Source organism: Ensifer sp., assembly GCF_031989085.1.
In the GTDB taxonomy this organism is placed as follows: domain Bacteria; phylum Pseudomonadota; class Alphaproteobacteria; order Rhizobiales; family Rhizobiaceae; genus Ensifer.
In genome coordinates this window covers 186075-243745 of the sequence record NZ_DALZXU010000008.1, presented here as the reverse complement: position 1 = coordinate 243745, position 57671 = coordinate 186075, and the positions used below count along the sequence as shown (strand labels likewise).

The window sequence follows — 57671 nt, the reverse complement described above, 5'->3', positions numbered from 1 at the left end:
GTTTCGACGTCGACAGCAACCGGTGGCAGCCAATATGTCGCCGCGGTCTCCGCGATGTCATCCTCGACCGCGGTCATGCCCAAGTCCGATTGTTCGACGCCCATCGTGTCCCCCACTTTGACGCCTGTCCCCACAATGAGAGTATCGAGCCCCAGCGGGCCGTCAACCGGTATTCGCATTGCTTGGGCACTGCGCGCATCCGTTGATGGCACTGCGCGCATCCGTTGATGCTGTCGTTTCGGAAATGACCCGCTGTCGGCGCGTTGATGAGGACGTTGACGCGCAGGATCGCACCAGACGGGTGGCGATGAAGTACCCGCGTGTCGGGCCGTTTCTCGGGCGGCAGTCGACCGGATGCTCAACGTCGTTGGGCGGGTTTATGCTTGCCATCGCCGGGAACGCCCGGCTCCTGTTCCGGCTGATCCTTGACCTTTTGCGCTTCGGCCGCATCCGTTCTGCCGCTCGGGATGGAGGTGCTGGTCACTGAAACGGGATCCGAGGCAGGGAAAGTATCTTCCAGCCCTTCCTGCAACTGGCCCTTTCGCTTGCGGGCATCCTGTTCGGCGCGCTCCTGTTTCAGGGATTGAACGGCGGGTGATTGCTTGTGGTCTTGCATCGTCTTTCCTCCGGTTTCCTATCAAACTGAGCGGCATCGCATTCTGTTCCCTTGATGTTGAACAAGGCCGTTCTCGGAAGTCGGTGGAGTGTGCTGTCGACCGCCATCGCCGCCGTGACGAAACATGCGGCCGGTTCCGGAACATTCGAGCCGTCGCCGTCGTTTACGATCTATTACATGAATCAGGAATGCTGATCCCAGACAGTCGGGGACGGTCGGGCGGACAGGCGATCGATGAAAAGACATCCGGGCAACGGCAATGCAGGCACCGATACTGTGGCACTCGATCGCGCCAGACTGGCAGCTATCGTTGATTCCTCCTTTGATCCGATCATCAGCAAGGACCTCGACGGGACGGTGCGAACCTGGAACAGGGCGGCCGAGCAACTGTTCGGCTATAGCGCCGAGGAAATGATCGGCGCGTCGATCTTCAAGCTGATCCCGTCGCACCTGGAAGACGAAGAGCGCGATATCCTGGCGCGCGTCAGTGTCGGTGACCACATTGCGGCGTTCGAGACTGTCAGGCAGCTCAAGGACCAGAGCTACATCACGATCTCGCTGACACTGTCGCCGATCAGGAGTGCCGATGGGAGGATCGTCGGTGCTTCCGCCATCGCGCGGGATATCACGGCGCTCAAGGATCGCGAGAGGCGCATTCGCGTGCTTCTGCGCGAGGTCAATCATCGCGTCAAGAATCAGTACTCGATCATTCTGTCAATGATCCGGCAGACGAGCCGCGGCGATCATGATCTGGCGACCTTTGAACAGCACATCCGCGAGCGGATCATGGCGCTTTCCGCATCGCACGATCTCATCGTGTCGGCGGATTGGGAGGGCGCTGCACTATCAGACCTGATCGCGATACAGCTCAAGCCCTTCGGCCATGACGAGGCGCTGGCCTTTAATGGTCCGGCCATGATGCTGAAACCGACAGCCGTCGAAAACCTGGGCATGGCCTTCCATGAATTGGCGCTCAATTCCTCTCGCCATGGGGTCTTGAGCGGAAAACACGGCACGATCGTCATCTCCTGGGAAATCGCCGAGGCCGACAGCGCGGTCGAATTTTCGATCCGCTGGGATGAGAAAACTTCGGCACGGTTCCCCGTTTCGGGAGAGCCTCGTTCCGGGTTCGGCTCGGTGATCTTGAAGCGAGTGGCGCCTCAGGCCCTCAATGCGGTGGGCGAGATCATTCGCGAGAAGTGCCGCCTGATCTGGACCTTGCGAGGACAGCTGACCGGCTTCGCCGCGGATCACCCGCGCCCCGCTCCATTTCCATAACAGGCGACATCTACGGCTGAGTGTCTGAATGTGTCGGGCTCGCACGCGCCACGGATCCGGTGGGCGAAGCCGTCGCGGCACCGTGTGGGCGCAATTCAGGCCTCGGTCCGACAGGTAACTCTGCAAAGCGGGCGGATTGCGGGATTCGACAAGCGCACAGCCTTGTCTGCCGGGCAGGGCAGCCACTGCCTTTTCGCTTGAGCTACCGCGCCTGTTTCATGCTATCGGGGGGAACCTTGAATATGAGTAATTTGTGCAATGAGCTCGAAGACCCGCGGTTACCTCTTCGCTTTCCTGGCGATCTGCATCTTTGCCGGCCAGGATGCGATCACCAAATATCTTGGTGACCGGTATCCGGCGCTGTTCATCACCATGATCCGGTTCTGGGCGTTCGCGCTTTTCGTGTTCTGCTTCGCAGCGTCATCCCCCGGCGGGGTTCGCGGGGCGATCCGGACGCGCCGGCCCTGGCTTCAGATCGTGCGCGGCCTTCTGCTGGTCGCGGAAATCGTCATCATCGTCTTTTCCTACGTGCATGCCGGGCTCGCCATGAGCCAGTCGATCTTCCAGGCAACGCCGCTGATCATCACCGTGCTGTCGATACCGCTTCTCGGGGAGGCCGTCGGCTGGCGGCGCGGCATCGCCGTCTTTGTCGGGTTGATCGGGGTTCTGGTGATCATAAACCCGATCGACGTTCACTTTGACCTGTCGCTGCTGCTTCCGCTGGCGGCAGCCGTCCTGTTTGCCCTCTACAGCATTGCCACGCGCGCGGTCAGCCGCGAGGATTCGGCGGTCACCAGCCTGTTTTATGCCGGCGTCGCCGGCGCTGTCGCGATCTCGATGATTGGCCCGTTCTATTGGACCGATGTCCAGCCGTCGGACTGGTTTGCATTGGCGGCGCTCTGCATCTGCGGCACGCTCAGCCATTATTTCCTTATCAGAGCCTACGGATTGCTGCCGGCTGCGGAAGTGCAACCGGTCACCTATTTCCAGCTGGTTCTCAACGTCGCCATCGCCGTCATCCTGTTCGGCGAGATCGTCACGCTCAACATGATGATCGGCGCAGCGATCGTTGTCGGGGCCGGCCTCTTCACCATCTGGCGGGAGCACCAGCTGGCCAAGCGCGCTTGACCGCACCCGCCGGTTTTCCGTCGAAATATTGACGGTTGATCCGTATCCTACGAGGCGAGGCGGAATCCACCCCGGCTACACGGAAAGATCAGATAAGATAGCTTATGGAACTGGAAGGTCCTGAAGCCCGACTGTCCGCGGCGATGGCTCTGCTCAATGGTTCAAGCTCTCCTGACAAGCGGTGTCCGCCGCTTTGATCGGTGCAGTCACGCATGGCGCAGCTTCTTCAAGTGGGAAGCAGACGGTTCGTGCGCTCGACGAATTCGATCTGGGTGCGAAACTGCATGCTGAGCTGCCTCAACGTGTGCAGGCGAAAACGATCCGGTGCGGGCCGCGCCCGTTCCTCGTCGATGCGTGCTTCGACGATCGCCTTGCGGTTGCGGAGAGATTTCAGAAACTGATCCATTGCGAATGCCCTTGTTTGACCGGGCAACAATCGGTGAAATCTTCCGATAGTTCCAATTCATTGTTGAAATCACGACGATAGTGTTTATCAATGAGTTATGCCCTACCGACCGACCCTGCGCCAGCTTGAATACATAGCGGCCCTCGACGAGCTGCGGCACTTTGGCAAAGCCGCCAAGCGCTGCCATGTTTCGCAGCCAACTCTGTCCGTGCAGATCGGGCTTGTCGAGAAATCCCTCGGGATAACGCTGTTCGAGCGAACCTCGACAAGCGTGGCCACGACACCGGCGGGCCAGGACGTGGCGCGCAGCGCACGGATGGCGCTCGCGACGGTCGACGATCTCGTCGAAGGCGCCATGAAGGACACACAGAGCCTTGGTGGCCTGGTCCGCATGGCCACGGCACCGACGTTCGGGCCCTATTTCCTTCCGGGGTTCCTGCCCGGCATTCACAGGACATTCCCGGCCCTGAAGATCTACATCCGCGAAGATCGCCCGGCCTGGATCGAGGCGGCGGTCGCCGAGGGCACGGTGGATTGCGGTCTCGGCCCTGCCCCGGAGCGCACAGGCCTGAGGTTCCGGCGCATCGGTCACGAGAAGATCTTTCTCGGTGTTCCGGCCGAGCATCGCCTGGCGTCGCAGAGGTCGGTCAAGACAAGTGCGCTCAGAGGAGAAACGTTGCTGGCGCTCGGAAGCGGCCACCGCCTGCTTGAGAACGTGCGGCATCTCGCGAGCGCTGCGGATGCGCAGGTCATCGACGACTATGAGGGCACAAGTCTCGATTCCATCCGGCAGATGGTCTCCATCGGCATGGGGTGCTCGCTGTTTCCGGAGCTCTATGCCCGTGCGGAGTTTCGCAAGGACGACGATGTCACGTTGATCGAAATCGAGGACTGGGCAGCACGCCGCGAAGTCGGCTTCTACTGGCGCGAAAACAGCGGGCGACAGCGCCACTATGAGATCCTCGCGCGTGAAGCGGACGAAGTCGCCCGTCTGAAGGGCATTGCCTGACGGGCGTCGTCATCGGTCTGGTCAGAGCTGGAGACCCTGCGCTATATCCTACGGTGCCAGAACGCTGGTGAGGGAAATATAGAGCGGCACCCCGATCAGCAAATTCAGCGGGAACGTAACCCCCAATGCCATGGTCAGGTAGATTCCCGGCCGCGCGCTCGGCGCGGCTATGCGCATGGCCGCGGGCGCCGCGATGTAAGAGGCGCTGGCGGCAAGGGTCATCAGCAAGGCAGCATTGCCATGCGACAGACCGAGCGCCAATGCCGACAGAAAGGCGAGCATGGCCGACAGCGCCGGCATCCAGGCGGCAAACAGCACCAGCGGCAAGCTGAGCGAACGCCAACCGGTGCGCAGCCCCTGCCCCGCGACAGCGCCCAGGTCGAGAAGAAAGAGGCAAAGCACACCCCTGAAGGGATCGACGAGGAAGCCGGAGACGTCCGAGAGCCCGCGCTCGCCTGTCACCGCACCGATGGCGAAGGCGCCAACGAGGACGACGATCGTGACGTTGAAGAACACCTCGCGCATGACCGTTGGACTGGCCACCATGTTCTCGCTGCATTTTCCCGATGCGGCCTTCTGCAGGAGATAGACGGCGCTGATGATCGCGGGGGCTTCCATGGCGGCAGCAACCGCCGCCATGGTGGCGCTGTAGTCGAGACCCAGCCGGATCAAGGCATCGGTCGCGGCCGTAAATGTGACGATCGAAATCGAGCCATAGTGGGCTGCGATCGCGGCCCGGTCCGCTGCCGGTAGCGGCGAAACAAGTCCAAGCAGGCGAAATGCGGCGAAGGGCATCGCTCCGGACAGGACCACGCCGACGATCAGGCACAGAATGACCTCCGTCGAGAGCGCGCCCATGCCGATCGCAGCCCCGCCCTTAAATCCGATCGCCAGCATCAGGTAGATCGCGATCATCTTTGACACGCCGGCTGGCAGGGCGATCGACGCTCCGAAGACAGAGACGATGAAGCCAAGGCAGAAGAAGAGGACTGGCGGCGACAGAAGGTTCTGTTCGACGATGGACAAATAGAGGTTCATGGGGTGCCGTCAGGTTGGAGGTCTCAAAAAAAGAAGCGGCACGACATCGGTCGTACCGCTTTGAAAACCTGCGAAGGTACGGCTCCCTGCAGTTGTTCACGTGCGGGCGAACCCGCGGGACTTGTTCATTTCCGTCCGTTCTGGTCGAGCATTTGCCATATCGTCGGGGATAGTGCGAATTCATAGTCACTATGAATGTGATAGCTGGAATCTATTAGATTGCGCGCCCCAAACCCAGGTGCAGCGACTGGTGGACCTGGCACGCTCGCTCGCCGATGCGAGGAGCGCGCGCAAATCGGCCGAGAGGCGGAACGTCGCCGCAGGCCAGCTGAGACGGCCAGCCATGGGCGGTGAGAGGCGCGCTATCAATCTTCGGAATATGATCAGGGCGGTCGATTGCGAATCCAAAACGCACCTGCTAGTAAAACATGACAATTGACGTCATGATTTTGCTGGAGGCGCCTCGCCCGTCGAGCAACGGAGGGGGCGCACGACGGTGAGCGCGAAAAAGGAAGAACTCGAGAAGCTCTATGTGACCGAGCGCGCGCGACTGCAGCAGATTGCATCGAGGCGGATCGGCCCGGTCGCGGCGCCGGATATCGTGCAGGATGTGTTTGCCGCCGTTCTTGCCAAAGCCAGAGAGCACATCACGCTCACGCCTTCCTATCTCGCCAGAGCGACGCGGTTCGTCGCCATCAGCCATTTTCGATCGGAGACGCGGCGCAAGGTCTTCTTCGGCAGGATCACCGAGGAGCAATACGCGCCGCCGGTCGTCCTGCCGGACCAGGCGGTTGTCGCTCGCGAGGAGCTGCAATGCCTTGAGCAAGTGCTTGCCCGATTGCCGCTGCGAACGCGCCAGGCCTTCATGCTCAACAGGTTCCACCAGTGCACCTATGATGAAATCGCGCACGGGCTCGGCGTGTCCTACAGCACGGTCGAGCGAGAGATCGCCAAGGCTATCGTGGCCTGCCAATCCGTCCGCCAAGGCCATCGCAATCCTGCCGTCGGCGGCACTCCGGCAACAGACGAATAGCTCAGAAAAGACCATCCATGGCAGACCCTTCGGCTGTTTCGCCGCGAGACAAATCGCTGATCGACAAGGAAGCCGTCGCCTGGTTCACGCGCATGAACGGCAAACCCACGCGCGCGGAGATGCGGGATTTCGGCCAGTGGCTCGACGCATCGGGGGCGCACGCGACGGCCTTTGAAGATGTGAAGGCGCTGTGGTCGCAGATGGGTTCCGCCGGCTCGCCGGTCGAACAAGGCTTGGCCGGCGAACTGGCTGATCCTCTCCTCAGGATCCAGCGACAGCGACGAAACCGCCGCCTCGAAGGCGGTACAGTGGCCGGTTCGCTGCTGGCAATCATGCTCGGAACCTGGCTGTGGCTCGATCATCCGCATTTAATCCAGGACTTGGGCGCGGACCATGTCGCCGCGCGCGGCGAGCGTCGCCAGATCACGCTTGCGGACGGCTCCTCGGTGCTCCTCGACGCCGACACGGCAATCGACAGCGTCATTACCCCCGGGGAACGGCGGATACGGCTGCGGCGTGGCGCCGTATCGCTTCACGTGCGGCCGTCTGGCGTGCCTTTCGTCGTTGAGGCCGGTGACGGCAAAGCGCTCGTCCTCGGCACGGTGTTCGACGTCGCGCTCGACGGCTCCGGGAAAGTGGCGGTCACGCTGGCGAGCGGCAGCGTCGCCGTGTCGCTGAACGGGCAGCAATTGGATGTCCGCCTCAAACCCGGCGAGAGGATCGAGTACGACGCGGCCGGATTGGGGAGCGCACGCACCGTCGATCTCGAAACGAGCATGGCATGGCACGCGGGCCGCTACATATTCACCAACGAACGGCTCACCGATGTCCTCGAAAAGATTGGCCGATATCGCAAGGGCCGCATCGTCCTGCTCGGTTCCGAACTTGGCCAACGCCGCGTCAGCGGCAACGTTTCTCTTGACGATCCGGACGCGGCACTCGCCGCCGTTCAAGCATCGGTCGGAATGCGCGTGACGCATCTTGGCGGCCGACTGACGCTGATCGGCCCCTGACCCGATCGCCGGATAGGCGCGCCAAAATTTCTTTTCGGTTCCCGTCGTTTTTGTGAGGGTCTGCGCCCCTCTCCCGCGATTGAGCTTATGGGAAGGCAGACGACGTCAAGAGGACCATGCCTTCACTCTTGTATCGAAGGATGAGTGTTCAAGATGACGGGCAGACGAGTAAGGCGCGGGGCGTTCGCTCTGTTGGCGACGACGGTATTGGTAGCGGCTGGCGGCGGAGGTTCGTATCCGAGCCCGGCTTTTGCCCAGGCCGCCGTCAGGACATATGACTTCGACATTCCGCAAAAGCCCGTCCGCGAGGCCCTGAACGACATCGTGCGCGTCACCGGCATCGACGTCGTCTTTGGCGAAACCCCAAATGCGTCACGGGCCGGTCAGCCGGTTCGCGGAACGATGACGGCGCAGCAGGCGGTCGCCACCCTGCTTTCGGGAACCGGTTTGACGCACCGTTTCAGTGGCCCGCGTTCTGTTTCCGTCAGCGACCGCGATAGCGCGGCTCATGCGCTGCCCGATCCGGATGGCGCGACAGCGCTCAGCCCGATTGTCGTCAAGGGTGGTCGAACCCCCTCTGATATCCCTTATGAAACCGCGGGGTCGGTCAGCCATATCAGCGCCGAGCAGATCGACCGGGTTCCGCCGACATCCGTCGGCGACATCTTCAAATCGGCACCCGGTGTCATTGCCTCCGGTAACAGGGTCGGCGCATCGGTCGACGTCAATATTCGCGGCCTTCAGGGCCAGAACCGCGTCAATCTCATGGTCGATGGAACCAGACAGAGCAGCCATTCCTATCGTGGCTATCGCGGCAGCCGCAACGAAGTGTTCGTCGATCCGGATTTTCTCGGCGGCGTGGACATCGCCAAGGGCCCGAGCGCCGGTGCCGGCGGCGTCGGTGCCATGGGCGGGGTGGTCAACATGCGCACGCTTGAGGGCGGCGATCTGTTGAAGCCCGGCGACGACTGGGCCTTGCGCGTCAAGGGCGGGTTGGGCGGCAACAGCATCGCTCCCCCAGCTTCGGCGCTCGGCTTCGGTTTCAATCCGATCACATTTCCTCGTGACGCAAGTTCGGACATTTTCAACGGCGACGCTTTCTCGGGAAGCATGGTCGGCGCCGTGGCAGGGGAAGACTATGAGCTGCTGACCGGCTTTTCTCGGCGAAAGTCGGGCAACTATTTTGCCGGCTCGAACGGTCACTCCACCTATTCAGGCAAGGCTCTGTCGCCGATCAAGCCCGGCAAGGAAGTCTTCAACACCTCGCAGGACATGGAATCCTTTCTAGGAAAGGGCAGCGTGCAATGGGGTGACGGCCACTCCCTGTCCTTAAGCTACATCTACTACGCCAATGAATACGGCAACATCGACGAGAACTTCCTGCCCTATATCAGCGGCCCGACATCCTACTACCGCCTTGCGCAAAACGACCTCTCGAGAACCCAGACGCATACGGCAAAAGCCGGCTACGCATATCAGTTCGCCCACGACAATCTTCTCGCCCTGAACGCGAATGTGTGGCTCACGGACGTCGCCACGAAGGGTGGCATCGTCAATTTCTACAGTGGCGGCACGACGTCGGGCGGCAGAAAATTGACGGAGGTCGAAAGCGCGATCAGGACGCTGGGCGGTGACCTCTCCACGGATTGGGAGTTCGAGACCGGCATCGGCATGCTGACGATGACCAACGGCGTCGAGCTGGTTTACGAGACGGCAAAGGAGAACGGAGAGCTCGGCATCTCCGGCAGCTATGTCGGCGCAAATCCCAACGGCAATCGCGTTCTGGCGAGCGCATTCAATCAATCGAAGCTCGAAATCAACGAGTGGCTTTCGCTGATGGGTGGATTGCGCTTAGACTATTTTGACAATCAGGGGGCGCATGTGGCGCTACACGATTTCGATTATGCCTCGGCGAGCCGGGTCAACCCGTCGGTCGGTGTTACGCTGCAACCCTTTGATGGCGTCCAGTTGTTTGCCTCCTATGCTCAGGGCTGGCGGCCGTTCAGCCTGCGGGAAACCGGCGTTTCGACCGGCTTTACGCCCAACCCGCATCTGAAGCCCGAGACGTCGTCGAACATGGAGTTCGGGTTCAACGTCAGGCAGGACGATGTCCTGCGCGCCGGCGACGCGCTGAGGCTCAAGGTCACGTATTTCGACAACAGCTATGGCGGTTTCATCGGGCGGGAGCGCTACGTCACGCCGGAAGGTTTTTGGCTCTATCGGTGGGACAACATCGCCGACGCACGGTTCAGGGGATACGAAACCTCCGCATCCTACGACGCGGAAGTCTTCTTCGTCGAGGCGGCGTTCACCTATTACACGGATGTAAGTTTCTGCCGCGACAAGGAGGCCAACCTGATCACGCTGGTCATTCCGGCCGGTTGCGGTTTTGAGAAACTGCCGTTCGACTACGGGATGATGAATGTTCCCCCGAAATACTCGGGAAGCCTGACGGTGGGCACGCGTCTTTTCGATCAGAAGCTGACGCTCGGCGCTCGGGTATACGCATTCGGGGAGCGCGTCGGCGGTTACTCCCATTACACCGGCTCGCATACGCAGGCGCCGGGTTACCATGCAAACAGGATCCTCGATCTGTTCGGCAGCTACAAGGTCGATGAGGATGCGTCGCTGGACTTCAGCGTCGAAAACGTCGGAGACGAATACTATCTCGATCCGCTGTCGACGGGCCTTGTCCCATCGCCGGGCCGAACGTTCCGCGCGAGTTTCACGAAGCGCTTCTAGGGTATTTTCGGGAAGATTGCGCCTGGCTTGAAGGCCGCGTCACGCGGGGCCGACGAAAAGGCGTGGTGGGCTTCGGCGGTCTCTGCAGGCTCGCTCAAAACGTTACCGTCCAGCGCCCCGCGATGTATTCGCGGGGCGTTGTGTCATGAGGCCGAAGCCTAGTAGTGGACCGACAGGCTATCGATCGGGGTCGTCTTCGGCGGAGCGAACTTCGTCAGGTCAATTCCGTCGACGGCGGTTCGGTACTCGTCCATGCTCGGCGTGCGGCCAAGGATTGCCGACAGCACCACGACGGGGGTGGAGGCCAACAGCGATTCACCCTTCTTCTCGGCGGTGTCTTCAACGACACGGCCCTGGAACAAGCGGGTCGAGGTCGCAAGAACGGTATCGCCCTTCTCCGCCTTTTCCTGGTTGCCCATGCACAGGTTGCAGCCCGGACGCTCGAGATAGAGGATGTTCTCGTATTCGGTCCGGTTCGAGGTCTTCGGCTTCAGGTCATCGAACTCGAAGCCCGAATATCTCTGCAGGATTTCCCAATCGCCTTCGGCCTTCAACTCGTCGATGATGTTGTAGGTCGGGGCGGCGACGACCAGCGGCGCCTTGAACTCGACCTTGCCCTCGAGCTTCTCGATGTTCTTGAGCATCTGCGCGACGATCTTCATGTCGCCCTTGTGCACCATGCACGAGCCGACGAAGCCGAGGTCCACCTTCTTGGTGCCGCCGTAGTACGAGACCGGGCGGATCGTGTCGTGGGTGTAGCGCTTGGACACGTCGGCGTTGTTGACGTCGGGGTCGGCGATCATCGGTTCGTCGATCACGTCCAGATCCACGACGACCTCGGCGAAGTACTTCGCGTTGTCGTCGGGAGCAAGCGCCGGCTTCTCGCCCGAACGGATCTCGGCGATGCGCGCGTCCGCCTTGGCAATCAGGCCCTTCAGCGTGCCGGCGGCGTTTTCCATGCCCTTGTCGATCATGATCTGGATGCGCGACTTGGCGATCTCCAGCGACTCGATCAGCGTCTCGTCCTGCGAGATGCAGATCGAGGCCTTGGCCTTCATCTCGGCTGTCCAGTCAGTGAACGTAAAGGCCTGGTCGGCGAGCAACGTGCCGATGTGGACTTCGATGATGCGACCCTGGAAGACGTTGTCGCCACACTGCTTGAGCATCTGCGCCTGGGTGGCATGCACGACGTCGCGGAAGTCCATGTAGGGCTGCATCGTGCCCTTGAAGGTCACCTTGACCGACTGCGGGATCGGCATGGTCGCTTCGCCTGTGGCGAGCGCCAGCGCCACGGTGCCGGAGTCCGCGCCGAAGGCCACGCCCTTCGACATGCGGGTGTGGCTGTCGCCGCCGATGATGATCGCCCAGTCATCCACGGTGATGTCGTTCAACACCTTGTGGATCACGTCCGTCATCGAATGATAGACGCCCTTCGGGTCGCGGGCGGTGATCAGGCCGAAGGTGTTCATGAAGGACATGAGCTTCGGAATGTTCGCCTGCGCCTTCTTGTCCCAGACGGATGCCGTGTGGCAGCCCGACTGATAGGCACCGTCGACGAGCGGCGAGATCACGGTGGCCGCCATCGCCTCGAGTTCCTGTGCGGTCATCAGGCCGGTCGTGTCCTGGGAGCCGACGATGTTCACCTTGACGCGAACGTCCGAGCCGGCATGCAGGATCTTGCCCGGCGTCACGCCGACGGCGTTGCGGTTGAAGATCTTCTCGACCGCCGTCAGGCCCTGGCCCTCGACAGTGATTTCCTTGTTCGGGGCAAAGACCGGGGTGGGCTCGATGCCGAGGGTCTGGGCGGCAAAGGTCTGGAGCTTCTTGCCGAAGACGATGGCGTAGGAGCTGCCGGCCTTCATGAACTCCATCTTCTGGGGCGTGAAGGCGGCGGCGACGTCGACCAGCTCGTTGCCGCTCTCGTCGCGCAGCTTCTTGTTCTTCACGTCCAGCTTCAGCACGGTTCCCGTCTCGACGGAGAACTTCTGCTCCAGGATGGCATTGCCGTCGTTGTTGAGGATTGGCTTGCCGTCCTCGCCTGTTTTCTTGACCCAGTTCTTCAGGTTGACGCCGATGCCGCCTGTCACGTCGACGGTTGTCGCGAAGATCGGCGAGATGCCGTTGGTACCGGCGACGACAGGAGCGTAGTTGACGAAGGGCACATAGGGGCTGGCCTGCTTGCCGGTCCAGAGCGCGACGTTGTTGACGCCGGACATACGCGACGAGCCAACGCCCATCGTGCCCTTCTCGGCGATCATCATCACCCGCTTGTCCGGGTGTTGCTTCTGCAGCGCGACAATTTCCTGCTGCGCTTCAGGCGTGATCATACATTGGCCGTGCAGCTGGCGATCCGAGCGCGAATGCGCCTGGTTGCCGGGCGACAGCAGGTCGGTCGAGATATCGCCTTCGGCGGCGATGAAGGTCACGACCTTGATTTCGTCCTCGACATCCGGAAGCTTGGTGAAGAATTCGGCCTTGGCGTAGCTTTCGAGAATGCCCTTGGCGACGGCGTTGCCCGCCTTGAAGGCATCGCGCAGGCGGAACATGTCGGCGTCGTAAAGGAAGACCTGCGTCTTCAGCACGTCGCCGGCCTTCCCGGCGATCGCAGCATCGTCGCCGAGCGCAACGTCCAGCAGCACTTCGACGGAGGGACCGCCCTTCATGTGCGAAAGAAGCTCGAGGGCGAATTCGGGGGAGATCTCCGGGACGGCCGTCGCGCCGAGGATGATCTTCTTCAGGAGCGCTGCCTTGGCGCCGGCCGCGCTGGTCGTACCCGGCAGGGTGTTGTAGATGAAAAACTTCAGTGCGTCGGCGCGGTGCTCGTTGCCGGCATCCTCGATCAGCTTGATGATCTCACCGATGAGGCCGCCGTCGTCGATCGGCTTGGGAGCAAGCCCCTGGGTTTCTCTGTTTTTGATCTCGGCCAGGTAGTCCAAGTAAAGTTTCATCGCAATCCCAACGTCCTGAGGTGTCTGGCGCCGAAACCCAGCGCCACCAGTCTGCATCGTTCATCAGCCTGGTTCTTATGGGTTTCGAGTACGTCAACCAGGGCCGGCTGACAAGATACCGGCTGTCTGTAAAAAAGAAGTTCTGATCTGAAATCAAACCCGATGCGCGAGCACGGTCGGGCGTAAACGTCGACTTGAAACGAGGCCGCATCAGCAATCGCGGCGTGTCGATGCTTGATCGGTTGTAACGTAGTCTCTGGCTGCGACCTTCAGGATGTCGGTTACGCGGGCAGGTTGTCCGGATCGGGATCGGGATCGGGGAGTGGCTTTTCCGCGACGCGCGTGTGGTGCGATGTGGACCGCGCAGCCGATCAACGCCTTGCATGTCGGGAATCAGCCGCGATCCTCGTCCGGATTGCACACGTCATGGTTCCAGTGGGCGCTCGTTGCAGAGCACAATCTTTCAATTATTGAGTGCTTAATTAGAAAAAGAGAAAAAATATACTCTGTGCGCAGCCAGCGCTCCGCAGTTTGTCGCCGGCTGAAAAAGCCGTGGCAACCGAAAGGTTTATCTTTCTTCGCCGATCAAGTTCCCGTGAGCACTCGGGCCGGCAATCGGCACCGTCAGCGGTGCGCGCAACCTCTGTTTAGTAGAGGTCACGGTAGGCCGCGCCTAACCTCGTTGATGAGGAGTGGGTAATTGCTCGGCGGCTGGGCATGTACTCAAACCATATTGGGAGAATGGCATGAAAAAGTATCTTCAAACAGTTGCTGTCTGCGCAATCGTGGCGGTTGGTTATGCCGCACCTTCATTCGCAGACACCGGTAGCAAAAGCGGCGGCGCCAGTGAAACGGGCGGCAAGAGCGGCGGTGCTGGCGAGACCGGTGGGAAGAGCGGCGGTGCTGGAGAGACCGGCGGCAAGAGTGGCGGTGCTGGCGAGACCGGCGGCAAGAGCGGCGGTGCTGGAGACATCGGCGGCACTGGCGGTGGCACGGGCGATGGCGGTGGCACCGGTGGTGGCGCGGGCGATGGCGGTGGCACTGGTGGCGGCACCGGTGATGGTGGTGGTAGTGGCGGTGGTGCCGGAGATGGCGCCGGCAGCGGTGGTGGTACCGGAGATGGCGGTGGCACTGGTAGCGGCACGGGTGATGCCGGCGGTGCTGGTGGTGGTACTGGAGATGCCGGCGGTGCAACTGGCGGTGCAGGCGACACCGGTGGCAATTCCGGTGAGAGCGGCGGCGGCAGCAGCGAAACCGGAAGCATGCCAATCGCGAATTAAAGAGGCCTGGCCTGCCGGGAAGCAGGCCACACCTTTCAAACCAGCGGGGGGCAAAGTGCCCCTCGCCTTCCCGAAGACGGGACGCGATACTGTCGGTCTCGACGCAAACGTTTCCGATAAAAACGGAATGGCCGGATTTGCGCCCGCTCTATTTACTGTCGGGCGACCTGCGTTCCTCAGGATACACGGCCGGTCTCAACCGCTGCTTGGGTTCGCCGACGCGCCGTGAGCAGCGGCAGCAACCGCATCCCACTCGGCCAGCACCCTTTCCTGCGTGAACCGGCGGGCACTCTGTTCCGCGCTGCGTCCAAGGTGATATCGAAGCAGCGGATCCTTGAGTATTTTTCGAAGGGCGGCTGCGAGCGCATCGACGTCTTCCCTGTCGACGAGGATGCCGTCTTCGCCATCGCTGATCATTTCCTCGGGCCCCCATTGGCAGCGAAAGGATACAGCAGGAATTCCGGCGGCCATCGCTTCCAGCAACACGATGCCCCAGCCCTCGTAGCGTGACGACAGGACGAAGACGTCGGCGGTCTCCACCCACTCTCCCGGGCGACCGGTGACGCCAGGCATGCTGACACGGTCGGAAAGGCCTAGCCGGTCCCTGAGCGCTTCCAGGCTTGCCCTGTCCTCGCCCTCCCCCCAGATACGCAGATGCCATTCCGGCAGATCCGGCGCGATCTTCGCAAAAGCCTCCAGCAGCAGGTCGAACCCCTTTTGATGGGTCAGGCGTCCGACGGCTGTCAGAACGGTGTCCTCTCGCCTGTTGTTCCACCCCGGCGGCAGATCGAAGGCGTTGGGTACGACCCAGCCGCGCTTGCGCATGACTGGCGGAAAGGTCTCGAGTGCGCCACGGGTCATCGTGACCAGGCCGAAGGCGGTTGGGTAGAGACGCTGTTGCAGCCACCGCCAGCCGCGTCCAAAGGGCTGCAATTCGGGATTGTTGCGCTCGGACACGATGATCGGCACGCCCAGCCGCTTGCCTGCCAAAAGCGTGAGCACGTTGGTCCGCGTGAGGAAGCTGAGGATGAATGTCGGGCGGGACGCCCGAAGGGCGGCCCTGAGCCTGCGCATACGGCGAAGTGCCATCAGGCCGGAATGAAGTTTGGATCGCGGCTTGCCGGCGCCGCCGAGCCGCCAGATATCGATATGCGGATCGATCGCATAATAGGCCTCGGATGCCGGCGGCTCGAAGGTTATGATGGTGATCTCATGGCCCTGCCGCGACCAGTGATTTGCCACGAGGCTGACGACATGCTCGGTGCCGCCCGCACCCAGTGCCGGCACGACGATCGTCGTCCTTATCACCTGCTCGGCCTGACGATCTTGGACGCCGGCGTCCGGGCTCTTTGTCATTCGTCGATGTTCCCCGTCGCGCTCCGCACGGCCTTGGACAAATTACCGATGGTTGCTACTTTCGTGAATGCTGTTGCAGTATATTCTGATTTTATCGCTGCGGCGACGGGCTCCAGCGCGCGATCAGGGGGATGTCGATGAGCAGCATTCTGCAGCGTGTCGCCAGGCGCATTCGCAAGCGCGTGCGGCTGACGTCGCATGCGGCTTCGGCCGACGCTTTTCTCGTTTCCTATCCGAAGTCGGGCCGGACCTGGTTTCGGTTCATCCTGTCCCATTATTTCGCGTCGGTCGCGGGGGGATGCGAACCGGTCGATCTGCGCAACATGTTTTCGATCGTGCCGAACTACGACCTCGACACGGTAAGAGGGCTTCCGGCGTTTCGCTTCGCCTCCGGGCAGATCCCGAAAATTCTCGTCAGCCATCTCGACTACCGCGCCAGCCGCTTCCTCATGCGCCCGGTGGTGATGATGGTCAGGGATCCGCGCGACGTGCTGGTCTCCGCCTATTTTCATGCGACGCGGCACAAGCACCGCTTCGAAGGGGATATCGGCGCCTTCATCGAGGACAGCGCGCAGGGGGCGCCTGCCCTGATCCAGTACCTCAACGGGTGGGCGGGTGGCCTGAAACGCCGCCGGCACACCGTTCTCAGCTACGAGGATCTTTCCGCCGATCCCGTCATGAACACCCGCCGCGTTCTTGAATTTCTTGGCTGCAAGGTCGATGACGCCAGCCTGCAGAAGGCTGTGCACGCCGGTCAGTTCGACGCGATGCAAAGCCGCGAGCGGGTGGAGGGAATTCCGGCGCACGACTACGATCGCGGCGATGACGAAAGCCTGCGGATGCGTCGCGGCAAGGCAGGCGGTTTCCTCGACTATCTCAGCGAGAAACAGGCTGACCGGATCCTCGAGCTGTGCCAAACGAGGCTTTCGGAAGCGGCAAAGCATCTTCTCGTGCCCACCGGCCTCGATCTGCGCTCCCGCTGACGCGCCGGTCACCCGGTCGCGCCCGCGATAACCTGCCGGACGACGTCGGCAATTGCCGTCATCGCCTGCTCGTCGAAGCTGGGGTCGACCAGGAAGGCCAGGCTCGTTTCCCCAAGTGCGCGCGCCACGGGGAGCCGGGATGATGGACCCATGCCGATGTCGGTGAATGCGCGCTCCCGGTAGATCTCCGAGCAACTGCCGCTGAAGCAAGGCACGCCATGGCCGTTGATCTCCGCGATGATCCGGTCCCGGTCCCATCCGTCCCCAAGCGCGTCCGGCCGCACGAAACAGTAGAAGCGATACCAGGCGTGGACGAACCCCGATGGCGGCATGGGAATGCGAAGCGCCGGCAGGTCGATGAGCGCGTCGTGAAGGGTGGCCGCGTTTGTTGCCCGGATGCGCTGGGTGCCGGCAAGGTCTGCGAGCTGGGCTGTTCCCAGAACCGCCTGTATCGACGTCATGCGCCAATTGGTGCCGATCGACCCGTGCAGCCAGCGGAACCCGGGCGGATGCTCGGTGTTGAATACCGTGTCGTAGTTTTTGCCGTGGTCCTTGCGGCTCCAGGCCTTTTGCCACATGGCTTCGTCATTCAGGGCGATCAGGCCGCCTTCGCCGCCCGTCGTTATGATCTTGTCCTGGCAGAACGAAAAGGCGGAGATATCCGCGAACGTGCCGACGGGGCTGCCTGCGATGGAGGCTCCATGCGCCTGGGCACAATCTTCGATGACCCAGAGGCCCCTCTCGGCAGCCAGCGCCATGATCGCCGGCATGTCGCAGGGCCAACCGGCGAGATGCACCGCGATGATGCCTTTGGTGTCTTTCGTCAGGCAACGGCCGATGGTCTCGGCCGTAATGTTCTGGCTATCGGCATCGACATCGGCGAACACCGCCCTGCCCCCGGCCATCACCACGCACGATGCCGACGCGATGAAGCTGCGCGGGGTCACGATCACTTCGTCGGCGGGCTGCAGACCGAGCGCGTGCAGGGCGAGATCCAAAGCGACTGTGCCGTTGGCAAGCGCAATCGCATGCCGCATGCCGAGATGGTGCTCGTAGGCCTGTTCGAAGGCGCGGACATGGGGGCCAGTCCAGGCGTTGACGTCTCCTGATCGCAGGACTTTACAGACGTCCGCGATCTGCTGTTCATCGTAGATCGGCCATCGATGCATCTGTATCCCCCGAACCGTCTGCGTCACGAGCGCGTCTGTGGAAGCATCCAGCGAACCAGAACAAAGGCTTCGGCCGCGTCGCTCATCACGGTCGCCCCGCGCAGTTGCGCCAGCGCCGACAGCGTGCGCGTCGATCGCTCGTGCGGCGGCAAGCGGATCTGGGAGGCGAAGCACGCCATGGCTTCGAGCTTCCGGTCGAGATGACGTGAAATGTCGACGAAGACGTTCGGCGTGAAGGACGGCGTCAGATAGGGCGCGTTCCAGTTGGTCTCGGAAAGGGTTTCATAGGCCAGGATGCGATGGGGAAAGCTCTCCTGGTGCGGACGGCTCGCCACCAGCGCCGACAGGAAAGCCAGCTGGTGATCCTTGTGAATATCGCCCGGAAAAGGCAGGAGAACGGTTTCGGGCGACAGGACGCGCACAAGATCGGAGAGCGCGCCGTTGACCGCGGAATGGCCGGCTAGATCGAGGCCAGCGGCCTCGAAACCAAGCCAGAAGGTTTCCTCCACCCCCAAAAGCGCGTGGGCCTGATTGGCTTCCGCGCGGACGGTCGCGATACTCTCGGTCGAATAGGCCGGTGGCCGCCCCTCGGTCACGATCGCCACGAACACCCGTTCGCCTTCCGCGGTCAGCCGCGCAATCGTACCGCCAGCGCCAAGAACCTCGTCATCCGGGTGCGGCGCGATCACCAGTGTCCGACCGAACGAGAGCGGAGCGGGCAGTGCCGGCCTTCCTTTCGGCTTTGCGCGCTTGCTCATCGGCGGTCTTCTCCCGTCGATGTGAGCAGCACGCAGGCGCCGTAGCGTTCGGCGACGTGGCGCTCAGCCTCGTGGATGGACGTGGCGTTTCGCTTCTCACCCGCAATCAGGGTCGATACGGTCAGCAGGAGGATACGTGTGTCGAGCCACCAGCCGGCATGATCGACATACCAGATGTCGAGCGCCAGTTTCTCCTCGTTCGAAAGCCGGGTGTTGCCGTTGACCTGCGCCCAGCCGGTGATGCCGGGCAGGACCCGGCACCGCACGCGTCCGAGTTCGCCGAAGCCCGCTATGGTGACGGGTCCGAGTGGGCGCGGTCCGACGAAGGCCATCTCGTTTCGGGCGACGGACAGGAATTGCGGCAGCTCGTCGAGCCGTATTCGGCGCAGAAGGCGCGTGAGCCGCGTCTCGCGCAGGTGATCGGGCAACAGCTGGCCGGTCGCGTCACGGTCCTCGCGCATGGTGCGAAACTTTATGATGGAAAAGGGCCTGGCCGCGATGCCGGCCCGCAATTGCCGGAAGATGAGCGGGCGACCGAGGGTGGCAAACACGATCATGGCGGTCGCCAGCATCAGCGGCATGCAGAGGATGAACAGTGCGCCAGCGACGAAAACGCTGGCGATCCGACCATTTTCAACTGGCGTAGCGATGCCCCCCATCTCCAACGTTCGGCCGTTGCGTCTCAATCCACTCTCCGTCAGATGCTACACTCGGGGCGTTGCTTGCTGCAGTCGATGCTGTTGAACCTGTGCGACGATGCTGGCCTACATGCCGGTGATGGCCACCACCAGCACGTCGCCGGGCAGCATTTCCGTCAGTGTCGAAGCTTCGAGGCTCGCCGGCTTGCCGCCGACGGGATTGCGGCGGATCTCGTAGGTGTAGGTGATATTGGTCTTGTTGGCCTCATCGGCCGTCGCTGCCGCCATCAACAGGATCTGTTCCTGGGCGGCCTGCCGGGTCGCGATCAGTTTCTTGATCTCGACCTCGCGCTCCTGCAGCTGCATCAGAATTTCCTTCTCACGATCGGCGCTGAGTTTGGCGAGCTGCAGTTTCATTTCGCTCAGCTCCCGGCGCGAGCGGGCGAGCGTCGCGAAGGTCTCCAGCAGCTGCGACTTTTCGTTCGAGGCGTTGTTTTTGGCGCGCGACAGGTCGCTTTCGGTATTGAGTTCGCGCTTGCGCAGCGAGCTCACCCGCTCAAGATCCTTCTGGTTGATGTCGACAACTTCCTTTTGCTGCGCCACCAGCTGCTCAAGGATGTCGATTGCGCCTTCGCCCTGCACGATGCCTTCCGACAATATGGTGGTCTGTGACTTGTTGGCGGCAAGGTCGGCGTTCAGGATCTTTTCTTCCACTTCGATAACCCCTTTGAGGGGCAGGTTCGTGACGAACTCCCTGGCAACTTCCGGCACGTCCTTCAGGTCGATCTTGGCGCTGTTCTTCAGCTGGGCGACCAAGCGCGCCGCATAAACGGCCTCGTAGACGATCTGAGCGTCAGAGCCCTCGATTTCGCCGCGCAATCGTGCCCGCGCAACGATCCGGTCGGACGCGTTGACGGCAGCGATCTGGGTGCCGCCCGCCAGACCGACGGCCTGCTCGACGGTCAGCCCACTGTAGAAAGGAAAGGATCCGGGGCTGCGCACTTCGCCTAAAACGAAGATCGGGCGGAAAGTCGAAATGTTGAGCGAAAGCTTGGGATCGATCAGGATTTCGCGCGAGCGATATTCAGACCGCAGCTTTTCAAGCGCCGCCGTGACCGTCAGCCCGTCGATCTTGACCGATCCGATCAAGGGAAACTGGGCATCGCCGTCGCTGGAGATCGTCACCGTCACCGGGAGTTCCGCATCGTCTAGAAAGTCGAAGGTCAGGATGTCGCCGGTCGCCAGGTGGTACTCCGCAGTTATCCCTGCTCCGGCCGCCAGGCTGAGAAAAAGGCACAGGATCGCTGCGAGTAGATATTTTGATATCCGTCTCGCCAGGCCGCGGTTGTCGAATGAACTCATGATTGCCGTCATGCAATTGCGCCCCTCGAAAGAAAAGACAACATTCGCAGATCGTATTGCTGGCAGACTATATTCTGCCATTCGTCAAATCGTCAAAGGAATTTGATTGAAAAGCAGAAGGAGCGGTAACATTATAATACGCAATGCCGTTGGGGGCCTTATTTCGTTTTTTATTACCCCGATGGATTACTCCTGAAGTGTTATACCAAGTCTCGATGGTGGAAGACCAAGGGCTCTGTCGTCGAAACTTGCTCTTGCTCAGACTGCTTTGTTGTTCACCGGCGTGCCCGGCTCGGGCTTTCGGATGGCGTGCGTGACGATCCGCAAGAAACTACGACGCGCCACGAAGGCGTTTGGCGAAATAGCGAACCGGGAAAAGAGCCTGAAGGAGCGGCTGCAGGCGGTCGCGCACCTGATGGCCGGCAATTTTCTCGGCTCAATTGTCGGTCTTGCCGGTTTCGCGCTGACGGCGCGCGCGCTCGGGCCGGCGGACTATGGCGTACTTGCCTTGTGTTTTGCCTTCACCCGGGCGGTCGAACGGCTCGTCAGCTTCCAGTCGTGGCAGCCACTGATCAAGTTCGGAGCGGAGGCGAAAGAGGCCGGGCGCGACGATGATCTGCGGGTGATCCTGAAATTCGGTCTGCTTCTAGATGTTTCGGCCGCCATTGCCGGTTGCCTGATCGCCGTCCTGCTCGTTCTTTTCGCAGCGCCGCTAATCGGCGTGTCGCAGGAGACGCGCGGCCTGGTGCTGATGTATTGCTTTGTCCTTCCCTTTCAGCTTTCCGGCATGCCGACGGCAGTGCTGAGGCTTTTCGGCCGGTTCACATCGCTTGCCTATGGCCAGGTGATTTCCAGCATGCTGCGCGTCCTGCTCTGCCTTCTAGGCTATCTCGCTGGCGCAGGGCTCTTCGCGTTCGCGTTGATCTGGATGGCGGCACAAGTGCTGAGTTCGATTTCGCTCGTCGTCTTTTCCCTTGTTGCGCTCCGGCGCGAAGGCTTGCTTGACGGGCTGGCGACGGCCTCGCTTGCACAGTTGCGCACGCGCTTTCCGGGTCTGTGGAAGTTTGCGATCTCCGCCAATATCTCGCTCACAATTCGCGCCAGCGCCAACGAACTCGACACGTTGTTGGTCGGCTATCTCGCCGATCCGGCGTCTGCCGGGCTGTTTCATATCGCCAAACGCGTCGGCCGCCTGGCGCAGCAGGCGGGCGTTCAGGTCCAGACCGTGCTCTATCCCGAACTCGCGCGCACGTGGGTCGCGGGTGCGCGCGCAGAGTTCCGCCGCGCCGTCTTCCAGACGCAGTGGCTGCTTCTGGCACTCGGCATCGCCATGATCGGCGCCTTTTACGTGACGATAGAGCCGCTGCTGCGCTGGACCGCGGGGCCGCAATTCGTCGGCGCCGCACCGCTTGTCATCGTGCAATCCATCGCCGTAACGATGACGCTGGTCGGTGCCGTCTTCCGCTCGGCGCTGTTGGCGATGGGCGAGGAGCACAAGATCCTGTCGAGCGTGATCGTCTCGGTCGTCGGCTTCTATGTGACCGCGCTGATCTTTATCCCGCAGATCGGCGCCATGGGCGCCAATGTCGCCCACATCGTCATGTCGACCATCTGGCTGGCGTCGATGTACGTCGCCTACCGTCGGCACGTTTAGCCGTTAGCCGAAGAAGACCATTCAGTCGGTCGGGTAGCGTCCGGCGATGCGTTCTTCGGAGAGCCATTGCATGAAATCGTCGAAGTTCGACCAGCCGTTGCCGTCGCCATCGACCCAGGGGTCGCTGCGGGCGGCCGCGGCGCCAAACTGCGGCTCCACCGCGTCGGCCATCCCGTCATTGTCGGAATCGAGATAGGGTTCACCAGCGGCAATCTGTGGCAAGGCGCCCGGGGCCCGGATCATCTTGCCGCCGCCCTTTTGTCCGATCGGCCCGATTTCGGCGATTACCCTTTCGTCGATGCCATCGCGCGGGAAAGCGCCCGCGGTTGCCGTGACCGAGGCGTACATGGCCTCCGCCGGTTCGGGGTTTGCGATCGCCAGGGGACAGGGTGGCTTGTCGACGATGAAGCCGACCGTGTCGGGCGCGACCGCGACGATCGATTTCTTGCCGAAACTCCAGGTCACGTTGCCGCTGTTGTAGATTTTCGGGTTGTCGACGCTGGCCGTGTCGTTCCAGTTCATCGCATAGGTCACTTCATTGGTGCTCGGCCCAGCCTTGAAATAGTTGCCGACAAAGGAGATCGGCGTTCCGCCGGGAAACTGCGAGAAGATCTCGCCCCATTCCGAGGCCGCGTTGAAGAAGAGATTGTTGACGATCTCGATGCAGGATCCGCCATAGTGGTTGTCATCGGGGTTCCTGTCGCGATTGGAAACGCAGGCGTTTTTCCAAAAGCTGATGTTTTGGGGTGCGCGCGGGTCCGAGCCGAGCAGCGCGCATTTGCTGTGCTTGTTCAGCCCCTCGGCAAAAATAGAATTGGCGATCGTCAGGTCGGTCGTCGTCGCATAGGCGTTGATGTTCTCGTCGGTCGCCCAGGATGTCGAAACGTGGTCGACATAGACGAGCCGGCTGTCCTCGATCGTCACGCCATCGACATTGGGGATCGAGTTGGGAAACTGCGGTCGCATGCGCAGATGCCGTATAATGACGTTGGCCGATCCCTTGACGACGAACGGCGTGTGCATGCCCTCGCTGTTTGTCTGGTCGATCGTCAACAGGATGCCGCCGCCTGGCGCCGTCTGGCCGAGAATGGACAGGTTGGCGTTCTGGTCGCGCACCACCAGCGAGCTCTTCAGCTTGATCGTTCCGCCGACGCGGAAAACGCAATTGCGTGGACCGCTGAGATCGATGCAGGCGCGCAGGCTGCCCGGGCCGGCGTCGTTGAGGTTGATAACGGGGATGATCGCCCCGTCCCTCCCCCCGGTCGCCGCCTTTCCGTAACCCTCCGCTCCCGGGAACGCGGGCCGCTCTTCCGCCGGTGCCGGCCCAGTCGAGACGGCCAGCGCCAGAACCGCCAGCGCGAGCCCCGCCCACCATCTACGGGGGCGGCCGCGCAACCGCCGGCCACTCATGCTCGAAACCGCCCTCACTGCATCGGTCATGTGAAATCTCCTGCTAGGGCTCCACACCGGTTCGCCACGACAAGACGGCTGGACGAACGACATCGGTTTTTACTCCTGGTCACCGCTCTATACCACATTCCGTGCGTTGACCGTCGCACCACATTCCCGAGATAAGCCATGCTTTGCCGACCGCCCGGACCGATCCATCTCCCCCAGCACGCGGCCGGATCGAGACGAACGCGGGACGTCGCTATAAGTTCAAGTTCGTTTCGATGAACACGGGTTTTGGCTTGTATGCGGGCACCGGGCAAAGAAACTCGACCGAGCTGTCCTCATGGCGCTTCGCCACTTCAAAACCGAACCGCGTGTAGAAATCCGCCACCATCTGGTTGCGGTCCGTTGGAATATAGCGCGCGACCACACGCTCGACCTTTGCCGCCGAGGCCGCGGTGAAGAGCGTGTTCATCATGCACTGCTCGACCCCGCGCTCCAGCACGCGGCACGACTGGAGCCAACTGTCGATTTCCCATTCGGCGGCGCGCTTGCGAACGATGACGACCCCGATCATGCCGTGCTGCGCGAACCGGTCGTCGAGGCGAACCTGCCAGCCGAAGACATCCGCGCCTTCCTGCATTTTCCGGATGTCTTCTTCGTTGTAGCGACGGGTGGTCAGGTTGAACTGATTGGACTTGTTGACCAGTTGGACGATGCGCGGGCGCCCGACAGCGTCGAACGGCGATATCGTCATCTGCATTTCAAGCGACCGCAGGTAATCGTCATAATTGCCGAGCTGCGTGCGAATGTCTGCCGCCCGGGCGAAACTTTCATAGCTGCTGGCCCGTGCCAGGTCGTCCGCGTTCAGCGCCAGGTGCTGGAATACGCCGGACCGTGCGATGCGTTCGATGAAAAAGGAAGGATCTTCGCCAACCTCGATTGTGGCAACGAGCGGCAGTTCCTGTCGCACGCGTTCGCGCTCGGCGGGATTGTCGTCGACATAGGCAAGCGATTCCAGGCCCAGGTTGAGCGCTTGGGCGATCGAACTGATATTGGTCGCCTTGTCGTTCCAGTTGGCCTGGAACACGGCAAAGTGCTGCTCGCGCAGGATCATGTCGGGATGGTTCGCAAACGGCTTGCGCGCGACCGCCTCGTCGTTTTTCGAACAGACCGCCAGGACGACGCCGCGATCGCGCAGGCTCAAGACGAAGTTCTGGAAGGCGACAAAAGCCTCGCCTTCCGGCGAGTTCTGGCCGAGCCGGATCCCGCCGATCCCATCATCGCCGATGACACCGCCCCAGAGCGTGTTGTCGAGATCGAGAACGAGGGCTCGCGCCGCCTTGCCTTTCATCGCGGCGAGGATGCCGGCTATGTTGTCGGCGGCAAGCGGGCACATCTGAACGTTGAACGGGACCTTTGCCGCATGAAAGGAAATCGGATCGAGCCAGCGCTCGAGCCCCACCCAAGCGGCAAGTGCCGCCTGATCCCACAGCAGCCAGCGTCCCTCAGCAGCGCCGTCGGCGAGCATCATGTTGACGCGCAGGTTGAACCGCGCCGCCGAGCCCGGTGTCGCGATGTCGGCCGCGGCAATCTGCAAGGGCGGCGGTTGGGTCGCGACGATCACCGGGCACCCGTTCCTGGAACGGGCAGCGGCAGCAATGGCGTCGACCAGCGACGTTGCCTGCCTCAGAGCCTCGTCCTCGGCTGCTGCATCGAGGAGGCGCGGCGGCCGCCCAAGAGCGCTTTCATCGAGAACGACGAGAACGGCATCGAGCGCGCCTTCAAAGAACGTAGTGGCGGAGAACGCAAAACGCGCGACGCTGTTGTAAGGAGCCTCCTGCACGTCCACCATCAGGCCGCGCGCCAGACCCGCGGCTGCAAGCGGTGCTGCGAAATAGCTCAAGGTTCGACTACCGAGCAGACCGATTTTGAAGGGCGTAAAACCCTGTTGGCCTCGCCCGCGCATGCGGGCCGCCAGCCGTTCCACCTTCAATTGTTCCCGCATGCCGAGGCGCTCGTTGGCGAGCGCTTTGGTGCGGGCGTAGTCGGGCACGTCTCCCGCGCTGAGCGTGGCTTCGATCTCTGCGATCTGCGCGCCCCAGTCGTCGTCGAGCGGCTTGCGCCAGGGAAAGTCGGTCATCGCTGCGTCCCACCTGTGATGCCGTTCCGATCAACTTTTCCGTTTGATCAATGCGTCGATCAAGCTTCCAAGATTCGTGAACGTCTGGACTTCGGCCGTGGTGAAGCGGATCCCGAATTCCTGTTCGACGAGCGCCATGAACCTGACATGCGAGAGGCTGTCCCACTGGGCGATGTCCCGGGCGGTCGTCGCTTCGGTGATCGGCCCGGTATGTTCATCGAAAAGATCTCGCATGATATCGGCGACTTGGGTGAGATAGGCGTTGTGAATAGACATCGATTCCATTCCCGGGGTGAACGTGTTCGCCTCGCAGTGGCCTGCCGTCCCGACAGGCGTGCCCTCAATGAATGCGAAGGAAACTGTTGTAGACATGATAGTTCTTCACTTCCGTCCGGATGCGGCGCTCATAGGCTCCGACATTGGCGCGTGTGAGCATGTGCGTGCCCGTCGAAAGCGCTGACAGGGTCATCTTCAGGACTTCAGGATTGTGGACGTGGCCGGGGTCGCGAAAATTCGCAAGATCCCCAGCGGTTGCCGGATCGTCATCGAACGCGAATATGCGCACGTTGCGAAGACCGCCGACCGCCTCCACCAGGCACCGCCGCGAAAGCAAGACTTCGTCCAGCAGCGTCGGGCTGGTATCGCTCATGCGCGAATAGTAGTTGGCGTAGGAAAGAATGGGCATGACGATGTCGATCTCGACGCCGGCCGCCGCAAACCGCCTGATCCTGGGAACGAGCTGCTCGTCGATCGCATTGAAGCTGGTGCAAGACCTGCCGCTCGGCGTGTCGATGACAGACCTGTATTGCTCGACGAGCGAGCGCAACTTGGACATTTGTGCCGGCTTCTGGAATGACCTGTACTGCTGTTTGACGAAGGTTGCGTAACGCTCACCGTCTCTTGAATCGTACTCATCCTGCCCCGTCATGATTTGCAGCGTGCGGACAAGCGCGTCGAGATCGACCATGCGAATATCGTCGGCGACCTCATGATCGTAGAGGAATTCCGGAAAGCCGTTGCGCATGGCTTCAGGGGCAAGAATGTACATCCAGTCGAAGGTGATGATGATGCGCTTGCTGTGGGAGTTGTCGGCGAGCTGATCGAGAACGATGTCGCGATCCATCGGACGTGGCCCCCCGTAGCTCAGATTGTAGGCAACCGTCTTACCGCCCAACGCGGCTTCGATATCGTCGGGGGAGTACATGGCTGTCGTCGAGCCGCCGACGAGGAACGTGTTGATCTCGGTCTTCTTGGCGATCGCATCGATCAGGCGGATGACATTGTCACGCGGCACGTCGTTCACGGTGAACTGGACCTTCGATCCCCAGCGATAAATGTCGTAGGGGTCGGTAGCCATGACGGCGACGACCGCCGACAGATACATCATCCAGATAAAGGCAAAGGTTGCCAGCATCGGAAATGCGGCCCGCAAGCGGGGCCTGCCTGGGCCTTTGCGTGATATGCCGTCCGCGCGCGATCCTGTCCATCGGCTGGCGCGCGTCCCGCCGGGTGGCTGTCCCGACATCGTGACCGCTTTTTCAATCATGTTCAGAACCCCTGATATAGAAACGGCGGTTGTCGCCCGACATAGAACAGCGACGAGACCGTCAGGACGCCAGCGAACATGGCCCACGCCCAGGAAGGCCGCCACAGGCTGCGCAGGAATGTGAAACCGTAACTCTCGTTCTCGTAGGTCATGATGGCCGGACGGTAGCGACGCAAAAGCTCGACGCCGTTCGGCATGAAGTAGATGATCGAAAATGCGCACAGCAGAATGAACACCGGCTCGCGCATTTCGAACGTGGAGGGAGCTCCGGGCGACGCGCCGAACATCTGCGCGTAGAGATGAAAGGCCGCGCCGACGCTCTCCGAGCGGAACATGGAAAGGCTCAGGCAGAGCAGCACGAAGAAGATGGCACGTTCGATCGACAGCCGGACGAATGGCGAAGCCGTCTTGCGCATGGTCCTGTATGTCTTGCTGGCCCGGATTTGCGCTTCGCTTGCGTACCACAGGCCATGCATCACGCCGAACGCGACAAAGGTCCATGTCGCGCCATGCCAGAGACTGATGATCTGGAAGTTGATCATGATCGGGATCCACAAGCTGACGATCTGCGCAGGCACCGGAGGCAGCCGGCGTTCAAGGCTGTAGCGGGTCCCGGCGATGGACAGCGGCGTGAACAGAAAGCGGGCGATCACCCGCGTCAGCGTCATGTGCCAGCGGCGGTAATAATCGATGATGCCCGTCGCCTTGAAGGGAGAGAAGAAGTTTATTGGGTAGCGCAGACCGAACATGCGGGCCAAGCCGAGCGCCATGTCCGAGTAACCGGAGAAGTCGAAATAGAGTTGCGCCATGTAGGAAAGCGCGCCGATCCAGGCGTGCGCCGGGTCCATGACCGCCCCCACCTGCGCAGCGCCGAACACGATGTCGACCGTCGGCGCTATGTTGTCGGCAATGACGACCTTCTTGAACATGCCGATCGAGACGAATGCCAGTCCGACGGCAATGTTGACCGGATCGAAATGCAGAAACTTCCGGGATCGGACCTGCGGGTGGAACTCGTGGAAATACGTGATCGGTCCGATGATCAGCTGCGGGAAAAAGCTGACAAATGCGCCATAGCGGCAGAAAGCCCAAAAGCCGGCCTTGAGCGACCTGATGTCCTGGAAAAATTCGACCACGCTCTTCTCGCGGCCATAGGCGTCGGCGAGGAAGGCTGCCTGATGAAAGGTGTAGAACGAGATGCCGGCCGGGATCGCGACGCCGGCGACATCGGTCATGAGATTGCCGCCTCCGCCGAGGATCACGGAAACGATCTTGTACTTGAAGTAAAGCAGTGACGCGATGTTGTAGAACTGTCCCAGCCCATACAACCTGCCGCGGCGCGGATGGCCGTCGGGTAGCCGCAGAAGTGCCACGGCGACGCTGAAGTTGACCAGAAGCGCCATGAGCAGCAGCACGGCGGACGAGATGCCATAGGGCACGTAGAATATCAGCGAAGCAAGAAAGATGACGAGCAGGGCGGCGTTTCGCCCCCAGAACCACGTGGCGAGGTAGAAAGCCAAAAGTGTTGCGGGCAAAAATACAAAAAGAAACAGCGGATCGATAAAGATCATATCGGACCTCTCCACTACTCTCCTGGCAATCCCCGGGTGAGGATGACTGGGCTTCGGGCAGGACTAGCCGCCTGCGTCTTTTTCCAGCACGGATCCGGCATGAATCTGATGGGGGTCGCTGCCGCCCGAGAAATCCAGCGATCGAGCATGAGCCGATCGCATTTCGCCCGCAGCCGACGGTATTTCCGCATCTGCCCGTCTTCGGGCGTCCGAGCCTGGCCAGCAACCAACAAACACCGCGTCGCGGGAAACGGAAATTTTTCCCGTCGGGCTCAATGTGCCCAATAGGCTCGTTAATCCCATCATACGATTGTGCCTCTCGAAAGAAGAAGTAAGGCTCGGAGATCGCTTTTCCGAGAGACTATATTCTTCCCTTCGACCTGAGGTCAAAGACATTTGCTCGAAAAGCGGACGGGTTGGCGATATTGTGATGAAAGACCAACCTGTAAAGATTAACTTATTTCATCTTTATCCAAATGTACTACGCATAAATGATTATAGATTACCATTTCTCTTGCGTCATACTCATAACGCGTTTCTGGCCGTCGTGATGCGAGGTTTCCGGGCGGCGAAAATGACATGCAGAATGCCCGGAGGGATCCAAGGTCCGCTCCAGCCGTTGAGAGAGATTGGCGCAGAGTGTCTTTCCCGGACGCAAACGCGGATGATCAGGAACAGCGGCATTACATTCGAAAAGACGAAGAAACGGACGCCGCGCCTCGGAGGCGCGATCCAGGGGGGAGAAATCCTGAGCGACGGTGACCGCCTCGTGGTGGCCTATCCATTCGTGGGAGATGAAGTCGGCGGCAGCCACATTTCCGCCGTCGGCTTGATCCTCGCGCTCGACCGCTCGACGTTCGAACCTCTCATTGTCCTGCATCGGACCGGCGAGGCGCTGGAAAACTATCTGCGCGAACGCGGACTGAATTTCGTCGTGGCGCCCGAGGTTGCCGTCATGTCGCCACGGCGCTCCGCCGGCGTCGCCGGCAATCTCTCTCGCTCGCTGGACTACATTATCACCACCGCGCGCCTGAGGCGGTTTCTTCGCGAAAACCGGGTCGACATCGTTCATACCAATGACGGCCAGATACACGCCACCTGGGCGCTTGCTGCCCGACTTTCCGGGGCGCGGCTGCTATGGCACCACCGCGGGGACCCCAATGCCTTCGGCGTGAACACCGTCGCGCCTGTTCTCGCCAATCACATCGTCACGGTCTCGCGCTTTGTGCAGCCGACGCGCCCGATCCTGCCTGTCTCCCATAAGCTGAGCGTGCTGCACAGCCCTTTCGACCATCCAGCCCTGTTGCCTGACCGTGATGCCTGTCGGAGCGAATTCATCCGCGAGTTCGACCTTGCCAGCGAGACGCGTTTCGTCGGTTATGTCGGTTCTTTGATCGACAGGAAGCGGCCGGTCAGGTTTGTGGAGGCCGTGCACGCGTTTCTTGAGCGCTTCCCGGATTTCCCCCTCGTCGGTCTCGTCTTCGGAGAGCCGTCGCCCAATCTCCCGAACCCGGAGCCGGCCATGCTCGCGCGCGCCGTGGAACTCGGGGTGGAAGATCGTATCAAGATGATGGGGTTCCGGGCACCGGTCGAACCTTGCATAGGCGCACTCGACGCATTGCTCGTGCCAGCAATCAACGAGCCGTTCGGACGCACGCTGATTGAAGCCATGCTTCTGGAAACGCCGGTGATCGCCACGCGTCATGGCGGCAATGTCGAGGCGATCCTCGATGGTATCACAGGGTTCCTGGTGGAGCCCGAACGGCCGGAGGCGTTCGTCGATCCCCTTGAAAAGCTGTTGATGAAGCCGGGCGAGCATCGCAGGATCAGTTCGGCGGCCCGTGCCAACGCCCTGACGAAATACGGCACCGACACGCATGTTCAGGGCATCAGCCAGCTTTACGGGCGCATGGCCGGACGCCGCAGTCGCAACGCCGGAATACGAACGACAGCACTCTGACTTTGGCTACCAAGGAGCAGACGATGGAACTGCGCGATATCGACTTCCTGATCATCGGCGCGACCAAGAGCGCCACCACCTGGCTGCAACAATCGCTGCAGCTGGATCCGCGGGTGTATATGCCGGATCCGGAAATCCACTACTTCAGCCGCTATCACGACCGGGGCGACCCTTGGTACCTGGAGAATTTCAATCCGGCGAGCCCGGGGCTGGTCATCGGCGAGAAATCGAACTCCTACCTCGACACGCCCGCTGCCGCGGAGCGGATTCACAGGAGCCTTCCAGACGTGAGGCTGGTAGCGCAGCTGCGCAATCCCGTCGAACGGGCCTATTCGGACTACTGCATGCTGCATCGCCGTGGCGAGGTGACCGCCGACATCGATCGCTACCTCGATCCGCGCCACGGCGCTGGTGGCCGGTTTCTGGAGGGCGGGCTATACTTCCAGCAATTGCGCCGGTTTCTCGATCTTTTCCCGGCCGATCGCATACTCGTTCTCTTCTACGAGGACATCAGAAGCGACGCGGCCGGCCAGGTCAGGGATCTGCGCCGTTTTCTCACGCTGGAGGAGAATCCGGCGTTCGAACCGGTTGCGCAAAGGGTGAAGGACAAGACCAAGCCGCTCGTCGACGCCCGCTTGCGGCGGCTCTTGAAACCGCTGAAACCGATCGTGGCACCCTTTCGCCAGACCAAGGGCTTCGAGGCTCTGCGTTCGGTGATTTCAGACGAGTTCAAGTATGTGCCGCTGACCCGTGAACTTTCCGCCCGCATGGTGGGCTATTATGAAACGGAGACCGAGCGCCTGGGCAATCTGCTTGGGCGTGATCTGGGGCAGTGGCTTCAGAGCGTACCTGCGGTCAACAAGCGACCGGCGACCTGAGCACTATTGCCCGTTTTCGTTATTGAACACTGGTCGCCCGATCTCGACCGTTGCGCGAAAGGGCGCAGCCAGTTCTGCCTGACGACCGCCCTTCCACGCCCTTGCCTGATGGGCTGGGCTTCGGCTGATCACGAACGGCGGACGTTAAGTCCGAAATTGCCGCTTCGCCAGGCGCCAAGTCTGGCTTTCAGCCAGTCCAGCGCCAATTTTCCCGCCGACTTCGGCCGATAGACACCGGCGAAATTGAAGATGCTTCCGATGATCCGTGCGCGGCTGGTCGTCAACCGTTCGACGAGGTCGACAAGGTCCTTCTCGTTGGTCCGTTCGGCTGCGGCGACAACAAACACAGCGTCGACATGGCTCGCGAGCCAGATTGCATCATCGTCGTTTTCGGCGGCCGGCGTATCGACGACGATCAGATCGAAATGCCGGCGAAGCTCGCCGAAGACCCGTTCCTGATCCTGCAGCGTCAGGCGCGACGTGAGCACATGGACGAAGGGAAAATCGGGCGCCTGCGCACTGATCGACACCGGATCGGTCGCGCCGTCGACCACAAGATCGAGGTTGAACGGCCGCTGCGGTGCGCCGACCACAGTCGTTGCGCCGGTCGGACCTGGGTCCATGTCCAGGATCACGGCGCGAAGGCCGTTCAAGGCGGCGACGGTCGCCATCCCCACGGCGCAGGTGGTCTTGCCCTCGCCCGCCGAGGCTGAGCAGAACATGACGACCTTCGATGCGTCCTGGCTCTTCCAACCGAGGCAGAGGGAGCGCATCGAACGCGCAAACGGCGCACGGGGGTCGGAGAGAATGGAGCGGTAAAGCGTCTGCTCCGGCTTCAACGTCGCCGAGAGATCCGGGATCGAGAGGTAGTTTGGCTGGTTGACAATCGCTTCGACGGCGCGCGCGGTACGCACCCGCTTGTCCGCCGCTTCCACGGCGATCGCACCGACCAGGCCGAGCAGGAGCGAGGCGAGGCCGCCGATTGGGATCAGCAGGCCGGGCTTGGGAAATGACGGGTCGATCGGAACTTCGGCGAAGGAGGCGATGCGGGCCGTCGCCTTGATCTCATCCTTTTCCGGGTCGAGCGTGCCGAGCCTCAGGACGACGGCGTCGTAGCGCTTCTGCTCGGTCAGCAGATCGCGCTCCAGTTCGCGCCGGCGGATTTCATCCAGGTTCCGATCCTGCATCTGCTTCTGCAGCCGGCCGACCTCTTCCTCGAATTTCCTAACCCTGACCGTCGCAACCTTGGCATCATTTTCCAGCTCCTGGAGGATGCGGTTGATTTCGCCTTCGATGACCTGCCGGTTGGACCCCAGCTCTGCATCGATCTCGATCACCTGCGGATGGTTCTTTCCGAATTTCGAGGCCAGTTGCGCACGGCTGCGCTCCAGCCGCCCCTGTTCGGTCCTGAGCGAATCAAGCAGGTCGGACGTCATCGCGCGGCCAGCGGAGTCGAGGCCGGTCGTGGCAAGAACGCTCTTGGCTTCGCCGACTTTCGCCCATGCGCCCGCTTCGTCGACCCGTGCCAGCGTGAATTGCTGGTTGAGCTGTTCGGTGCGAGCGCGCAGCACATCGTCACGCGGATCGAAAGTGAGGTCGCTTCGGGTGGTGAAATCGGCGATCTCACGCTCCTTCTTGGCGATGGACAGCACAAGGTCCTTGGCCTGGGTGCGGAGGGAATCGACCGTGGCGTGCGCTGCCAGTTCCTTCATCTGCGTCGACCACACGACGTAGTCCGCTGCCACCCCATTGGCGATCTCGGCTGCATAGAGCGCCAGGGGGTGCTGCACGAAAATGGTCATCGCCAGGCTTTCGCCCTTGCGGTCGGCGGAAATGGCGGCGGCGAGTTTGGTGATGACCCGGTCGCGATTGATGGGATCAAGGGTTTTCGGACGCTGCACGTCCTCACCGGTCGTCACGCGACGCGGTCCTGCCTGCGCCTTGCGCGGCGACCATCGCCATCCCCAGAACGATGAGGTGTCTTGCTGGATATCGGTGTCCGGCGGCAATTTGGTGTTGAAATACGGGTCGTCCATCAGATTGAGATCGTCGACGACGAAACCTAGAAACTCGCGCGACTGGATGAGATCCATTTCGGTCTCCATCGCAGACTTGTCGCGTTCCTGTTTCTGCAGTTCGACCACGGCCTCATACGGCCGGATATCGTTGCGATCGAAAACCAGCGTCGAGGAGGCCGTGTAGATCTTTGTCAAGGACAGGGTGATGATGGTCGCGAGCAGGGTGCCCAGCAGCGTCGTGATCAGGATGAGTTTGGCGTGCCGCCAGAAGAAGTCGTAGAGGGCTGCCATTTCATAGGACGAGGCATCGCGCGTAATCGGCGCTGTCGGCCCGGGCCGGCGACCGCCCCTCTCATCGGCTTCGAATTCACGGTCATATGTCAGCATGATGGCCTATCTCGAGCCCTTCGCTGGAGCCATCTGCACCCACGTCGGCCGGTCAACAAGTGATGTCAGGCTTCATATTCGTGTATTTACTTGGGAGCAGTTTGGGATCAATGTCAAAGGGAATTTTAGGGGATACAATTTAAGCATTATCTCAAACGTCTAGCGTTCAGATATTCTGGCCGCACTTCCAAATGGTTGTAGTCGACGTCAATGGCGGATGTTTCACGAGCGACCGGTTTCCAGTCGAGCCCATATCAACAAGAAACGCCTTGGCAGAGGATCGAGCTAGCCTGTGCCGTTACGGCAGTTTTCCTTTCGGCGGTGAATTTCCTCCGCCTCGACCTTTTCTACTTCACGCTGAGTGATCTGTTTTTCTGCATCAGCCTCGTTCTGCGCGCGTGTTCGACCGGGCTGCCGCTCAGGCTCTGGGGTCGGGCGTCGTCGGTCGTGTGGCTGTGCGGGCTTTTGATGCTCTGCTCGGGGCTGATGGTCAGCAGCCTGTTGTCCACCGCGCCGATCCGCGGGATCGTCATTGTAGGGCAATACCTGTTTGCCTACCTGGCGATCGCGATCGCCCTTTGCGGGCGCGACCTGCGCGCGATGGTGCTGTTTGCCAAGGCCTATGTTCTCTCCATTTTTCTCATGTGCCTGCACGGGGTCTATCTGATCCAGTTCGATGGGCAGAAGAACACGGCGTTCGTGAGCGGTAATGGGCGGCTCACCGGGTTTGTCGAGCGCGAGAACGAGTGCTCGGCGGTGATTGCGCTGGCAATGCCGATCCTGTTGCTGCTGGCCTCCACCGGCCGTATCGGAAAAGTCTACGCGGCGATCGTCGCCGTTGCGATGGCCTATGGCATCTTGCTCACCGGCTCGAACACCGGCCTTGCGAGCTTTGCCTATGCGATCCTCGGCTTCATGCTGCTGAGCGGCCAGTGGAAGCGTGTCGTGGTCGGGGCTGCGTGTCTGGCGCCCCTTGCCATTTGGATCGGGCACGCCGGGCGCGACTACCTGCCTGTCGTCTTCCAGAAGCGTGTGCTCGGCGCACTGGAGACGGGTGACCTCAGCCAGGCCGGAAGCTTCGACCATCGCGTCGAGTTGATCCACGAGGCGCTCGATCGCCTGCAAGCCAACATGTGGGTCGGGCTCGGAGCCGATCAGTTTCAGGTCACAAGCGTTGTCGAACAGCCGGTCCATAACCTGTACCTGCTGCTCTCCACGGAAGGCGGCATGATTTCTGCGATCGGCTTTGTCGTCATGATCGCTGCCACGTTCCAGCCGATCATGCGGACCTTTCGCGCCCCGGGCGGGTCCGCCTACGCGGCCTGTGCCTTTATCAGCGTATCGATGTTTGCCTTGATGGCTAATGCATTTCCTCACCTTTATGGGCGGTTCTGGACCGTTCCCGTAATCCTTACATTGGCGTTGGCGAAGAGTTATTGTGATGCGGTGGGAAACAAGAACCTTGCTCGTGGAGCGATGCAGCCTGTTCGTGCGCCGCGCTCCAAACGCGCCTTCGGTTCGGCGCTTAACCCCATTCCATAGTTCGCCTCAGGGAACTGTTTGAGCGGACGCAAGTTTCTATCGCAACGCCAGCCGTGGAACCCATTCCTCGCGCGGCGTGAGGATGAGCTATGCTGGTCAACGAGCAAGAATGCCTGGATGCATTGCGCTGCCCGCGCACCGGTTCGAAGCTTGAGCGCGTTTCATCCGACAAGCTGGAACCGGTACATCCTGACGATAGCGAGACATCCTATCGCGTCGTCGGGGGCAAGCCGGTGATGATCGATTTCTCCGAATCCGTCTTCAACGAGAGTGACATCGTGCACACGGAGGCGGCAAGCCCCGTCGAACGCAAGCACTATGGTCGCTTGACCGGGATGATCAAGAAGCTGCTCTCGCCCACGAAAAAGTCCACGGTCACCAACGTCAATCGTTTGCTCGGCGAGTTGCAGGCGACAGCCGGGCGTCCGGCCAAGCTTCTCGTCATCGGAGGCGGCAGCATCGGGCAGGGTATGGAGCCGCTCTACGAAAAGCGGGAAATCGGCGTCTATGCGTTCGACGTCTATGCCTCTCCGCTCATTCAGTTCATTGCGGATGCCCATCACATTCCGCTGCCGGACGACTTCTTCGATGCCGTCGTCATTCAGGCCGTCCTCGAGCACGTGCTTCAGCCGGCGCAGGTCGTTTCGGAAATATGGCGCGTGCTGCGCGACGAGGGCCTCGTTTACGCCGAAACGCCTTTCATGCAGCAGGTGCACGAGGGAGCGTTCGATTTCACCCGCTTCAGCGAAAGCGGCCACCGCTACCTCTTCCGCTGGTTCGAGACGATTTCGTCCGGCGCCAATGGCGGGCCGGGAACGCAGTTCATGTGGTCGGTCGATTATCTCGTTCGTAGCGTGTTCCAGTCGGTGCTGCTGGGCAAACTCGCAAAGCTCGCCTTTTTCTGGACGCAGTATCTCGATGCGATTATTCCGGAGCGCTACGCGGAGGATGGGGCCAGCGGCGTCTATTTCTACGGTCGCAAGGCCAAGGAACCAATTTCTGCAAAGGAAATCATCGATCATTACAAGGGCGCGCAGAGAAAACACACCTGACCTGGCAACCCCTTTAGGCTAACCCGTTCTCGCTAATTGCCACCGGGCCCACGCGACCCTTAAATTCGATCACCAATTACGAATCCTGTTTCGGTGAAGCGGCGATGCCGCTGCCACTTTGATGTTTGTTTTGCATCGATCGATTTCGCAACGCGACACATAAGGGGTTGTCGCATGGCACTTTCGCATCTTGCCCGCCTTGAAGCCGAAGCCATCCATACGATGAGGGAGGTAGCGGCGACATCCACCAATCCGGTCCTGCTCTATTCCGTCGGCAAGGATTCAAGCGTGCTGCTTCATCTGGCGATGAAGGCGTTTTATCCTGCAAAGCCGCCGTTTCCGCTGCTTCATGTCGACACGACATGGAAATTCCGGGAGATGATTGCCTTCAGGGACCAGGTCGCCAGAGACAATGATCTGAGGCTTATCGTCCACATCAACGAAGACGGCGTTGCGCAAGGCATCAACCCTTTCGAACACGGCTCGAACGTTCACACCCACCTCATGAAGACGGTGGCCCTGCGCCAGGCACTCGAAAAGCACCGCTTCGACGTGGCGATCGCCGGCGCCAGGCGCGACGAGGAAAAGTCGAGGGCGAAGGAGCGGATTTTTTCCCTGCGCACTGCAGGCCAGGCCTGGGACCCCAAGCGCCAGCGACCGGAAATGTGGAAGACCTTCAACACGCGGTTGACCCCGGGTGAAACGATGCGGGTGTTTCCGTTGTCGAACTGGACCGAGATGGATGTCTGGCAATACGTGCTTCAGGAAGGCATCCAGGTCGTGCCTCTCTATTTTGCCGAGGAACGTCCTGTCGTGGAACGGGACGGCATGCTGATCATGGTCGATGACGATCGCATGCCATTGCAGCCGGACGAGGTCGTGCGCAGGCAACACGTGCGTTTCCGCACCCTGGGCTGCTATCCGTTGACCGGCGCCATCCTGTCGAGCGCCACCACCGTTCCCGAGATCATCGAGGAGATGGTCTTCAGCCGCTCCTCCGAACGGCGCAACCGGCTTGTCGATCGCGACGAAGCGTCCGGCATGGAGAGGAAGAAGCGGGAAGGATACTTCTGATGCATGGTCAACCCTCGGTGTTTTCGCCAGAAGTGGCGAGCCTGCTCGATGTCGAGGGCAGCAAGTCGTTGCTGCGCTTCATCACCTGCGGGTCGGTGGACGACGGCAAGTCGACGCTGATCGGCCGCTTGCTTTTTGACGGTGGGCTGGTCCTCGACGATCAGGTCGCCGATCTCGGGCGGGAAAGCGAAAGACAGGGAAAGGGTGATCATCTCGATTATTCGCTGCTGCTCGACGGTCTGGAGGCGGAGCGCGAACAGGGCATCACCATCGATGTCGCCTACCGCTATTTCTCCACCGCCCGGCGCAAGTTCGTCGTCGCCGACACGCCCGGCCACGAGGAGTATACCCGCAACATGGTCACCGGCGCCTCGACGGCGGATCTGGCGATCATCCTGGTCGACAGCCAGCATGGCATGCTGCCGCAGACGTGCCGCCACACCTACCTCGCCTCGCTTCTCGGTATTCGCCACGTTGTCGTTGCGGTCAACAAGATCGATCTGGTCGGCTATCGCTCCAGCATTTTCGAAGCGCTGCAGACGCATTATCGAAAATTCGTGCTGACGCTCGGCTTCGAAACGGTGCAGGCCATTCCCGTATCGGCGCGCTATGGCGACAACGTCACCTCGAGGTCGATCCACACACCATGGTATCAGGGCCCGAGCCTGCTCGAATATCTCGAGACCGTGGATGTCGGCAAAGAGGTCACGAACACCCCGTTCCGCTTTCCGATCCAGTGGGTCAATCGGCCAAATTCCAGCTTTCGCGGTTATGCGGGCGAGGTCGCATCCGGCCGCATCGCCGTCGGGGATCCGGTGGCCGTCGCCAAGTCAGGGCAGAAGACGGCGATCAAGTCGATCGTGACCTATGACGGCGAAGTGGCAAGCGCCGAGGCCGGCCAGGCGGTGACGCTGGTGCTGAAGGACGAAGTCGATGCATCCCGGGGCAACATGCTGACATCGCCGACGGCGCGCCCCTTCGTCGCCGACCAGTTGCAGGCGCACGTGATCTGGTTCGATGCCAACCCCCTGCTCCCCGGTCGCAGCTACATCCTGAGAACCGAAACGGACAGCGTCAACGCGACGGTCACCAAGCTCAAGCATCGCGTCAACGTCAACAGCTTTGCCCGCGAGGCGGCGAAGTCCCTGACGATGAACGAGATCGGCGTCTGCAATATTTCCACCCAGGCTCCGATTGCCTTCGACGCCTACAAGGACAACAAGACCACCGGTAATTTCGTCATCGTCGACCGCCTGACCAACGACACGGTCGGCGCCGGCATGATCGACTTCCCGCTGCGGCGCGCGGCTAACGTCCACTGGCATGCCATGGACGTCAACAAGCAAGCGCGGAGCGCACAGAAGCAACAGGCGCCCGCGGTGCTCTGGTTCACCGGTCTTTCCGGCTCGGGCAAATCGACGATCGCCAATGCGCTGGATCGCATCCTCAACGCCCATGGCCGGCATACCTATCTTCTCGATGGCGACAACGTCAGGCACGGCCTGAACCGCGATCTCGGCTTTACCGATGTCGACCGGGTGGAAAACATCCGCCGGGTGGCGGAAGTGGCGAAACTGATGGCGGATGCCGGGCTTATCGTCCTTGTTTCCTTCATCTCGCCGTTCCGCGACGAGCGGCGCATGGCGCGCGAACTGATGGCTGAGGGAGAGTTCATCGAAATCTTCGTCGATACGCCGATCGAGGAGTGCGCCCGCCGCGACCCCAAGGGGCTATACGAAAAGGCGCGCGCCGGGAAGATCGCCAATTTCACCGGGATCTCGTCTCCTTACGAAGAGCCGGAGCACCCGGAGTTGCATCTCTCGACGATCGATAGCGAACCGACGGATCTCGCCCTTCAGATCGAGGATTTTCTCGCGCGGCGACAGTCGCAATGAACGGGCTGTCGGCACTTTTCGAGGAGACGGCGCTCGCGGCCGGCATCGCGGTCCTCGACGTCTACCATGCCGGCGCGAACGCCGTTGCGAAAGTGGACGGTTCGCCCGTCACCGAAGCGGACCTCAGGGCAGAAGCGGTCATCTTCGACCGCCTCGCCAGGGCTTCGCCCAGCATACCGATCGTCGGAGAAGAGGCGGCCGCCGCCGGGTGCGCGCCGTCGGTCGAGGCGGGTGCGTTCTTCCTCGTCGATCCGCTCGACGGAACCAAGGAATTCATCGCCCGCCGGGACGATTTTACGGTCAACATTGCCCTGATCGACAACGGCAAGCCGATCGCCGGGATCGTTTACGCGCCGGCCTTGCGACGCGCCTACATCGCGGCTGAAGGCGTTGCCCAGCGTCTCGAGATCGATCATTCCGGCCGCGTGCGCGAGCGGCGCGAGATCCGCACCCGCGGTCGAAACGGCTCGATCATTGCGGTGGCCAGCCGCAGCCATTCGTGCGCACAGACCGAGACGTTCCTCGCCCGGCATCGCGTTCTCGATTGCACCTCCGTCGGCTCATCGCTCAAATTCTGTCTCCTTGCCGAAGGGCGTGCGGATGTCTATCCGCGCTTCGGGCGGACGATGGAGTGGGACACGGCTGCCGGCGATGCGGTTCTGGCGGCGGCAGGAGGCACGGTGCTGCGCCTTGATGGGTCGATCCTGAGGTATGGCAAGTGCCGGCAGGAGAGTGACTGCGACTTTGCCAATCCTCACTTCGTCGCCTGGGCGGCGGCGCCGCCGGAAGGGTGGTGCTGACCGGCGTCGGCGCTTCCCTTCAAGGGTCTTTCATCCAGCTGCATGCGCGCAAGCAGCAGCCGGTTGACCAGCCTGACATCGAATTTTTCCTCGGCCATCCGGCGCGACGCGCGGCCCATGGTGGCAATGGCCGAACGGTTCTCGATGAAGCTCGTCAATGCAGCGGCAAGTGAGGAGACGCTGCGCGGCTCGATCAGTCGCCCGTTGACTCCGGGCTCGACCGTTTGTCTGCACCCCGGCAGGTCGGTGGTGATGATGGCGCGTCCGGTCGCCATCGCCTCAAGTATGCTCCTGGGGATCCCCTCGCGATAATAGGACGGCAGCACGAACACGCTGCAGGCCGACAGATACGGGCGCACGTCGCGGGTGGTTCCGAGATATTCGATCACCCCCTCTTCGACCCAGGACTTGACGTCTCGTTCGCTGATCGCCGTCGGGTTGGGATCGTAGTGGCCGAGCAACTGGAAGATGGCATCTGGATGGCGCGCGCGGATCGTCCGCGCGGCCTCGACATATTCCGGAATTCCCTTGTCGCGCAGAAGCCTGGCAATGAGGAGAAACACGATCGGTTTGAGCGGGGGCGTCGACGCGCGATAATGATCGAGATCGACGCCCGAACCCGGCACCATCGACACGATCGAGAGATCGTCCACAAGCCGTCTCTCCCTGATGTCGGCAAGGTCGGCGTCGTTGTAGACGAAGACGGCCTTCGCCCGCTTGAGCGCGCAGCGGTAAAGTCCGACACACATCGAGCGCAGCAATTTGCGAAAAGCACGTTCTGCGGGCTCAACGGCAAACATGTGGCCAAGTCCGGTGACGAGGAAGAACCGGTGCGGCACGCCGCAGAGCCGCGCGGCAATGCCGCCGTAGATGATGGGTTTCATCGTGTAGGGCAGAATGGCTGCGGGCCGCTCCTTCAGGAGTTGGCGGACCAATGCCGCGAGCGTGGTCAGATCCGCAAACGGGTTCACCCCGGCCCTCGACATCGGGATCGGGACAAAGCGCACGCCGAGCGCTTCCAGCTCCTGTTCCACGAGCGGATCTCGGTCTGGGGCCATGGCGACGACGTCGAAGCCCGCCTTCAGGAGATCCTTTATCAGTTCGCGACGAAAGTTCGTGAGCGACGAGGTCAGGCTGGCGATCAGCACGATCTTCGGTCGTGGCACCGGGGAATGACTGGGCAAGGGGCTCGCCTTTTTCATGGCCGCTACCACATGCGCCGCGCCGCACTGACAGAAGCCTGCCAGCCTATCTGTCGCGCGGGCTTTGGGACGGTCTGCTCGAGCACTTCTTCGTAAAGAGAGAGGTGGCTGTCGACATAGGCGTTCAGCGAAAACCGCTCGATCACACGTCGGCGCGCGCGCTCGCCGAGCTGACGGCGGGCCTCTTGCGGCAGGCAGAGCAAAGAGGCGGCGAGCTTGGCAAGGCCATCGACGTTTCCCGGTTCGACCACCATCTGCCGGTCACCCAAAAGCCAGGCGCAATCGCCCACATCCGTCGCGATCGCCGGGACGCCGCTCGCCATGGCCTCGGCGACGACCAGCGGAAACGCTTCGCCCCATGCTGAAGACAGCATGAACAGGTCGAGGCCCGGCATCAGCCTGTCTATGTCGGCGCGTGCGGGTGAAACGGTGATCATCGGCGTGATGCCGAGTTCGGCCGCAACGCGCTGCACGACGCCGTTCTGATGGCCGTCACCGATCAGCACGCCGTGAGCATCGAGCCCCATGGCGCGAAGCCTGGCGATTGCGCGCACGAAGGTCTCGTGATCCTTCATCGGATGGGCACGGGCAATGTTGCCGACAAGCAGGCGCTCCCTCGGCAAGCGCAGCGCGTCGCAGAGATATTGCCGGGCGCCGGCGCCCGGTCGGAACTGATCGCAATCGACGCCGTTGGGGATGATGCGCCGCTTGGCCGGGTCGAAACCGAGCGCTTCATGCTGGTCGGCGGATACCCGTGAGCAATAGGAAATTGCGCTGGTCTGCCTGGAAAGCGCGGCGCTGATGCGGATCACGGCGCGCGTCAGCAGCTTCTCCGAAGCAAGATTGGCAATGGAGTGGTGGATGCTCCAGATGACCGGCTGTCGGTCTGCGAGCCGCGAACCGATCGATGCCGCGACGTTGCCGTGATACATCCAGCCGTGAAGCAGCCTTGGCGCCGACGACCGCATGATTGCGCGCAATCTCGCCACCGCGCGCGGACCCGGCCGCGACTGATGCATGTTGAGCGTTTCGACCGCGATATTGGCGGCCTGCATGTCGCGGGCGACCGGTCCCGGCGCCATCAGCGACAGTACACGGGGGTCATAATTCGTTTGGGTGAGCTTGGCGCCGAACCGTGCCAACATGTATTCGGCGCCGCCGACATTCAGGCCCGTGATGCAATGGAGTACGGGGATACCTGCCATGCCCGGTTCCTTCCTCCTGCGTCCCTTGACGCTACTGCCGCGCCCGGCCGTTTGCTTGCGGCCGTGCCGTCGTCTTCTTGCCGAGCGCAATGACGCCGGCCGTGCGCCGGCCAGCCGTTCTGGGGCGCGTGTTGTTGCTCTGGGGGATCTCCGCATTCGGCAGGAGTTGCGAGATTGCGGCCAGAACAGCCCCCTCGTCGCAGCGTTCCGCGTCACGCTGCATCCGGCTGAAGGCACTCTTCAGCACACTTGACGGCACAGCATCGGGCACGGCTCCAAGCACGCCGGGAATGGCGGACTCAATGCGCTTGTCCGTGGGATCGAAGAGTTCCTCGAACAGTTTTTCGCCCGGTCTTGCCCCGACGATCTCGATCATGATGTCCTTGTCCGGGACGAAGCCGGCGAGCCGGATCATGCGACGTGCGATGTCGATGATCTTGACGGGTTCACCCATGTCGAGCACGAAGATTTCGCCCTGGCCGATCTGCTTCTGGAAGCCGTATGCCGAGGCTTGCAGCGTCAGTTCGACCGCTTCTCTGATGGTCATGAAGAACCGCGTCATCCGCGGGTCGGTCACAGTCAAGGGTCCGCCCTTGGAAAGCTGGTGCTTGAAGAGCGGGATCAATGAGCCGCTCGACCCCAGCACATTGCCGAAACGGACGGTCATGAAGCGTGGGCCCCGCCCGCTGGTGACGCCATCCAGATCGAGCGCCTGGCAATAGAGTTCGGCAAGCCGTTTGGTCATTCCCATGATGCTGGAGGAATTGACCACCTTGTCGGTAGAGACCTGCACCATGGCGAGTGCACCGAAGCGCTTGGCGGCATTGGCGACGTTCATGGTGCCGATGACGTTGGTCAGAACGCCTTCGCACGGGTTGATCTGCACCATGGGCACATGCTTCAGGGCTGCGGCGTGGAACACCAATTCCGGCAGGTGTGCTTCGAAAATCTCGTTGACCCGCTGGCTGCGCCGAACGCTGCACAGGCAGTTCGAATGGCGGACATCGGGAAACTCTTCCTTCAGGCAGAGGTCGATCGAGTAGAGATTGAATTCCGTATTGTCGACCAGAACGATTTCGGCCGGGCCGCAGGCGGCGATCTGGCGCGTGAGTTCGCTGCCGATCGATCCCCCTGCACCGGTGACGAGAACCCGGCGGCCGGCGACCAGGCGGCGGATTGCGTCCTTGTCCAGCGTTGCCTGGGGCCGTTCGAGCAGATCGGTCATCTCGATCGAACGCAGTTCATACGGATTGTCGTTGCTTGTCTGCTTGAACTCCGTGCCGCTTTGCAGCCGCGAGACCGCGATGCCGAGACGCTCGGCGGCCTGCAGCAATTCTCCCGAAGCGACGTCGTTGAAAGACGAGAGCGGTTCGGTGAAGACGATGTGGCACGGTTGCTTGCCGACGGCCCTGAGCTCGGCGACCACCTGCTCTAGATCCTGCAGCCTGCCGGCAATCGGCACGCCATGCAGCATCAGCCCGACCTGCGTTTCGTTGCGGTCCAGGCAAGCGACCGGAACGTAGGGCGCTGACGGATCGCGAAACAGAGCTCTGAGATAAAGGTCCGCAGCGTTGCCGGCGCCGACCAGAAGCAAGGGAACGCGATGGCGATGGCCATCGGCCTTTTCGGATCGCTTGTTCGTGACCGGGAGAAACTCGTCAGCGCGAAAGCTCAATCGCGATGTCGCAAGGAACGCCATCAACAGCAGCGACTGTAGCGGCACGACTGTACGCGGCATGTCAGTGAGACGGGTCGAAAAAAACAGAAGCGCGATCAACACCAGCGAAGTCAGGACCACTGCGCGAATGATGATGACGAGGTCGCTGATCGACCCGTACTTCCAGTTCCGGCTATAGAGACCCGACAGCGGGAACATCACCGCGCAGACCGCCAGATATTGCGCGGAAGACCAGGCCAGGATCTGGATCGTATCGGGGCGATCGGTGAGACCCATCGGACCGTATCGCAGGAATAGCGCGACCAGCAGCGCCACGGCCGCCGACGCCAGGTCCATTGCGTAAAGGAAAGCGTTCTTGCGGGCGCCACGGGCAGCCGACTTGAGCTTTCTGACGCCGAGTTGTGCCAGCGACTGCGCAGCGTCCTGGGCCGTTGCCGGGAACGTTGGGCGATCTGTGATGGTTCTGCGATTCACTACACGAAATGCCCACGTACCGTATAACGCCTTAACGGCGGTCGGAATGCGAAACATAACGCCCCTCCTTCGACATGGCTTCGCTTGCCAGGAGCCCCAATGGGCCGGGCGAACAATACAACCGAAAGTAAATGTGCCGCTGGTGACGGAGGTGCGGCAAATACACCCAATAAAAAAAGTTTTACGCTCTCGACTGTTTCAATATTCGGAGCGCGATGTACTTTTCCTATTTGCAGTGAAACCTAGAAAACACTTTGGTTTTCGCATGTAAACTAACTTTGAAGGATTAATCCTTTGGGGCTGTAACAATAGTCTATATCATCTATGGAGTTTAATTGGCGTCGAGGATCATTATAAAGATCAGATATTTAGCGCGGCGACACCGCCAGAATGGGGAGTAGAAAGCTCAAGAAATGTCTCGGATCGCCTGCTCAAGGTCGTCGAATGTAAAGATTTGTGATTGCGCCTGGTGCATCGGCGTCGGCGGATCGCAGGCATGGACCCGCTCGGGGCGCAGGATCTGGACGGTTTTCCAGCCTCTGGCGCGGGGTGTGACAAAGTCCTTGATGGCATTGTCGGCCACGTAGATCAGCTGCGACGCCATCAGGCGCGATGTGGTCTCGGTCGTCTCGAAGGCTCTTGGGTGCGGTTTGCGATAGCCGATCCCCCACGCGTCCGTGCACAGAACAAGATCCACCTTCTGTTCGAGGCCAAGCGCGCTGATCTTGGCGCGCTGTGTGGGGGCTGGCCCATCGGTGATGATGCCGAGGAAATCATCGCTCCGGCGACCGCGCAGAAACCGTGCGACATCGGGCGCCAGCGAGATCGAGGGTTGATGGTCGCGATAGACGGAAACCAGTTGCTCCACGAGCGCTGGATCGACATCGCCATCCACTTCCGCAAGCGCATGGTTGAAAATGTTGCCTCGCGCGCCCGCCTGGTAGAGCTGGGTGCATCGCGCGGCAAAATCGCCCCGTCCTGTGCGTCTCTGCCACCACGCGCCCACGGCCGCAAAGCCGCTGAAGACGAAGTCGCGCTCGAGGTAGAGCGTATCGTCGAGGTCGAAGATGAGGCCTCGGGCAAACGCGTCCATCCTCTCAGCCCTCGAAGACAGCCGAATCGTAGCGGAGCATCAGCACGCCGTCGCGCCAATCGTCGTTGGCGCTGACGGGCAACCCGGCGACTTCCTCCAGCAGCCATTGGGCAAAGACGGCGCCCGCGCGATCGGCAAGCGGATATCCGCCGCCGAACCGCGCATTGAGCTCGATGATCCGCAGGCCGCGCGTCGTGTCGGCGATCGCCTGGAAGCACAGGGCGCCACGGGCAGCCGGAAGCGCCCGCGCCAATCCGCGTGCGAATTCGGGCAGTTCCGGCAGGCGCACGGTTCGCCCCTTCTCGACTTCGCCCGCCCGCACGGAAAGCCGCTGGTGTGCGATGCAACAGCGGATCGCGCCGGCGCCATCGATGAACACGTTGATCGTGTATTCTGGCCCGGAGAGATATTCCTGGACGATCATGGGCTCAGCGCTGTCGCGAGGAAGAGCTTCGGATCGGTGAACCACGCTGATGGAGCGGCTGGCGCTGCCCGAGCGCGGCTTGACGAAAACGGGCCATGACCAATCGGCCATAGCGTCGCGGGCGTCTTCAAGCGCGTCGGTTCGAGGCACTGGCAGCCCCACCCGGTCGAACGTCTGCATCGTGACCAGCTTGTCCCGGGCGACTTCGACTACCTGTGGCGGACTGACATGCACCCGCGTTCCCGCTTGAGCGAACCGCTCTGCATGAAGCGCGAACGGCAGCAATTCCGGATCGATCGTCGGGATCACGAGGTCGACGTTTTCGGCGCGGCAGATGTCGCTGACAGCCTCGATGAACGTTTCGTCGTCGCAGCCGGGCACGGCGAAGGCGCGATCAGCCGCGTGGCAGGCAGCGCTGAGATCCGGGCTTCTGTCGCAGGCGATCACCTTGAGCGACAGGTCCAGCCGACCGGCGGCTGCGCGAAAGCACTGGATGAGTTCGACCCGCCGCCCGGCGGACGAGATAAGAACGCACAACTCCCGTCTGCTCATCGCGAGGCCCTCCGCTGGCGCCTGTCATTCCCGCGTCGTTCGTCCTGCCTAAAGCTGCGGCTGGCCGTTTGTGAGCTTGCCGTGCACCGCAGGTCTGTCCCCTTGCCAGTCCATGACTTCGAGGCAATTGCCGTCCCCGCACAACACGAGGAAGCCGGCTTTCGTGTATACCTGAACCTGTCCCGTCAGACCGATGTAGCGACCAGCGTTCTGATGTACGGCGGCGCGCCTAACGACGATCTTGCGATCGCGGAAAAAGGTGAAGGCGCCGGGATAGGGATCTCCGGCCGCACGAACGAGGCGCTCGATTTCCGCGGCCGGGCTGTGCCAATCAATCAGCCCGTCGGCTTCCGTTCTGCGTGCGCAGTAGCTGGCGTAGCGCTCATCCTGCTCGGTGCCGTCGGGGCCTCCAGTTGCGAGACGTTCGACCGCTTCGACGACCATTTCCGCCAGATTGCGCGTGTGCTTGTCATAAAGCGTGCGTGCGGTTTCGTCAGATGCGACATCGAACAGGCGCTGCAGCAGCACATGGCCGCTATCGACACCGTCATCGAGCCAGAAAAACGTCGATCCGGTGACCGTCTCGTTGCGAATGATGGTCCAGGGGATGACGCCCCGCCCTCGCAGCCTTGGCAGGGCCGCCGGATGGAAGCCAAGGCAGCCACGGGAAGCCACGCTGCGGAACGGGGCATGGCAGATTTGCGACCAGCCGACGACCAGGACGACGTCGGGTGCAAACTGACGCAGGCTCGCGAGCGTGGCGTCGTCGTTGATGTTGTCGGTTTCGACGACCGCGATCCCTGCCTTGTGCGCGATCGGCAGGAGATCGGCATGATCGGAATGCCGGCTCGCCTTGGCGGCCGGGAGCGTGAGCAGCAGACCCGGGGCATGTCCGGCCGCTATCAGCGCTTCAAGAGCAATCCTCGAGCCCTCGACCGTCCCCACGAATGCGACGCGCATCTATCACATCTCCATACCGCGGCAGGATGGCAGGCCATCGACAAGAGCCCAGGGGGCTCAGGTCAAATTACAGTATACTAAAATTGAGGCCAGCGGATTTCTGCGGCTGCGCGAAAATTCAGCGATCGCCGATCGGGTCGGCTGGATGGCGTCTCGTTGCGTTTGAATGCGCTCCGCTGGACGTGAAGAGCGGCAGTTGTCGCCGCCCAACAAATGGCGCGGCTTGGTGGCAGACCGCCCGCCATCACGCCGTATTCACCGCGATCGAGACGTGCCTGCCTATTTGGAGCAGCGCAGCATACGCATAGCTGCATTGCACAAAAAATGTTTTCCAAATGATCAAAAAACGATCATAACGCTCGCAGCTGATGCATTTTTGGTGGCTTCTCCTCCCAGTGCCACCGCAGCAGCTGTTCCCCTCTGGAGGTTTTATGACCTTCAAACTTCATGGGCCGCGGATTTCCGTTGGCCCATTTTTTTTGGCCATATTTCTCTAATCGACCTGGTCGGTCGCCGGTTTGGTTCGGGGGATGCTGCCGATCGCGACTGCGGGCGGGAGGTGGCCGCGCGGGCTGGCTATTCCGCTTTGACCTGCACTGCGGCCTGCAGATCAGCTGCGACGGGCTCGGGGCGCGGGTCGGGTTCAAGCGTCAGATCCAACGCCCCCCAGATCGATGTCTTTTGAGTATCGCTCTTCATCCGGCGGGATGACTTAATTTCAACGATGAACGGCTTAGTCTGTTGACGCATAATTCCTCCAGGCGACGAATCGCGCTGGAACGATAGCGGTTGGTTTGCAGGACGCAACTCCCCTATTCGCCAACCTCAACGCTCCGCACGTGTGACAAGAACCTGTCCTATGTCGTGATGGGGGTATGAAAGGCACGCTGCGATGTTGGCCTGGCCCGGATCGAATCGCGCGAGCGAATCGCAAAAGCGTATGCGCCTCCGACGCGAGATTTCGTCGTTTCACCGGTTGGTGATGGAGACGCGCAGCACCAAACCGTTGACAACTGCAAATGAGGCGTGGGGAAAACTGATAGGGCCTGCGACGGATCAATCGGCCACATCTCGAGCTAACATCCCGAAAATACTACGAAAAGATCGACAACACGGGGACGCCGGAGCCACTTTGTGTCGGACTGACGGGGGCTTGCCATTGGTGAAACGGCTTGTCCGTCGACATAGAATCGTGTCTCTACTTCCAGACGGAAAGAATGCGTCAGACGCGAAGAAACCGTTTTGAAGAGCCCGCGATGTTAAAGCCCACGAATCCCCAGTTTGAAAACGAGACGACGTCGGAGCGTATCACGCGCCAGGCGAGCGCGCTTTCGGATCGTTTGCGAGCTGTTGGAGAGATCGCTTTTCCGCCGAAGGCGATGAAGTCGCTGCGGTCGTTCTCATCGGGCGAAGTGGCTCAGATCGTTGGTGTGTCCGACGGTTACCTCCGACAATTGTCGCTGGACGGCCTTGGGCCGGTGCCGGAACTGGGCACGGCGGGCCGCCGCTCCTATACGCTACGCCAGATCAACGAGCTGCGTGCCTATCTGGCCGAAGCGCGCCCGAAGGAAGCATTGAAGTTCTGGCCGCGCCGCCGCGAGGGCGACAAGCTCCAGATCATCAGCGTCGCCAACTTCAAGGGCGGCTCGGCCAAGACCACGTCGTCGCTTTACCTGGCACAGGGGCTGGCGCTGCAGGGATATCGCGTGTTGGCGATCGACCTCGATCCACAGGCGTCGTTGTCTGCGATGTTCGGCTACCAGCCGGAATTCGACATTGCCGAGAACACCACGCTTTATGGGGCGATCCGCTACGACGAGGCGCGGGTCGACATGCGTTCGGTGATCCGTTCGACCTATTTCGAGGGCATCGACCTTGTGCCCGGCAATCTCGAGCTCATGGAGTTCGAACACGAAACGCCACGCGCCATGGGCAAGCGTTCCGGCCCCGAGGATCTGTTCTTCCGCCGGGTCGCCGCCGCAATCAGCGAAGTCGAGGCGGATTATGATGTCGTCGTCATCGACTGCCCGCCACAGCTCGGCTTCCTGACCATGGGCGCGCTCAACGCTGCGACCGGCATGCTGGTGACGATCCATCCGCAGATGGTCGATGTCGCGTCGATGAGCCAGTTCCTGCTGATGACGGCGGATCTGATCGCGGTCATCGAGGATGCCGGCGCGCACCTGGACTATGACTTCATGAAATTCGTCGTGACCAGACACGACCCGCGTGATGTGCCCGAACAGGAGATCGTCGGCCTGTTGCGAGACCTCTTCGGCAGCGACGTGCTCAATGCGACCGCCTGGAAGTCGACGGCCATTGCCAATGCCGGGCTCACCAAGCAATCGCTGTTCGAGTTGTCGAAGGGCGCCGTCGGGCGATCGGTTTATGACCGCGCGATGGAATCGGTCAACGCCGTCAACGCCGAGATCATCGATCTGATTTCGCAGGTGTGGCAGCGATGAGCGGTTGCACCCCCTCCCCGGTTTTCTTTCCCCTTGGGCGACAACGGCTGTCTGAAGGCAGCGTTTCGCCTTTTTCGAGGAGGTCCCTGCCTTGAGCAAACGCACCCAGTCCATCCGCTCGATGTTTTCGGGACAGAGCGAACAGGCCGTCGATCATGACCTGAAGAGGCCTTCGCTGCCGCGCGTCAGTTCCGGCGCCGTCCGCTCGCTCAAGGATACGTTTTCCGATGTCGAGAAGGAGTATCAAGCGCTCCGGGACAAACTTGCCTCAGGCCAGGTTGCCGTTGAGATCGATCCCTCGCTGATTGATCCCTCGCCGCTTGCCGATCGTTTCAGCGAACAGGACGCAGCGAGCTTCGAGGCGTTGAAGACCTCGATCCGGGAACGAGGTCAGGAGATCCCGGTGCTGCTGCGCGAGCACCCCTCGACACCAGGCCGTTACCAGAGCGCCTACGGCCACCGCCGTGTTCGCGCCGCTCGTGCGCTCAACATTCCGGTCAAGGCCTATGTCCGCGCGCTTTCCGATGAAGATCTGGTTGTCGCGCAAGGCGTGGAAAATTCCGCGCGCGAAGATCTGAGCTTTATCGAGCGGGCGGTGTTTGCGCGGCGTCTGGAAGACGCCGGCTTTGCCCGGGCGCTGATCCAGTCGGCGCTGTCGGTCGATCGCGCGGAGGTTTCGAAGCTCGTTGCCGTTGCGCGCGCGCTGCCCGGTGAACTTGTCGATGCGATCGGCCGCGCGCCGAAGGTCGGCCGTGGCCGGTGGCAGTCGCTTGCCGATGCCGTTGGCAGCGAGCCTTCCCTGGCGCGTGCGCTCGAGGCGACGACGAAACCAGGCTTTGCCGCGCGGGAAACGGACGACCGCTTCATCCTCGCATTGGCGGCCGCCGCTAGGCCCGACATCAAGCCGACGACAGCGGCGACGCCTGAAATCGTCACCAGCGGATCGGGCGCCGAAATCGGAAGGGTTGCCACGACCGACAAGCAGTGGCGCCTGTCGATCCGGCGCGATCCCAATGATGGATTTGCCGATTATCTGACGGCGAAACTGCCCGAGCTGTTTCAGGCATACGAGGCGGCGCTGAAGGAAAAACAGAACGGTGCCGAATAGGGCACTGGACTGAAGACTGAGATCTAGAGGAGCACCACCGGCAAAAGAAAAAAGGCCCCCGAAACACCGTCTCTGAAGGCCCTTTCTCGTCATTTGGCGATTTCGAGATTCGCACTTCCGGGATTCACAGTCAAGACTCTCTCACGAGATTTGGCGCCGTTTCGGTGACCGCTATTCCTTTGCCTGAAAGAAGGTAAGGCTGAAATGGACAGGTTATCCGTAACGACGCCCTTCGGGCGGCGGCCGATGTCGCTTGCCCTGGTGAAGGGGCAGATAAGATCCTCCGGCATCAAGGCCGGCAAGACCGTCGACAAATGGAAGGTGCTTCGCGATGTATGCGAGGCGAGGACGCTTCTTGGCGTCCAGGACCGTGCGCTTGCGGTGCTGAACGCGCTTCTGTCGTTCTATCCGCAGAGCGAACTGGCGGAAGGCAAGGATCTGATCGTGTTCCCGTCGAACGCGCAGCTGACGCACCGAGCCAATGGCATCGGTGGCAGCACGCTTCGCCGCAGCCTTGCCGTATTGGTCGACGCTGGCCTTGTTTCGCGCAAGGACAGCCCGAACGGCAAACGATATGCCCGCAAGGACAGCGATGGCGGCATCGAGCAAGCTTATGGTTTCGACCTTGCCCCGTTGCTCGCCCGTTCGGAAGAACTGGCCGGGATGGCCCAGGATGTCGCGGCCGCCCGCCGGCGGTTTCTGATCGCCAAGGAACGTGTCTCGCTCTGCCGAAGAGACATTCGCAAGCTGATCACGGCCGCAATCGAAGAGGGTGCCGCGGGTGACTGGGCGCATGTCGAAGGACTGTTCGTAGCGCTCATTGCGCGAATTCCTCGCTCTCCGACGATCGAAGATCTGCTCAGCATCGCCGACGAGCTGACACTTTTGCACGAAGAAGTGGTCAACATGTTGGATGAAAACGAAATTTCCGAAAATATGACTGGCAATGCTGGTCCATATGAGCGGCACATACAGAATTCAAAACCCGAATCCATCCGTGAACTTGAACCTAGCTCTGAAAAAGAGCAGGGCGAGAAGCCGAGTGCTGACAACCAAGCGAAGCCGAAGGGAATTCAGCCATTCCCGCTGGAGATGGTCTTGCGCGCCTGCCCCGAGATCAAACCCTTCGGGCCGTCCGGGGACGTTTCGAACTGGCGCGACCTGATGATGGCCGCCGTGACGGTGCGCTCCATGCTCGGCATCAGCCCGACGGCCTATGAGGAAGCTTGCGAGGTGATGGGTCCGGCGACGGCTGCTGCTGTCGTAGCGTGCATTTACGAGCGCTCCGGGCATATCAATTCTGCCGGCGGCTACCTCAGGGATCTGACGCGGCGAACCCGGCGCGGGGAGTTTTCCATGGGGCCGATGCTGATGGCGCTGCTTCGCGGGGCACCGCCATCCAACCTGGCGTCTGCATCGTGACCTGCGGTTTCCTCGCTCTGGAAATGCGTCGTGGAAACCCCTGGAAGCCGCGGTAGATCGACGACCGTCGTAGATGTCTGCAGCCCGGCCGAGGTTTATCCGTTTCGGCGACGCGGCGGCGGCGATCCAAGCGCCATTGTTGCGAACTGTGGCATTGCTGCAGGAAAGCGAGGCGGGAAATAGAGACTGACGTGATGCCCAGGGGGTGGCTGGCCGAGATGAAGGGCGTCCCGCCGCAGGGTTCGAGAACCGAGAAGCCGGTCTTGGTACTTTTGACGGTGGCATTTTCGCGAACGGGCGATGATGCCGTAGGAGCGTAATGGCTTGACGGTCGTATCGACAGCGACACTGCCGCGAGACCTGCAGTTCGGCCAAGGCAGATGACGGAGTCGTTCGAATGGCAAAGGGTCGGCGCGGCACGCAGCAATTGCCCCCTCCCCGGACGAGCGCCCAAACCGTCGCGGCACCTTACGCTTGGTCGAATGCGAGCAAGAGCAGTTGAAAATAGCACGCTAGGTTCGAGCGGATCGTGGCCGTTCGTCACGAACCTGCACAGAGTTGAACATCTGGGACGCCTATGAACGCTCGACCGTCGCTCGAAATCAGCGGCACCTGAGCCGAGAGCGCTGGCTTATTGTGTTGCGCTATCGCGGGAAGCCATAAATGATCGGTTCGGTTCAAACGCAGAAAACGACTTCCACCCGAAAGGTGCCATGCAACATGGATGTTCAGTCTGGGCCCCCTCCCCTTATCATCCTTGATGTTCAAGACGCCATCGATCGGCCGGTCTGGAATGGAAAGAACAATCCCGGCTATTTGGCGGTGATCCAGCGCCTTCTGGCGCACTGGCGCGGGAACAGCTGGCCTGTTCTTCATATCAAACATGACGAGCCAACACCGACATCGAGCTATCACACCCACGGCCCGTGGAACGGCATCAAGGAAGATGTCGCGCCGATCGCGGGAGAGATCCTCATCGTTAAACAGCAAAACTGCGCCTTCATCGGTACCGAGCTGGACACAGTGCTCAGAGGCATGCAGGCCGATCGTCTCGTACTGACGGGCGTTGTCATTCACAACAGCATGGATGCCACGGTCCGCTCCGGTAAGGCACTTGGCTACGATATCATCCTGCCCTTGGATGCTACGACGGCCGTGCCGGTCATCGGACCGGACGGGAAATCCTGGGACGCCGCGACCGTTCAAGACCTGACGCTGGCAATACTCAGCGGCGAATATGCTGAGGTCTTGACCTCGGACGAAGTGATCGCGCGCTTTCCTCAGAGCGGGCCTTCTGAAAACCGACAGGCTCATCACAGACCCGCATGAGGGTCTGTCGGCTCGTTCTGAATTTCTGAGCAATGCCCGAAACACTCAGTCCGTTTGCGAGATCCTCGCGTATATCCTGCTTCTGTTGGTAACGGAGTGTCGAGGGCGCCCCAGGGTCTCGCGTCAGGACTTTGACCGCATGAGGCCGGATTGCGGTGCGTTCGAACTGCGAAACGGCGCCGAGGAATTGCATCGTCATCGTCGCGGAAGTGCTGGTGAGATCGGCACCACCCAAGGCGAAACAGTGAACCTTTAAACCCATCTTAACGAGCAGATTTACGGTGGCGCTGACAGCGATTGCGTGATGGCCGAGCTGATCGGGCTTGGTGACAATCAGGGTGTCCGCCGGGTCCAGACGGTCCATGCGTTCGGAGAAGCCACGAAACCGGGCAATGGCGCTGCTGCCGAAAACCGTTTCTCTGACGATCCGGCGCATTCGACCTGGAAGCCTGCAGCAACGATTTCTTGAATCTGGTTTTCGGTGGTCTGGCGGGTCGTCGAGACAGGGGCATGGGCAAATGTGCGTGACATGGGTCACTTTGGCCCGAATAGGCTGCTAGCAATCCTGTCAGGGTAACTCGTGGACAGGGTATTTGGTCTCTGTAGGAAGGCCGGCTCGGGACCGAGGGGTGGCCAGCTATTTCTGGCCGCAGGAGTGTAAGATGGCGAAGAGGTCGCTTGTAAAAGTTCGAGATCGCCAGCCGCTCGAAATTTAACGATCGATTAACCATATGAAAAATCGAACTAAAGTCGAGTAACGGAAGCTAACTGTCGTCTGACTTCCACCATAGGCTGATAGGTCCGTTTCGCGCGAATGCCCGCATCCGCCATTGCTGCGCGCGAGCGCGGTCATATGGACGGCTGGTCGGGCATTGTGCTTGATCTCTCCCCTCCCCTTGAGGACGCCATTTGGAATGTTCAAGGGCCGAGACGCTCTGGAAAATCTCCGCGCTGGTGTTGCTTGCGCAGAAGCCGACTGGTTCGCCTTAGCCCTTGCCGCCTTCGGCGACCGCCCGTCTGCGCCTTCAGGGTTCGCTCGCGCAGGCAGGTCCCCGTCGTTCCGGCCGTCGATCGGTCGGTGCTCTGATCCTGTGAGGCACAAGGAGGCGATTTGGCATCATCGTGATTGGACAGCGCCAGCGAGAAGGCACAGGCTGAACTCGAGGTGGTTTCAACAAACGTCGTTTGATCGGAGGCGACAATGAAGCATCATACCTTGGATCAGTTGCGGGGCATTGCGCAGATTGTCCCCGGCCTCTCACCGCATGTTGCGGCGCGCCGTGTGCGGCTGGAGCGGTGGGCGGAGGTGCTGGAGAGCATCAGGCATCGGCACCTGGACACACTTCATGAAACGGAGTTCCAGATGCAGGACGAGCGAGACGCCCTGCGCAGCGACTACTCGCCGATCACCATCGCGTTCAGGGACCCGGTGCTGCGTGCGGCCGGTATCGCCGATGATACCTACGGTGAGGCGAAACGCTTCTTTGAGATTAGCGATGACGAGCTGCATGAGATCGTGTGCTACTGCCGTTTCGGCACTACCGTGAGCGCGGCGGCCGCAGCGCGCGAGGTTCGCGTGATACTCGCCGGTCGACCGAGAAACCTTTGGTCTCGCTTGTCGTCATTTTTCATCGCGTAGCGAGGGCACGGATCTCAGCTCTGACGCTGGCATGGGCCCCTGCCCCGGCGGCGAGCAATCTTCCGTGATTGGATACTGGCGTTGCGGCATGTCCCGCTGTGTTGACGGCACGCTGCCTGACCGCTTCTGGCGGCCGGAACCGTTGCCGATGGTACCGCAGGACCTCGCGTCGAACGCCTGCACAGTGCCGTCATCTGGCCAGCAAGTTGAAGCGAACCACGCATCGTGGTTCAGATGGCCACACGTGAAAGCCAAACCGACCGGGCGCTATCAGACATCCCGTTCGGACCGACGCCAGGCTGATTTCAGGTCCGCAGATTGTCAGCCGACATCTTGCCGGACTTCCGGTCCTCGACGAGATCATAGGTGATCTTTTGCCCGTCGTTCAGTCCGCGCATGCCCGCGCGCTCGACAGCGGAAGCGTGCACGAAGACATCGGTGCCGCCATCGTCAGGCTGAATGAAGCCGTAGCCCTTGGTCGCATTGAACCATTTCACTGTACCGGTCGCCATAACATCGTCCCTAGCAAGCTCTGCCGGACATTCGATCCGCGCAGTGTTGGTGAGGCGGGAAAGGTAGGCCATTGCTCGGCGAATGGAAGAGACTCTTTTGAATTATTTGTGCCTGGCGCTGCTTTCCTGTCCCAAGCCCTGCCGGAGTGCGCTGTGTTGATCCGCGCCTGGTATCCGGCGCGCGCTTATTGCCCTCCTGCCGCGGCCATCGCGGGGCTCGACATCACAGAATTTCCTGAGTTGAAGCAGAGCGCACTGACGTTGTCTGCAGACAACATTGTGCTCTTGGTGCTCTTCACTCCGTATGGAAATTTGCGATCATCGGTATCTGCTGGATCGGCCTTGCCGCGGCGTCATGGCGGAAACTGGGAGATCCCGTTTGGGTTAGAATGACCGCCCTTTTAGATATGGCGCGCGCGGCAACGGCTGGTAGCGTGGTTTGGAGCGCAAAGGTGAATGTTACGACCGGACCGATTCCGGATGGGGATAGTTTTGTTGTCAGCAGACAACATAGGGCGTTTGGTGCTTTTCGCGCGGCATGGAGATTTGCGATCATCCGTGTCGCTGGATCGGTTTTGCCACGGACTCGTGGAGGGCGTTGCGATATGCCATGTTTTGCGGGAAAGGGCTTCTCTTCAGCGTTTGTGGGCGCGTCGCAACGGCGGTTGGGCTAGTTGCATGGTCGGGAGCTCAACGATAACTGTAGCGATCGGAGTTGTACGGGGTGAGGGATGCTATTGTTGTCAGCTGACAACACTCCGGTATGCAGTGCTGAGACAACGAAAATCTGCTTTGTAATGCCACGACTATGTTGTCAGCTGACAACAGAATCGCCTGTCCGCAACGGTTGTGAATACCATCGCCAAGAGCTGTTGTCCGCCTCGCCGCCTCGCCGCCTCGCCGCCTCGCCGCCTCGCCGCCTCGCCGCCTCGCCGCCTC

At 61.2% G+C, this 57671-nt stretch carries 46 protein-coding genes (1 of these 46 only partly in view); 20 read left to right on the top strand and 26 right to left on the bottom strand.

The window, feature by feature from the left end:
* Both RTP54_RS25990 and RTP54_RS25985 read right to left on the bottom strand, forming a co-directional pair.
* Positions 1-212, bottom strand: the 5' end (the start) of a protein-coding gene (locus RTP54_RS25990) for a hypothetical protein (protein ID WP_312366539.1). Its footprint begins 298 nt before the window's first position; only the first 212 of its 510 coding nucleotides appear in the window; its start codon is at positions 210-212; its stop codon lies beyond the left edge, outside the window.
* A gap of 146 nt (positions 213-358) precedes the next feature.
* The gene (locus RTP54_RS25985) at positions 359-616 is read right to left on the bottom strand and encodes a hypothetical protein (protein ID WP_312366537.1); all 258 of its coding nucleotides are present in this window, start codon (positions 614-616) and stop codon (positions 359-361) included.
* A gap of 234 nt (positions 617-850) precedes the next feature.
* On the opposite strand from RTP54_RS25985, the gene RTP54_RS25980 reads away from it, so the two are divergent.
* Together RTP54_RS25980 and RTP54_RS25975 are read left to right on the top strand one after the other, a co-directional pair.
* Complete coding sequence (locus RTP54_RS25980; protein WP_312366534.1) at positions 851-1894, top strand: PAS domain S-box protein; 1044 nt, start codon at positions 851-853, stop codon at positions 1892-1894.
* Positions 1895-2152: 258 nt separating this feature from the next.
* Positions 2153-3022, top strand: a complete 870-nt coding sequence (locus RTP54_RS25975) for a DMT family transporter (RefSeq protein ID WP_112810991.1) — start codon at positions 2153-2155, stop codon at positions 3020-3022.
* A gap of 226 nt (positions 3023-3248) precedes the next feature.
* On the opposite strand, the gene RTP54_RS25970 is transcribed toward RTP54_RS25975, so the two are convergent.
* Positions 3249-3428: a hypothetical protein gene (locus RTP54_RS25970; RefSeq protein WP_112810992.1), complete on the bottom strand. Its 180-nt coding sequence runs from the start codon at positions 3426-3428 to the stop codon at positions 3249-3251.
* 97 nt (positions 3429-3525) lie between these two features.
* Between RTP54_RS25970 and RTP54_RS25965 the strand changes: the two genes are divergently transcribed.
* The gene (locus tag RTP54_RS25965) at positions 3526-4437 is read left to right on the top strand and encodes a hydrogen peroxide-inducible genes activator (RefSeq protein WP_312366531.1); all 912 of its coding nucleotides are present in this window, start codon (positions 3526-3528) and stop codon (positions 4435-4437) included.
* Between the two features lie 48 nt (positions 4438-4485).
* Here the strand turns inward: RTP54_RS25965 and RTP54_RS25960 are convergent, their stop codons facing one another.
* Positions 4486-5475, bottom strand: a complete 990-nt coding sequence (locus RTP54_RS25960; protein ID WP_312366529.1) for a sodium-dependent bicarbonate transport family permease — start codon at positions 5473-5475, stop codon at positions 4486-4488.
* A 496-nt stretch (positions 5476-5971) separates the two neighbouring features.
* Between RTP54_RS25960 and RTP54_RS25955 the strand changes: the two genes are divergently transcribed.
* The 3 genes from RTP54_RS25955 (at position 5972) to RTP54_RS25945 (ending at position 10263) form a co-directional block, all read left to right on the top strand.
* Complete coding sequence (locus tag RTP54_RS25955; protein ID WP_312366527.1) at positions 5972-6508, top strand: RNA polymerase sigma factor; 537 nt, start codon at positions 5972-5974, stop codon at positions 6506-6508.
* 17 nt (positions 6509-6525) lie between these two features.
* Positions 6526-7521 carry a FecR domain-containing protein gene (locus RTP54_RS25950; protein ID WP_312366525.1) on the top strand — a complete coding sequence of 332 codons (996 nt, stop codon included), beginning with the start codon at positions 6526-6528 and terminating at the stop codon, positions 7519-7521.
* Positions 7522-7674: 153 nt separating this feature from the next.
* Positions 7675-10263, top strand: a complete 2589-nt coding sequence (locus RTP54_RS25945) for a TonB-dependent receptor domain-containing protein (protein ID WP_312366523.1) — start codon at positions 7675-7677, stop codon at positions 10261-10263.
* Positions 10264-10421: 158 nt separating this feature from the next.
* Here RTP54_RS25945 and RTP54_RS25940 read toward each other — a convergent pair whose 3' ends face one another.
* The 3 genes from RTP54_RS25940 to RTP54_RS25930 form a co-directional block, all read right to left on the bottom strand.
* Positions 10422-13211 (bottom strand): bifunctional aconitate hydratase 2/2-methylisocitrate dehydratase, encoded by a 2790-nt coding sequence (locus RTP54_RS25940; RefSeq protein WP_312366522.1) that lies wholly within the window; start codon positions 13209-13211, stop codon positions 10422-10424.
* Between the two features lie 809 nt (positions 13212-14020).
* A complete protein-coding gene (locus tag RTP54_RS25935; RefSeq protein WP_312366520.1) occupies positions 14021-14545 on the bottom strand; it encodes a hypothetical protein in 525 nt (174 codons plus the stop codon).
* Between the two features lie 141 nt (positions 14546-14686).
* Complete coding sequence (locus RTP54_RS25930; protein WP_112811000.1) at positions 14687-15847, bottom strand: glycosyltransferase family 4 protein; 1161 nt, start codon at positions 15845-15847, stop codon at positions 14687-14689.
* Between the two features lie 137 nt (positions 15848-15984).
* Here RTP54_RS25930 and RTP54_RS25925 point away from each other — a divergent pair, with 137 nt between their 5' ends.
* Positions 15985-16830, top strand: coding sequence for a sulfotransferase domain-containing protein (locus RTP54_RS25925; RefSeq protein ID WP_312366518.1), 846 nt, complete (start codon positions 15985-15987; stop codon positions 16828-16830).
* Between the two features lie 8 nt (positions 16831-16838).
* Here the strand turns inward: RTP54_RS25925 and RTP54_RS25920 are convergent, their stop codons facing one another.
* The 4 genes from RTP54_RS25920 to RTP54_RS25905 all read right to left on the bottom strand — a co-directional run bounded on the left by RTP54_RS25920 (position 16839) and on the right by RTP54_RS25905 (position 20757).
* Positions 16839-17999, bottom strand: a complete 1161-nt coding sequence (locus tag RTP54_RS25920) for a DegT/DnrJ/EryC1/StrS aminotransferase family protein (protein ID WP_312366516.1) — start codon at positions 17997-17999, stop codon at positions 16839-16841.
* 23 nt (positions 18000-18022) lie between these two features.
* Positions 18023-18757 (bottom strand): PIG-L deacetylase family protein, encoded by a 735-nt coding sequence (locus tag RTP54_RS25915; RefSeq protein WP_112811002.1) that lies wholly within the window; start codon positions 18755-18757, stop codon positions 18023-18025.
* Complete coding sequence (locus RTP54_RS25910) at positions 18754-19443, bottom strand: sugar transferase (protein ID WP_312366514.1); 690 nt, start codon at positions 19441-19443, stop codon at positions 18754-18756. Before RTP54_RS25910 ends, RTP54_RS25915 begins: the two co-directional genes overlap by 4 nt.
* Before the next feature lie 78 nt (positions 19444-19521).
* Entirely contained in the window at positions 19522-20757 is a 1236-nt protein-coding gene (locus RTP54_RS25905; RefSeq protein ID WP_312366513.1) for a polysaccharide biosynthesis/export family protein, read from the bottom strand.
* 313 nt (positions 20758-21070) lie between these two features.
* On the opposite strand from RTP54_RS25905, the gene RTP54_RS25900 reads away from it, so the two are divergent.
* Positions 21071-22411 (top strand): oligosaccharide flippase family protein, encoded by a 1341-nt coding sequence (locus RTP54_RS25900; RefSeq protein WP_312366511.1) that lies wholly within the window; start codon positions 21071-21073, stop codon positions 22409-22411.
* A 21-nt stretch (positions 22412-22432) separates the two neighbouring features.
* Here the strand turns inward: RTP54_RS25900 and RTP54_RS25895 are convergent, their stop codons facing one another.
* From RTP54_RS25895 to RTP54_RS25875, 5 genes are all read right to left on the bottom strand, one after another.
* A complete protein-coding gene (locus RTP54_RS25895) occupies positions 22433-23851 on the bottom strand; it encodes a hypothetical protein (protein WP_312366509.1) in 1419 nt (472 codons plus the stop codon).
* A 211-nt stretch (positions 23852-24062) separates the two neighbouring features.
* Positions 24063-25946, bottom strand: coding sequence for an HAD family hydrolase (locus tag RTP54_RS25890; protein WP_312366507.1), 1884 nt, complete (start codon positions 25944-25946; stop codon positions 24063-24065).
* 30 nt (positions 25947-25976) lie between these two features.
* On the bottom strand, positions 25977-26318 hold the full coding sequence (locus RTP54_RS25885) for an acyl carrier protein (RefSeq protein ID WP_312366505.1): 342 nt from the start codon (positions 26316-26318) through the stop codon (positions 25977-25979).
* Complete coding sequence (locus RTP54_RS25880; RefSeq protein ID WP_409517215.1) at positions 26287-27492, bottom strand: TonB-dependent receptor; 1206 nt, start codon at positions 27490-27492, stop codon at positions 26287-26289. Before RTP54_RS25880 ends, RTP54_RS25885 begins: the two co-directional genes overlap by 32 nt.
* Positions 27493-27494: 2 nt before the next feature.
* Positions 27495-29063, bottom strand: coding sequence for an MBOAT family O-acyltransferase (locus RTP54_RS25875; RefSeq protein WP_112816309.1), 1569 nt, complete (start codon positions 29061-29063; stop codon positions 27495-27497).
* A gap of 430 nt (positions 29064-29493) precedes the next feature.
* Between RTP54_RS25875 and RTP54_RS25870 the strand changes: the two genes are divergently transcribed.
* The gene (locus RTP54_RS25870; RefSeq protein WP_112834047.1) at positions 29494-31023 is read left to right on the top strand and encodes a glycosyltransferase family 4 protein; all 1530 of its coding nucleotides are present in this window, start codon (positions 29494-29496) and stop codon (positions 31021-31023) included.
* Between the two features lie 23 nt (positions 31024-31046).
* Positions 31047-31901, top strand: a complete 855-nt coding sequence (locus RTP54_RS25865) for a sulfotransferase (protein ID WP_312366500.1) — start codon at positions 31047-31049, stop codon at positions 31899-31901.
* 128 nt (positions 31902-32029) lie between these two features.
* Here the strand turns inward: RTP54_RS25865 and RTP54_RS25860 are convergent, their stop codons facing one another.
* Complete coding sequence (locus tag RTP54_RS25860) at positions 32030-34306, bottom strand: GumC family protein (protein WP_112816306.1); 2277 nt, start codon at positions 34304-34306, stop codon at positions 32030-32032.
* 210 nt (positions 34307-34516) lie between these two features.
* Between RTP54_RS25860 and RTP54_RS25855 the strand changes: the two genes are divergently transcribed.
* The 5 genes from RTP54_RS25855 to cysQ all read left to right on the top strand — a co-directional run bounded on the left by RTP54_RS25855 (position 34517) and on the right by cysQ (position 40669).
* On the top strand, positions 34517-35848 hold the full coding sequence (locus tag RTP54_RS25855; RefSeq protein ID WP_112834045.1) for an O-antigen ligase family protein: 1332 nt from the start codon (positions 34517-34519) through the stop codon (positions 35846-35848).
* An 89-nt stretch (positions 35849-35937) separates the two neighbouring features.
* On the top strand, positions 35938-36900 hold the full coding sequence (locus RTP54_RS25850; RefSeq protein WP_312366498.1) for a class I SAM-dependent methyltransferase: 963 nt from the start codon (positions 35938-35940) through the stop codon (positions 36898-36900).
* Positions 36901-37074: 174 nt separating this feature from the next.
* On the top strand, positions 37075-37974 hold the full coding sequence (gene cysD / locus RTP54_RS25845) for a sulfate adenylyltransferase subunit CysD (protein WP_312366497.1): 900 nt from the start codon (positions 37075-37077) through the stop codon (positions 37972-37974).
* The gene (gene cysN / locus RTP54_RS25840; RefSeq protein ID WP_312366496.1) at positions 37974-39869 is read left to right on the top strand and encodes a sulfate adenylyltransferase subunit CysN; all 1896 of its coding nucleotides are present in this window, start codon (positions 37974-37976) and stop codon (positions 39867-39869) included. The genes cysD and cysN overlap by 1 nt, the downstream gene beginning before the upstream one ends.
* Positions 39866-40669: a 3'(2'),5'-bisphosphate nucleotidase CysQ gene (gene cysQ, locus RTP54_RS25835; RefSeq protein WP_312366495.1), complete on the top strand. Its 804-nt coding sequence runs from the start codon at positions 39866-39868 to the stop codon at positions 40667-40669. Before cysN ends, cysQ begins: the two co-directional genes overlap by 4 nt.
* Here the strand turns inward: cysQ and RTP54_RS25830 are convergent.
* The 7 genes from RTP54_RS25830 to RTP54_RS25800 all read right to left on the bottom strand — a co-directional run bounded on the left by RTP54_RS25830 (position 40624) and on the right by RTP54_RS25800 (position 49007).
* Complete coding sequence (locus RTP54_RS25830) at positions 40624-41853, bottom strand: glycosyltransferase family 4 protein (RefSeq protein ID WP_312366494.1); 1230 nt, start codon at positions 41851-41853, stop codon at positions 40624-40626. The two genes, cysQ and RTP54_RS25830, sit on opposite strands and share 46 nt — an antisense overlap.
* Positions 41854-41876: 23 nt before the next feature.
* Positions 41877-43076, bottom strand: coding sequence for a glycosyltransferase (locus tag RTP54_RS25825; RefSeq protein WP_312366493.1), 1200 nt, complete (start codon positions 43074-43076; stop codon positions 41877-41879).
* 31 nt (positions 43077-43107) lie between these two features.
* Positions 43108-45162 carry a polysaccharide biosynthesis protein gene (locus tag RTP54_RS25820; RefSeq protein WP_409517217.1) on the bottom strand — a complete coding sequence of 685 codons (2055 nt, stop codon included), beginning with the start codon at positions 45160-45162 and terminating at the stop codon, positions 43108-43110.
* Between the two features lie 472 nt (positions 45163-45634).
* Complete coding sequence (locus tag RTP54_RS25815) at positions 45635-46321, bottom strand: HAD family hydrolase (protein ID WP_312366492.1); 687 nt, start codon at positions 46319-46321, stop codon at positions 45635-45637.
* 4 nt (positions 46322-46325) lie between these two features.
* Positions 46326-47297 carry an ATP-grasp domain-containing protein gene (locus tag RTP54_RS25810; protein WP_312366491.1) on the bottom strand — a complete coding sequence of 324 codons (972 nt, stop codon included), beginning with the start codon at positions 47295-47297 and terminating at the stop codon, positions 46326-46328.
* 48 nt (positions 47298-47345) lie between these two features.
* Positions 47346-48257, bottom strand: coding sequence for a formyltransferase family protein (locus RTP54_RS25805; protein WP_312366488.1), 912 nt, complete (start codon positions 48255-48257; stop codon positions 47346-47348).
* A gap of 576 nt (positions 48258-48833) precedes the next feature.
* On the bottom strand, positions 48834-49007 hold the full coding sequence (locus RTP54_RS25800) for a hypothetical protein (RefSeq protein ID WP_312366486.1): 174 nt from the start codon (positions 49005-49007) through the stop codon (positions 48834-48836).
* 506 nt (positions 49008-49513) lie between these two features.
* Here RTP54_RS25800 and repA point away from each other — a divergent pair.
* The 4 genes from repA (at position 49514) to RTP54_RS25780 (ending at position 54581) form a co-directional block, all read left to right on the top strand.
* A complete protein-coding gene (gene repA, locus RTP54_RS25795; RefSeq protein ID WP_112811022.1) occupies positions 49514-50722 on the top strand; it encodes a plasmid partitioning protein RepA in 1209 nt (402 codons plus the stop codon).
* A gap of 91 nt (positions 50723-50813) precedes the next feature.
* The gene (gene repB / locus RTP54_RS25790) at positions 50814-51830 is read left to right on the top strand and encodes a plasmid partitioning protein RepB (protein WP_312366485.1); all 1017 of its coding nucleotides are present in this window, start codon (positions 50814-50816) and stop codon (positions 51828-51830) included.
* A gap of 204 nt (positions 51831-52034) precedes the next feature.
* The gene (gene repC, locus RTP54_RS25785; RefSeq protein WP_312366484.1) at positions 52035-53252 is read left to right on the top strand and encodes a plasmid replication protein RepC; all 1218 of its coding nucleotides are present in this window, start codon (positions 52035-52037) and stop codon (positions 53250-53252) included.
* Between the two features lie 663 nt (positions 53253-53915).
* On the top strand, positions 53916-54581 hold the full coding sequence (locus RTP54_RS25780; RefSeq protein WP_312366482.1) for an isochorismatase family protein: 666 nt from the start codon (positions 53916-53918) through the stop codon (positions 54579-54581).
* Here the strand turns inward: RTP54_RS25780 and RTP54_RS25775 are convergent.
* Positions 54478-55017: a recombinase family protein gene (locus RTP54_RS25775; protein ID WP_312366480.1), complete on the bottom strand. Its 540-nt coding sequence runs from the start codon at positions 55015-55017 to the stop codon at positions 54478-54480. The genes RTP54_RS25780 and RTP54_RS25775 overlap by 104 nt on opposite strands.
* Before the next feature lie 765 nt (positions 55018-55782).
* Here RTP54_RS25775 and RTP54_RS25770 point away from each other — a divergent pair.
* On the top strand, positions 55783-56220 hold the full coding sequence (locus RTP54_RS25770; protein ID WP_312366478.1) for a hypothetical protein: 438 nt from the start codon (positions 55783-55785) through the stop codon (positions 56218-56220).
* Between the two features lie 305 nt (positions 56221-56525).
* Here RTP54_RS25770 and RTP54_RS25765 read toward each other — a convergent pair whose 3' ends face one another.
* The gene (locus tag RTP54_RS25765) at positions 56526-56732 is read right to left on the bottom strand and encodes a cold-shock protein (RefSeq protein WP_112811027.1); all 207 of its coding nucleotides are present in this window, start codon (positions 56730-56732) and stop codon (positions 56526-56528) included.
* Between the last annotated feature and the right edge of the window lie 939 nt (positions 56733-57671).

Bases quoted from the DNA above. Each gene is read 5' to 3' on its own strand.
- repC (WP_312366484.1), top strand. From the start codon at position 52,035: ATGGACAGGTTATCCGTAACGACGCCCTTCGGGCGGCGGCCGATGTCG.
- RTP54_RS25775 (WP_312366480.1), bottom strand. From the start codon at position 55,017: ATGCGCCGGATCGTCAGAGAAACGGTTTTCGGCAGCAGCGCCATTGCC.
- RTP54_RS25875 (WP_112816309.1), bottom strand. From the start codon at position 29,063: ATGATCTTTATCGATCCGCTGTTTCTTTTTGTATTTTTGCCCGCAACA.
- RTP54_RS25855 (WP_112834045.1), top strand. From the start codon at position 34,517: ATGGCGGATGTTTCACGAGCGACCGGTTTCCAGTCGAGCCCATATCAA.
- RTP54_RS25965 (WP_312366531.1), top strand. From the start codon at position 3,526: ATGCCCTACCGACCGACCCTGCGCCAGCTTGAATACATAGCGGCCCTC.
- RTP54_RS25810 (WP_312366491.1), bottom strand. From the start codon at position 47,297: ATGAGCAGACGGGAGTTGTGCGTTCTTATCTCGTCCGCCGGGCGGCGG.
- RTP54_RS25870 (WP_112834047.1), top strand. From the start codon at position 29,494: ATGAAAGACCAACCTGTAAAGATTAACTTATTTCATCTTTATCCAAAT.
- RTP54_RS25925 (WP_312366518.1), top strand. From the start codon at position 15,985: ATGAGCAGCATTCTGCAGCGTGTCGCCAGGCGCATTCGCAAGCGCGTG.
- RTP54_RS25815 (WP_312366492.1), bottom strand. From the start codon at position 46,321: ATGGACGCGTTTGCCCGAGGCCTCATCTTCGACCTCGACGATACGCTC.
- RTP54_RS25920 (WP_312366516.1), bottom strand. From the start codon at position 17,999: ATGCATCGATGGCCGATCTACGATGAACAGCAGATCGCGGACGTCTGT.
- cysN (WP_312366496.1), top strand. From the start codon at position 37,974: ATGCATGGTCAACCCTCGGTGTTTTCGCCAGAAGTGGCGAGCCTGCTC.
- RTP54_RS25890 (WP_312366507.1), bottom strand. From the start codon at position 25,946: ATGACCGACTTTCCCTGGCGCAAGCCGCTCGACGACGACTGGGGCGCG.
- RTP54_RS25905 (WP_312366513.1), bottom strand. From the start codon at position 20,757: ATGAGTTCATTCGACAACCGCGGCCTGGCGAGACGGATATCAAAATAT.
- cysQ (WP_312366495.1), top strand. From the start codon at position 39,866: ATGAACGGGCTGTCGGCACTTTTCGAGGAGACGGCGCTCGCGGCCGGC.
- RTP54_RS25960 (WP_312366529.1), bottom strand. From the start codon at position 5,475: ATGAACCTCTATTTGTCCATCGTCGAACAGAACCTTCTGTCGCCGCCA.
- RTP54_RS25980 (WP_312366534.1), top strand. From the start codon at position 851: ATGAAAAGACATCCGGGCAACGGCAATGCAGGCACCGATACTGTGGCA.
- RTP54_RS25945 (WP_312366523.1), top strand. From the start codon at position 7,675: ATGACGGGCAGACGAGTAAGGCGCGGGGCGTTCGCTCTGTTGGCGACG.
- RTP54_RS25970 (WP_112810992.1), bottom strand. From the start codon at position 3,428: ATGGATCAGTTTCTGAAATCTCTCCGCAACCGCAAGGCGATCGTCGAA.
- cysD (WP_312366497.1), top strand. From the start codon at position 37,075: ATGGCACTTTCGCATCTTGCCCGCCTTGAAGCCGAAGCCATCCATACG.
- RTP54_RS25765 (WP_112811027.1), bottom strand. From the start codon at position 56,732: ATGGCGACCGGTACAGTGAAATGGTTCAATGCGACCAAGGGCTACGGC.
- RTP54_RS25825 (WP_312366493.1), bottom strand. From the start codon at position 43,076: ATGGCAGGTATCCCCGTACTCCATTGCATCACGGGCCTGAATGTCGGC.
- RTP54_RS25880 (WP_409517215.1), bottom strand. From the start codon at position 27,492: ATGATTGAAAAAGCGGTCACGATGTCGGGACAGCCACCCGGCGGGACG.
- RTP54_RS25985 (WP_312366537.1), bottom strand. From the start codon at position 616: ATGCAAGACCACAAGCAATCACCCGCCGTTCAATCCCTGAAACAGGAG.
- RTP54_RS25800 (WP_312366486.1), bottom strand. From the start codon at position 49,007: ATGCGTCAACAGACTAAGCCGTTCATCGTTGAAATTAAGTCATCCCGC.
- RTP54_RS25950 (WP_312366525.1), top strand. From the start codon at position 6,526: ATGGCAGACCCTTCGGCTGTTTCGCCGCGAGACAAATCGCTGATCGAC.
- RTP54_RS25915 (WP_112811002.1), bottom strand. From the start codon at position 18,757: ATGAGCAAGCGCGCAAAGCCGAAAGGAAGGCCGGCACTGCCCGCTCCG.
- RTP54_RS25860 (WP_112816306.1), bottom strand. From the start codon at position 34,306: ATGCTGACATATGACCGTGAATTCGAAGCCGATGAGAGGGGCGGTCGC.
- RTP54_RS25850 (WP_312366498.1), top strand. From the start codon at position 35,938: ATGCTGGTCAACGAGCAAGAATGCCTGGATGCATTGCGCTGCCCGCGC.
- RTP54_RS25805 (WP_312366488.1), bottom strand. From the start codon at position 48,257: ATGCGCGTCGCATTCGTGGGGACGGTCGAGGGCTCGAGGATTGCTCTT.
- RTP54_RS25780 (WP_312366482.1), top strand. From the start codon at position 53,916: ATGATCGGTTCGGTTCAAACGCAGAAAACGACTTCCACCCGAAAGGTG.
- RTP54_RS25940 (WP_312366522.1), bottom strand. From the start codon at position 13,211: ATGAAACTTTACTTGGACTACCTGGCCGAGATCAAAAACAGAGAAACC.
- RTP54_RS25885 (WP_312366505.1), bottom strand. From the start codon at position 26,318: ATGTCTACAACAGTTTCCTTCGCATTCATTGAGGGCACGCCTGTCGGG.
- RTP54_RS25865 (WP_312366500.1), top strand. From the start codon at position 31,047: ATGGAACTGCGCGATATCGACTTCCTGATCATCGGCGCGACCAAGAGC.
- RTP54_RS25930 (WP_112811000.1), bottom strand. From the start codon at position 15,847: ATGACAAAGAGCCCGGACGCCGGCGTCCAAGATCGTCAGGCCGAGCAG.
- RTP54_RS25770 (WP_312366478.1), top strand. From the start codon at position 55,783: ATGAAGCATCATACCTTGGATCAGTTGCGGGGCATTGCGCAGATTGTC.
- RTP54_RS25975 (WP_112810991.1), top strand. From the start codon at position 2,153: ATGAGCTCGAAGACCCGCGGTTACCTCTTCGCTTTCCTGGCGATCTGC.
- repA (WP_112811022.1), top strand. From the start codon at position 49,514: ATGTTAAAGCCCACGAATCCCCAGTTTGAAAACGAGACGACGTCGGAG.
- RTP54_RS25895 (WP_312366509.1), bottom strand. From the start codon at position 23,851: ATGACCGATGCAGTGAGGGCGGTTTCGAGCATGAGTGGCCGGCGGTTG.